Consider the following 56,994-nt stretch of genomic DNA (forward strand, 5'->3'; position numbering starts at 1 on the left):
GCAACCCGTCAGTCGCACCGACTTCCTCTGGCAGGGCCTGCGTTTACTGCAGGAGGTGCAGGACGGCAAATCGAGCCTGTACCTGTATACCGACCCTGGCAGCCACGAGCCGCTGGCGCGTATCGACGGCGCACCTGGCCAGGAAGTGGTGCAGTACTTCCACACCAACATTGCCGGGCTGCCCGAGCAACTGACCGACGCACAGGGCAATTCAGTCTGGTACAGCGACTACCTGTTGTGGGGCCGCAGCCGCGAAGAGTGGCACGCGCCTGACCAAAACCGCCAGCAGAACCTGCGTATGCAGGGGCAGTACCTTGACCGCGAGACTGGCCTGCACTACAACACGTTCCGCTATTACGACCCGGACATCGGCCGCTTCACCCAGCAGGACCCGTTGGGGCTGGAAGGCAGCATCAACCTGTATGCCTATGCTCCCAATCCACTGACCTGGATCGACCCGCTGGGCTTGTCGGAATGTTCGCTTCTCGACCGTATCATCCAAGACGCCAACAAGGTCGCTTCACCCGGTGGCGAAGTGACCGCGCGGCAGGCCCAGATCCTGCGCGGCAACCTGCCGGTGGTGCAGCGGCGCAACGCGGCGCAGAACCAGGCGATGCGCAAGGAGTTCGTGAAAACCGAGAAAGGCCTGATCAAACAGTGGGAAAAGAACACCAACCGGACCTGGCCAGACGGCGCCACGGCCCACCATGTGATTCCATTGGAAAGCGGTGGCGCCAACAAATGGTGGAACCTGATGCCGACCCACGGCACGCTGCCCAACCATTCGTTGCCCGGTATCCCCGGCCCGCATGCCGCCGGTGGTGTACTTCGCACCACCATCCAGCAAGGTCGCAAGGCATTGCCACCCAAGACCATCACCGATTTGAGGCTGTAACATGATCGACCTGGAACACACGCTCGAACAGATCGGGCAGACTCGATTCTTCGGCAATCTGGGCAAGCCTGACATCCAGGATCCGCAGGTGATTCTCATCGCCTCGGTCGAGGCGGTGTTCGTGACCCCCTCGGACCAGGCGTTCCAGGGCTTGTACGATGCCACTCAATGGCTCCCCACCTCGGCGGGCGAAGACGATCCGTACTACCCGCGGCAAGAGACGACCAAAGTGCTGAGCGAGCAGCGCATGGCGCTGAACAGGGCAGTGATGGCCGCCACCCGCACGCTCGACAAGGCGCCGTTCATCTGCCGCCCGCACGACTTCAGCGAGGCCGCTCGCGGCGGCGCGGCCTTCGCGTTCCGTCAGTACGCCACCGAGCAGTTCTTCGGTCTGGGCGATCACTGGCGTCGGGTGGTCGACCTGTACCTGGCCGGGCACTGGCCGGTTGGGCATGCTCCCGGCAAACTGATTGTCATCTGAGTCTTTGTCCCAGTTCGACCGTCATACCACGGATACGCACTGGCCACACCGGCAAGCGCTGTGTCGGATCTTCCAGGCAGTTGCCGTTTTGCAGGCAGAAATGTTGCTTGTACAGCGGCGCCGCTACCACAACGGTTGCGCCCAGGCTGCCCACCAACCCACGCCCGATGATGTTCGCGCCCGAGCGTGGGTCACGGTTGCCGACGGCGTACAGCTCCCGCCCTTGTCCCGGCAGGTAGAACAACGCCACCTGCTCACCCTCGTGCCACACCACCACCCCGGAGTCGGCGACCAGGTCGCTGGCCTGGCACACCCCCTGCCAGCGGATTTCTCTGGCTGAAACCGTGTTGGACAGGTTCATCACATTGCCTCCTCGTGGGTGGGAATCAGCTGAAGCGGCGCAGCCGGTCGGCGTTGGCCACGCTCGCGCACGAAATGCACATCCGGATCGGCGCGCTGGTCGTTGACGAAAGTGCGGAAGCGCTTGAGCTTTTCCGGATCGCCCAGGGCGTTGGCCCATTCGCACTCGTAGCGCTCGACCACCTGCTGCATCTGCGCTTCGAGTTCGGCTGCCAGGCCCAGGCTGTCGTCGATCACCACCTGCTTGAGGTAGTCGAGCCCGCCTTCGAGGCCCTCGCGCCACACCGAGGTGCGCTGCAGCTTGTCGGCGGTGCGGATGTAGAACATCAGCACGCGGTCGATCAGCCGTATCAGGGTCTCGTCGTCCAGGTCGGTGGCGAACAGCTCGGCGTGGCGCGGGCGCATGCCGCCGTTACCGCATACGTACAGGTTCCAGCCCTTGTCGGTGGCGATCACGCCGATGTCCTTGCTTTGCGCCTCGGCGCATTCGCGGGTGCAGCCGGATACCGCGAACTTGAGCTTGTGCGGCGCGCGCAGGCCCTTGTAGCGATCCTCCAGGCGCAGCGCCATGGCCACGCTGTCCTGCACGCCATAGCGGCACCAGGTGCTGCCCACGCAGGATTTCACCGTGCGCGTCGACTTGCCATAGGCGTGCCCGGTCTCGAAGCCGGCAGCGATCAACTCGCCCCAGATCAGCGGCAGTTCGTGCAGCTGGGCCCCGAACAGATCGATGCGCTGGCCGCCGGTGATCTTGGTGTAGAGGTCGTATTTCTGCGCCACCTGACCGATCACGATCAGCTTCTGCGGGGTGATTTCGCCGCCTGGAATGCGCGGCACCACGGAGTAGGTGCCGTTTTTCTGCATGTTGGCCATGAAGGTGTCGTTGGTGTCCTGCAAAGGTACCAGCGCCGGGTCCATGATCGGCTGGTTCCAGCATGAAGCGAGGATGTTGCCCACCGCCGGTTTGCAGATGTCGCAACCCACGTGACCTTTGCCGTGGCGTTCGAGCAGTTCGCCGAAGGTGCTGATACCCTCCACCCGCACCAGCCCGTAGAGCTCCTGGCGGGTGTAGGCGAAGTGCTCGCACAGGCTCTTGTCGAGCGTCACGCCACGGGCGGTCAGCTCATGCTCGAAGACCTGCTTGAGCAGGGCAGCGCAGCCACCGCAGCCGCTGGCGGCCTTGGTGCAGCCCTTGACGGCGGCAAGGTCGCCGCAACCACTGTCGATGGCGGCGCACACCGCGCCCTTGCTGACGTTGTGGCAGGAGCAGATGGTCGCGCTGTCGGGCAGCGCATCAGCGCCCAGGGTCGGCGCGCCACTTCCTTGCGGCAGGATCAGCGATGCCGGATCGGTCGGCAGGGCGATGCCGTTCTGGGCGTACTGCAGCAGGGTGTCGTAGTAGCTGTTGTCGCCCACCAGCACCGCGCCGAGCACGTGCTTGCCACTGGCATCCACCACCAGCCGGCGGTAGGCGCTGTTGGCCTCGTCGATGAAGCGGTAGCTGCGTGAACCGGGCGTGGCGCCGTGGGCATCGCCGATCGAGCCGACATCCACGCCCAGCAGCTTGAGCTTGGTCGACATGTCGGCGCCGGTGAAATCGTCCGCCGTCTCGCCCAGCAGCCGCGCGGCCAGGTTGCGTGCCATGGCGTAGCCGGGGGCGACCAGGCCGAACACGCTGCCGTTCCACGACGCGCACTCGCCGATGGCGAAGATCCGTGGATCGCTGGTCTTGCACTGGCTGTCGATCACCACGCCGCCGCGCGTGGCGATCTCCAGGCCACAGGCCCGGCCCAGGGCGTCCTGTGGGCGGATGCCGGCGGAAAAGACAATCAGATCGGTCTCCAGGTGTTCGCCACCGTCGAAGTTCATCCGGTAGCGGTACTGCTCGCCAGCGCTGATCGACTGGGTCGCGCGGGACAGGTGCACGCCCACGCCCAGGGCCTCGATCCGCGCCTTGAGCGCCGCGCCGCCTTCGCTGTCCAGCTGTACCGGCATCAGGCGTGGGGCGAACTCCACTACATGCGCCTCCAGGCCCAGGGACTTCAGGGCGTTGGCTGCCTCGAGGCCGAGCAGGCCGCCGCCCACCACCACGCCACGGCGGGCATCTGCGGCGGCGGCGCGGATCGCATCGAGGTCCTCGAGGGTGCGGTAAACCAGGCGGGCATTGCCGCTGGAACCTTCGATTGGCGGCACGAACGGATAGGAACCGGTGGCCAGGATCAACTGGTCATAGCCCAGGCGGCCCTCGGCGGTGACCAGCTCCCGGCGCTCGCGATCGATGTCCAGCACCGCCTCGCCCAGGTGCAGGTGCACGCCGTGGCGGCTGTAGTAGTCCGGGGCGCACAGGGCCAGGGTCTCGGCGCAGCTACCGGTAAAATACTCCGACAGGTGCACCCGGTCGTAGGCGCGCTGGCGCTCCTGGCCGAACACATGCAGCTCGAAGTGTGCCGTGGCGCCGCGTTCGATCAGCTGCTCGACGCAGTGATGGCCGACCATGCCATTGCCGACGATGACCAGTCGTGCTCGTTGTGCCCCGTTCGCTGTTGCCTGCATAGCCGATCCTCGATCACGGAAAACGAAAAAGGCGCCTGGAGCCGAAGCTCCAGGCGCCTTTGCCTGTACTCATCAGTGTGAGGCCCCTGTTGACCGCCGTTGGTCGTTGGGGCTGTTGTGCATTGCTTGAGGCAGGGAGCGTGCCAGGCTCCCTTTAATTGCGGGGCAAGCCCGCTTTCACAAGGGTTACAGCTTTGGGCATGTGCTGGCCAGGTGGTGCGGGCGCACAAGCTGGGTGCAGCCCTCACCACCGTGGTGCATCAATACACATCCCGCCGGTAGCGCTTGTCCCGTCCCAAACCTTCGACATAGGCCGCTGCCGCGGTCTCGTCCAGGCCGCTGTGCTGCGCCACCACCTGGCGCAAGGCCGCATCCACATCCCGGGCCATGCTCTGGGCATCGCCGCAGACATACACATGCGCGCCGTCCTGCAGCCAGCGCCACAGTTCGGCGCCCTGTTCCAGCAGGCGTTGCTGCACATAGATCTTCTCCGGCTGGTCGCGGGAGAACGCGGTGCTCAGACGTACATGGCCCTGCGCTTCCCAGGCCAGCAACTGCTCGCGATAGTAGAAGTCGTGTGCCTCGTGCTGCTCGCCAAAGAACAGCCAGTTGCGGCCACTTGCAGCGCGTGCCTGGCGCTCTTCGAGGAAAGCCCGGAAGGGCGCGATGCCGGTGCCGGGGCCGATCATGACGATGGGCGTGCCGTCGTCGTCGGGCAGGCGGAAGTGTTTGGATGGTTGGGCAAAGATGGCCACTTCGACGTCCGCCGCACGATCAGCGAGAAAGGCCGAGCAGACCCCCTTGCGTTCGCCGTAGCGCACCGTGGACACCGTCAGGTGCACCTGCCCCGGATGCGTCTTGGGGCTTGAGCTGATCGAGTACAGCCGTGGCTGAAGGGGCTTGAGCAGTTCCAGCCAGCGGGCCAGTGGCCATTGTCGGGGAAACTCGCGCAGCACATCGACCAGTTGCCGGCCCCACAGCCAGTCCTTGAGCGCGGCCTTGCATTCAGGCTGCAACAGCTGTTGCAGAACTGGCGTGTTTTCGCTGAACGCTTCGAGCTGTCGTGGCGTGACACGGGTAATGTCCAGCTGCCGCTCCAGCGCCAGGCTCAGGGGCATCGGTTTCTGGCCTTCAAGCTCGACCACGGCCTGGCCATCGAGCTGCATCAGGCCAAGCAGTTCCTCGACCAGCGCCGGGCAGTTGCGCGGCCACACGCCCAGCGCGTCGCCGGGGTGGTAGTCCAGGCCGCTACCCGCCAGGTCGAACACCAGTTGACGGGTCTCCTTGGTCGAACCTGGGCCATTGAGCAGGCGGTTCTCCACCAGGCGTGCAGGCCATGGCTGGTTTCTGCCGTGAGGCTCGGCAGTCGGTGGCGCCGGCGTAGCGACCGTGTTTGTGCCGAGGGCCAGCAGCAGGGCCTCGAGCCACGTACTGAATGCAGCCTCGAAGTCCGGCTCGCACTCGACCCGCTCCAGCAGGCGCTGGCCGCCCAGTTCCGCCAGGCGCTGGTCGAGCTTGCGGCCAAAGCCGCAGAACTGGTCGTAGCTGGAGTCGCCCAGGGCCAGCACCGCGTAGGGCAGATTGGCGCAATCGGTTTCGCCCGCACCCTGCAGGGCCTGCCAGAATGCGGCGCCACTGTCCGGAGCATCGCCGTCACCGAAGGTGCTGGCAATCAGCAGTACGCTGGCGCAGCCGTGCAATTGCGCCGGGCTGACGCTTTCCATGCTGCTGAGCGCCACCATCAGCCCCGCCTCGCGCAGGCGTTGGGCGCAGCGTTCGGCCAGTGCCTCGCCGTTGCCGGTCTGCGAGGCCCACAACACGCGATGGCAAGGTGCTGCCGCCTGTGCTTGGGGCTGGGCGACCAGCCCCGCCAGCAGGCCATCGACGAACAGGCGCCGGGCCGGCGCCAATGGTGCGGTGGCCGGGAGGCTTGGCACACCCTCGGCGCGTGTCTGTTGCAGGCCAAGCAGGAAACCTTGCAGGTAATGGCGCTCCTCTTCGGCAAGCACCGGAGCAGGTTGTGTCTCCAGGCCCAGCAGGCGGGCGAGGGTGGCGGTCGGCATGGGGACGGGCTCCGCAGGAATGGTGACGTCCAGGTCGAGGACCTCGATGCGTTCACCCGCGACCCGTTCGAGGGTCACGGCGCAGTACTTGAAGGCCGGTTGCAGCGAGGTGGGGTCGACGGCGTCGCAGGTCACCGCGTTGATCGCCAACTGCTCGCCGTACAGGTCATTCCAGTGGAATGGCGCGAAGCAGCCGCCGGGCAACACCCGGTCGCTGAGGCGGGCCGGCAGCAGCGCCTGGCCTCGACGTGAACGGATCGCCACCTGGTCCTTGTCGCCGATGCCCAGGCGCCGGGCATCGGCGGGGTGGATCTCGACGAAGGGGCCGGGGTCGAGGCGGTTCAGGCTTGGGACCTTGCCGGTCTTGGTCAAGGTGTGCCACTGATGTTGCACGCGGCCGGTGTTGAGGATGAAGGGGTAGGCATCGTCCGGCAACTCGGCCGGCGCCAGCCAGGGTCGGGCATGAAAACGCGCCTTGCCGCTGGTAGTCGGAAAGCTCAGCGCCGCTGGCTGGCCGTCTGCGTCGTTGCGATAGCGCAGCGGGCTGCGGTTATCCTCGCGCCCCGGCGCGCAGGGCCACTGCCGGGGGCTGGCGCGCAGCCCGGCATAGTCGATGCCGCGCAGGTCGTAGCCGGTGTCCGGGTTATGGAAGCGGCGGATCTCTTCGAACACCGCCTCGGCGTCCGGGTAGTCGAAGGCATGCGCGTAGCCCATGGCACAGGCGATGCGCGCGATCAGGCGCCAGTCCTCCAGGCTCTCGCCAGGCGGCTCGACGGCGCGTGGCATCAAGGTCAGGTTGCGCTCACTGTTGATCATCACCCCCTCGCCCTCGGCCCACAGCGCCGCGGGCAGGAGGATGTCGGCGTAGCGGTTGGTCTCGGTGTCGAGGAAGGCGTCCTGGCTGATCACCAGGTGCGCCTGGTTCAGGCCGTCGATCACCTGCTGGCGGTTGGCGACGCTGGCCACCGGGTTGCTGCAGATGATCCAGCAGGCCTTCACTTCGCCGTTCTTGAGCTGTTCGAACAGCGCCACCGTGCCTTCGCCGCCCTCGCTGCGCAATGTGCCGGGCGCCAGCTGCCACTGCCGCTCGACGAAGGCGCGGTCCGCCGCCACCTGCGCCGAACGCTGGCCCGGCAGGCCCGGTCCCATGTAGCCCATCTCGCGGCCGCCCATGGCGTTGGGCTGGCCGGTCAGCGAAAACGGCCCGCTGCCGGGGCGGCAGATGGCGCCGGTGGCCAGGTGCAGGTTGCACAGGGCATTTGTGTGCCAGGTGCCGTGGATGCTCTGGTTCAGGCCCATGGTCCAGCAGCTCATCCATTCGCCGGCCTCACCGATCAGGCGGGCGGCTTCGTGGAGGTCGGCCTCGTCCAACCCGGTGATGGCCGCGACCCGTTCCGGGGTGTAGTCCGCGAGAAACGCCGGCAGGTCCTCCCAGCCCTCGGTGTGGCGGGCGATGAAATCCGCGTCGGTGTGGCCGTTGACATGCAGCAGGTAAAGAAGGCCATTGAGCAGCGCGAGATCGGTGCCCGGGCGCAGTTGCAGGAACAGGTCGGCCTTGTCGGCGGTGGCACTGCGCCGGGGATCGACGACGATCAGCCTGGCCCCGGCCTTGAGCCGGTCGAGCAGGCGCAGGAACAGGATCGGGTGGCAGTCTGCCATGTTCGCGCCGATTACCAGGAACACCTCGGCGCGTTCGAAGTCCTGGTAGCTGCCCGTCGGTCCGTCGGCACCCAGTGACTGCTTGTAGCCGCTGCCGGCACTGGCCATGCACAGGCGCGAGTTGGATTCGATATGACGGGTGCGGATGAAGCCCTTGGCCAGCTTGTTGGCCAGGTACTGGGCTTCCAGTGACATCTGTCCGGACACGTACAAGGCCACGGCATCCGCGCCATGGGTGTCGATGATCGCGCGCAACCGCGCGGCGGCTTCGCTGATGGCCATGTCCAGGCTGCAACGCGCCGGCTGCTGGCTGCGCTGGTCGCGCACGAAGGCGTGGGTCATGCGCCCGGCCTGTAGCGGCACATGGGCGCTCAGGCCCTTGGTGCACAGGCGACCGAAGTTGCTCGGGTGCTGCTTGTCGCCACTGACCTTGACCACCTTGGCATCGCTCACGTGCATGACGATGCCGCAGCCGACCCCGCAATACGGGCAAACACTGCGCACTTGGCTGTCGCTCATCGGCAATCTCCTGCTGACGAAACGACAAAGGCGCCGGCTGCCCGGCCTGCAAGCGGCAAGCGGGGCAACACGGCGCCTTCGTCGTGATGAAAGGGACCATCGGCGTTGATGGTCGCGATGGCAACCAGGCAGCAAATCCCGGGCCATGTCATCGCGGGTCAAGCCCGCTCACAGGTTCGATGGTTAGCTTGGCAAAGGCATGCACCAATACGGGGAACCACGCACCAACGGATGGCGCGTGCATACGGGCGGATATATGATTCGCGTACGTTTCATATATGCGAGTAACTACACCATGGGTATCGTCAAGATCTGCGACGACCTCCACGAAGACCTGCGCGTGGCCAGCGCCGCGCTGTCGCGTTCGATCAACGCCCAGGCCGAGCACTGGATCCGCCTCGGCATGCTGGCCGAACTGCACCCGCAAGCCACCTATCAGGAACTGCTGCGCCAGTTGCTGCGCCAGGAGCAGGCCAACCTCAAGGCGCTTCTGCAATGAGCAAGGTCATCCTCAAGGACGCCGCCGAGCTCGAGCTGATGCGCCGCGCAGGCCAACTGCTGGCCCGGGTGTTTGCCGACCTCGACGGTTTCATCCGCCCCGGAGTGACCACCATGCAGATCAACGACCGCGCCGAGGCCTTCATCGTCGAAACCCTCAAGGCCCGACCGGCGAGCAAGGGCCAGTACGGTTTCCCCTATTCACTGAACACCTCGGTGGACCATGTGGTCTGCCATGGCATGCCCAAGGCCGACGAGGTGTTGAAGGAAGGCTCGATCGTCAATGTCGATATCACCCTGGAGCAGGGCGGCTACATTGCCGACTCGTCGAAGATGTACGGCATCGGTCAGATCGGCGACCAGGCCCGGCGCCTGGTCGATACCACCTATGCCGCATTATGGAAGGGCATCGAGCAGGTGCGCCCCGGCGCGACGCTCGGTGATATCGGTCATGCCATCCAGGTCCACGCCGAGGCCGCTGGCTACAGCGTGGTGCGCGAATACTGCGGGCATGGCATCGGCAGGCAGATGCACGAGGCACCGGAGGTGCTGCACTACGGCCAGCGCGGCATGGGCATGAAGCTGCAACCGGGGATGGTGTTCACCATCGAGCCGATGATCAACCAGGGTGGGCGTGGGACCCGTGGTCTGCGCGATGGCTGGACGGTGATCACTCGCGATCACACGCTGTCGGCGCAATGGGAGCACACGGTGGCCGTGACCGAGAGCGGATTCGAGGTGCTGACCTTGCGTGAGGAAGAGCGGCAGGCTGCAAAGGGTTCCTAAGCACGGATGCCTGGGTCATGGTGCAGCCCGTCATCGGAACTTGGCGCTCAGGCTCGCCTCCCATCTTCATGGTCTAGTCTGAAACTACCGGTACCGGCCCACGCTCGACTACAACCGCCGGCCCGGAAACCATTGGAGTCCCTGGGAGGTGCCCCATGAGCCTGCTGCTCGAGCCATACACCCTGCGTCAGCTGACCCTGCCCAACCGCATCGCCGTTTCCCCCATGTGCCAGTACTCCGCCGTCGACGGCCTGGCCAACGACTGGCACCTGGTCCACCTGGGCAGCCGCGCGGTGGGTGGCGCGGGTCTTGTGATCAGCGAGGCCGTCGCGGTCACCGCCGATGGGCGCATCACTGCCGAGGACCTCGGCTTGTGGACTGACGACCAGATCAAGCCCTTGCAACGCATCACCCGTTTCATCACCGCCCAGGGCGCCGTGCCCGGTATCCAGCTGGCCCATGCCGGGCGCAAGGCCAGCACCCACAGGCCGTGGCTCGGAAAGCAAGGCAGCGTCAAGATCGAGGAGGGCGGCTGGCAGCCGGTCGGGCCGTCGAAGATCGCCTTCGATCCGCAGCACACCGCACCACGTGAATTGACCAAGGACGAGATCCAGGACGTGGTCGCCGCGTTCGTCGCCGCGACCGAGCGGGCATTGCAGGCTGGCTTCAAGGTGGTCGAGATCCACGCCGCCCACGGTTACCTGCTGCACCAGTTCCTTTCGCCGTTGAGCAACCAGCGCCGCGATGAATACGGCAGCTGCTTCGAAAACCGCATTCGCCTGACCCTGCAGGTTGCCGAGGCGGTACGCAAGGCCTGGCCGCAGGAACTACCGCTGTTCGTGCGGGTGTCGGCCACCGATTGGGTCGAGGATGGCTGGAACCCGGACGAGACCGTCGAGCTGGCCCGTCGCCTGCGCGCCCTGGGCGTCGACCTGATTGATGTGTCGTCAGGCGGGACCTCGGTCAATGCCGAGATCCCCACCGGCCCCGGCTACCAGACCCGCTTTGCCGAACGGGTACGCAAGGAGTCGGAAATCGCCACCGGCACCGTCGGCATGATCACCGAACCGGCCCAGGCCGAGCATATCCTGCGCACCGGCCAGGCCGATGTGATCTTCCTCGCCCGCGAGCTGCTGCGCGACCCCTATTGGCCGTTGCATGCCGACGACGACCTGGGCGGCAACAAGGCGACCTGGCCAGCGCAGTATCAGCGGGCCACCAGCCGGGCCAACCCCATCCACGAGTCGGACCTGCGCGACTGATTCAGCGACAGGCCGCCTGGCTGAGAATGTCGCTGACCCACTGGTTGATGCTCTTCTGCGCCAGCTCGGCCTCGGCCGCCACGCTGGCGTGGAGGGTGGGCTCCAGGCGCAGGCTGAGTGTTCCGGAGTAGGTCTTCTGCGGTTCGCGGCCCAGGCGCTTGCAAGTTTCGAGGTAGTCATCGACGGCTTCCTCGAAAGCGATTGGTTGAACAAACAAACCAAGCTGGGCAACATCCGGATGCAAATGCGTTAAGCGTGGCTTCAGCTTGCCGGCCTACTCTGCAGTCCTACCTACTTTGGATGCTTGCGAGGTCTGCCAGATGAACACCCGTGGTCTGCTCGATCAGCTATTGAAAACCGGTCAATCCATGCTGCAGAACCAACAGGGCAAGGGCACCCGTCACAAGGGCTCCGGGAGCCTTGGCAGCCTGTTGTCCGGTGCCGGCGGCGGCGCATTGGCGGCTGGAGCGATGGGCCTGCTGCTGGGGAACAAGAAGGCGCGCAAGTACGGCGGCAAGGCACTCGCCTACGGCGGGCTGGCCGCACTTGGCGTGCTGGCCTACAAGGCCTATGGCAACTGGCAGGCGCGCCAGGGCGCGGGCAATCACGAGCCGCAAACCCTCGACCGTCTGCCGCCGGCCCAGGCCGAGCAGCATAGCCAAGCCGTGCTTCGGGCACTGGTGGCAGCGGCCAAGTCCGATGGCCATATCGATGAACGAGAGCGGGCATTGATCGAAGGCGAGTTCACCCGCCTGGACAGCGACCGTGAGTTGCAGCACTGGCTGCATGCCGAACTGAACAAGCCGCTGGACCCGGCCGAGGTGGCCCGCGCCGCGCAGACGCCGGAGATGGCCGCCGAAATGTTCCTGGCCAGTGTGATGATGGTCGATCAGGAGAACTTCATGGAGCGTGCCTATCTCGATGAACTGGCCCGCCAGCTGCGCCTCGACCCGAACCTGCGCCAGGAACTGGAGAATCAGGTCAGGCTTGCCGCAGGTCAGTGAACCGGCATTTGGCCGCCTGAACGGGCACGGACGCCTGAATACCGCTGCATTCAGCCGCAATTGAACGGGAAGCCTGGGCTATACTTCGGCGATTTTTCCCGCTCGTATCGAATTCCTGAGGGCTGAATGTGAAGAACTGGACCTTGCGCCAACGGATCCTGGCAAGTTTCGCCGTGATCATCGCCATCATGCTGCTGATGATTGTGGCCGCCTACTCGCGGCTGGTGGCGATCGAGTCCAGCGAGGAAGCCGTGGGGTCCGACAGCATCCCCGGCGTCTACTACAGCTCGATGATCCGCAGTGCGTGGGTCGACAGCTACGTCACCAGCCAGCAGTTGGTGGGGCTGTCGAACCACCGCGAGATCACCTCGGCCGACCTGGAGCTGTTCAAGGGCTTCAACGATCGCCTCAAGAAACACATGGCCAGCTACCAGGCGACCATCCGCGACGCCGCCGACCAGGCGGCGTTCGACGACTTCACCCGTCTGGAGGAGGAGTACGTCAAGCTCGTCGACCAGGTCCTGGAGACCTACCGCCAGAAGAACTACCCCGAAGCCCAGCGCTTGATCATGGATGTGCTTACGCCGGCCTGGAAAGAAGGGCGCCAGCACCTGAACGAAGTGATCGAGCGCAACCGCGAGTCCGCCGACAAGGCCACCAACGACATCGTCAGTGCGGTGAACACCGCCAAAGGCAGCATGGTCGTCTCGCTGCTGCTGGCCATTATCGCCGCCGGTGTTTGCGGACTGCTGCTCATGCGCCAGATCACCGCACCCATGCAACGCATCGTCCACGCTCTGGACGGTCTGCGCTCGGGTGATCTGAGCATGCGCCTGAACCTGGACCGCAAGGATGAGTTCGGCGCGATCGAGGGTGGTTTCAACGAGATGGCCGAGTCCCTGGCCAACCTGGTGGCCCAGGCCCAGCGCTCGTCGGTGCAAGTGACCACCTCAGTCACCGAGATCGCGGCCACCTCCAAGCAGCAACAGGCCACCGCCACCGAAACTGCCGCCACCACCACCGAGATCGGCGCCACGTCGCGGGAAATCGCCGCCACCTCGCGGGACCTGGTGCGTACCATGACCGAAGTCACCAGCGCCGCCGACCAGGCCTCGAGCCTTGCCGGCTCCGGCCAGCAGGGCCTGGCGCGCATGGAAGAAACCATGCACCAGGTGATGGGCGCCGCCGACCTGGTCAATGCCAAGCTGGCGATCCTCAACGAAAAGGCCAGCAACATCACCCAGATGGTGGTGACCATCGTCAAGGTCGCCGACCAGACCAACCTGCTGTCGCTCAACGCCGCCATCGAGGCCGAGAAGGCCGGCGAATACGGTCGTGGCTTCGCCGTGGTCGCCACCGAGGTGCGGCGCCTGGCCGACCAGACCGCCGTGGCCACCTACGACATCGAGCAGATGGTGCGCGAGATCCAGTCGGCGGTGTCGGCCGGGGTGATGGGCATGGACAAGTTCTCCGAGGAAGTGCGCCGCGGCATGTTCGAGGTGCAGCAGGTCGGCGAGCAACTGAGCCAGATCATTCACCAGGTGCAGGCGTTGGCGCCGCGGGTACTGATGGTCAACGAGGGCATGCAGGCCCAGGCCACCGGCGCCGAGCAGATCAACCAGGCGTTGGCCCAGCTAAGCGATGCCAGCACCCAGACCGTCGAGTCGCTGCGCCAGGCCAGTTTCGCCATCGACGAACTGAGCCAGGTGGCCGCCGGGCTGCGCGGTGGTGTGTCGCGGTTCAAAGTCTGACGACGATGAACGACATGTCCCCCCGCGAGGCGCGCGCCAGCACTGAAAAGGGCGTGCTGTACCTGCAGTTTCGCATCGCCGACCAGCGTTTCGCCCTGGACGTGCGCGAGGTGATCGAGGTCCTGCCGCAACGTGCGCTCAAGCCCATTGCCCAGGCTCCGGTCTGGGTGGCTGGCGTGCTCGCCCATCGCGGTGTGCTGGTGCCGGTGATCGACCTGTCGGCGCTCAGTTTCGGTTCCCCTGCCCAGTCGCGCAGCAGCACACGCCTGGTGCTGGTGCATTACCGCGCCGATCCACAGCGTCCGCAGTTGCAGCTGGGGCTGATCCTGGAGCAGGCCACCGACACCCTGCGCTGCGCGCCTGACGACTTCCAACCCTACGGGCTGGACAATGCCGAGGCGCGTTACCTCGGGCCTGTGCGCCAGGACGCCCGGGGTTTGTTGCAACGCATCGAGGTGGATGACCTGTTGTCGGATGCGGTGCGCGAGTTGCTCTATCCGCTGGAGCCAGGGCAGGTGCAGGCATGACTGAGCAGCGTTTCTTTCGTTTCCTGCAGGAGCGTATCGGCCTGGACGTCGAGTCGGTCGGCGCGGCGATGGTTGAGCGTGCCTTGCGCCAACGCTGCACCCTCGTGCAGGCGCAGAACCTGGACGACTACTGGGTGCGCCTGTTGCAGTCGACCGATGAACAGCAAGCCCTGATCGAGGCGGTCATCGTTCCGGAAACCTGGTTCTTCCGCTATCCCGAATCCTTCACCGCGCTGGCGGGCCTGGCCCACAAACGCGTAGCGGAGCTGGCCGGTGCCCGGCCGCTGCGGATCCTCAGCCTGCCTTGCTCCACCGGCGAGGAGCCGTACTCGATCGCCATGGCGTTGCTCGACGGCGGGCTGAGCCCTGGGGTATTTCGAATAGACGGCCTCGACATCAGCCCCAGTTCGGTGGCCAAGGGCGAGCTAGGGGTCTATGGCCGCAACTCGTTCCGCGGCAGCGAGCTGGCCTTTCGCGAGCGGCATTTCACCGCCGTCGGCGAGGCCCATCGCCTGGATGAGCGGGTGCGCCAGCAGGTCAGCCTGCAGGTGGGCAACGTGCTCGATCCGGCGCTGCGGGCGCGCCAAGGTCTCTATGATTTCGTGTTCTGCCGAAACCTGTTGATCTATTTCGATGTGCCGACCCAGCAGCGAGTGTTCGAGGTGCTCAAGCACATGACCCATGTCCAGGGCGTGCTGTTCATCGGGCCGGCCGAGGGCAGCCTGCTGGCGCGCCTGGGCATGCGGCCGTTGGGGATCGCCCAGTCGTTCGCCTACGTGCGTCAGGATGAAGCGCCGCCGGTCCCCATCGCCAAGCCGGCGTCCCGCCCCACAGTCGCGCCATCCGTGCCACCGCGTATCTTGACGCTGCCGCCGCGGGTTGGCAGACCGAACGCCGCGCCAGTCGCCAAGGTGATGCCAGCCGAAGGTGAGGCGCAACTGCTGGCCAGCATCGCCCAGCATGCCAATGCCGGCGACAGCGCCCAGGCCAGGGAAGGCTGCGAGCGCTATCTACGCAAGTTTGCGCCCAAGGCACAGGTCTACTACTGGCTGGGGTTGCTCAGCGATACCGAGGGCGATGCCGCGCAGGCCATTACCCATTACCGCAAGGCCCTCTACCTCGAGCCGCAGCACCCGGAGGCGCTGATGCACCTGGCCATGCTGCTGGCCGCGCAGGGCGACGAGGCGGGCGCGCGACGCCTGCAGGAGCGTGCCGCTCGGGCAGGCAGGGAGTCTGAACGATGAGCGGCGAATACCCTATGCAACTGATCGCCCACGATGACGAGCAGATCGATGACTGCTGGAATCGTATCGGGGTGCATGGCGACAAGCAGTGCCCCTTGCTGCCACGGCATGTGCACTGCCGCAATTGTGAGGTCTATGCCGAGGCGGCAATGCGCCTGCTCGACCGTTATGCGCTGATTCAGGATGAACCGCTCGAGGCGCCGCTCGTGCAGGAAGAAGCGGTCGGCCGCTCGATGCTGCTGTTCCGCCTGGGCGAGGAATGGTTGGCCCTGGCTACCGCCTGCCTGGCCGAGATCTCCCCGTTGCAGCCGGTGCACTCATTGCCTCACCAGCGTTCGCGGGTGCTGCAGGGAGTCGCCAATGTGCGCGGGTCGCTGGTGCCTTGCCTGTCGCTGGCCGACCTGCTGGGCGTATCGGTCGAGGCGGGCGGCGAGCGCGGTGGGCGGAGCATGCCGCGCATGCTGATCCTGGCGGCCGAAGGCGGGCCGGTGGTGGTACCGGTGGACGAGATAGACGGTATCCATCGCCTTGACCCGGCGACCCTGGACAACGGCCGCGATGCGGCGCACTTCACTGCGGCGGTGCTGCAGTGGCGTGGGCGCAGCGTGCGCGTGCTGGATGAACAACACCTGATGTCAGCCGTGAAGCGGAGCCTGTCATGACCCCGGAGCAAATGCGCGATGCGTCGCTGCTCGAGCTGTTCAGCCTGGAGGCCGAGGCCCAGACCCAGGTGCTCAGTGCGGGCTTGATGGCGCTGGAGCGCAACCCTGCGCAACCCGATCAGCTCGAGGCCTGCATGCGTGCGGCGCACTCGCTCAAGGGCGCGGCGCGGATCGTCGGCATCGACGCCGGGGTCAGTGTCGCCCATGTCATGGAAGATTGCCTGGTAGCAGCCCAGGAAGGCCGCCTGCTGCTGCGCCCCGAGCATATCGACGCACTGTTGCAGGGCACCGATCTGCTGATGCGCATCGCCACGCCGGGCGATCAGGACAGCGAAGCCGCCGTGGCGGTGTTTCTGGCGCAGATGGCGTCCTTGCTCGACCCCTCGGCGCCGTTGCTGGCCAACGCACAGCCGAGTGCACCGAGCCTGCCGCCTGTCGTCCAGCCCGCACTGCCGGAGCCCGAGCCCCTGCCGCCACCTGAGCCCGATGTCGAAGCGGAACCGATGCCTGCCCGCAAGGCTGGAAAACGCGGTGGCGAGGGCGGCGAGCGGGTGTTGCGGGTCACCGCCGACCGACTGAACAGCCTGCTGGACCTGTCGAGCAAGTCGCTGGTCGAGACCCAGCGCCTGAAACCCTACCTGGCCACTCTGCAGCGCCTGAAACGCATGCATGGCCAGGGCATGCGGGGGCTCGACGGGCTGAAGGCCCAGCTGGAGGAGAGCGGGCAGGGGCCAGAAGTGCTCGAAGCCCTGGCCCAGACCCAGCAGTTGCTGGCCGAAACCCAGCAAATCCTGTTGCAACAGGCGGCTGACCTGGACGAATTCGGCTGGCAGGCCAGCCAGCGCGCGCAGTTGCTCTACGACACGGCTTTGGCCTGTCGCATGCGTCCGTTCGCCGATGTGCTGACCGGGCAGAGCCGGATGGTCCGCGACCTTGGACGTTCGCTGGACAAGCCCGTGCGCCTGCTGGTCGAGGGCGAGAAGACCCAGGTCGATCGCGATGTGCTGGAAAAACTCGAGGCTCCGCTGACGCACCTGCTGCGCAATGCGGTCGATCATGGTATCGAGCTGCCCGAGCAGCGCCTGCTGGCCGGCAAGCCGAGCGAGGGCACGGTACGCCTGCGCGCCTCGCACCAGGCCGGGTTGCTGATCCTCGAACTGTCCGATGATGGTGCCGGTATCGATCTGCAGCGCCTGCGCCGCAGTATCGTCGAGCGAGCCCTGTCGCCGGCCGAGACCGTGGCGCAGATGAGCGAGGCCGAGCTGCTGACGTTCCTGTTCCTGCCGGGCTTCAGCCTGCGCGACACGGTCACCGAGGTGTCCGGGCGCGGTGTCGGGCTGGACGCAGTGCAGCACATGGTCCGCGAACTGCGCGGGTCCATCGAGTTGACCCAGGTGGCGGGGCAGGGCTGCTGCTTCCACCTGGAAGTGCCGTTGACCCTGTCGGTGGTGCGCAGCCTGGTGGTCGAGGTGGGCGGCGAGGCTTATGCCTTCCCCCTGGCGCATATCGAGCGCACCGTCGAAGTGCCGGCCGAGGCCATCGTGCAGATCGAAGGTCGTCAGCACTTCTGGCACGAAGGCCGGCATATCGGCCTGGTGGCCGCCAGCCAGTTGCTCAACCGGCCGGCGGCGCAGGGCGACGAGCAGAGCCTGCGGGTGGTGGTGATCCGCGAGCGCGAACAGCTCTATGGGGTGGCGGTCGAGCGCCTGATCGGCGAACGGGTGTTGGTAGTGATGCCGCTGGACCCGCGCCTGGGCAAGGTCCAGGACATTTCCGCGGGCGCCTTGCTCGATGATGGCTCGGTGGTGCTGATCGTCGATGTCGAGGACCTGTTGCGCTCGGTGGACAAGTTGCTCAGCACCGGCCGCCTGGAGCGTATCGAACGGGGCGGGCGGGGCGGCAAGGGTGTGGCGCGCAAGCGCATCCTGGTGGTCGACGACTCGCTCACCGTGCGCGAGCTGCAGCGCAAGCTGCTGGGCAACCGCGGCTATGACGTGGCAGTGGCCGTCGATGGCATGGACGGCTGGAACGCACTGCGCAGCGATGATTTTGACCTGCTGATCACCGACATCGACATGCCGCGCATGGATGGCATCGAGCTGGTCACTCTGGTAAGGCGCGACAGTCGCCTGCAATCGCTGCCGGTGATGGTGGTTTCCTACAAGGACCGCGAAGAAGACCGGCGTCGTGGACTGGATGCCGGCGCCGACTATTATTTGGCCAAGGCCAGCTTCCATGACGATGCGTTGCTGGAGGCGGTCGTGGAGCTGATCGGAGGTGCCCAGGGATGAGAATCGCCATCGTCAACGACATGCCCATGGCCGTGGAGGCCCTGCGCCGTGCGTTGGCCTTCGAACCCGCGCACCAGGTGATCTGGGTGGCGGGCAATGGCGCCGAGGCGGTGCGCCTGTGCGCCGAGCAGACCCCGGACCTGATCCTCATGGACCTGATCATGCCGGTGATGGATGGTGTCGAGGCCACCCGGCGGATCATGGCGCAGACGCCGTGCGCCATCGTCATCGTCACCGTGGACCGCAAGCAGAACGTGCATCGGGTGTTCGAGGCCATGGGCCATGGCGCTCTGGATGTGGTCGATACCCCGGCGCTGGGCGCGGGTGACGCCCGGGAAGCGGCCGCGCCGCTGTTACGCAAGATCCTGAATATTGGCTGGCTGATCGGCCAGCAGCGTCCCAGTGCCGCTCGTACGGTGGCCGCGCCGCTACGCGAGACCTCGCAGCGCCGTGCCTTGGTGGCCATCGGTTCGTCGGCCGGAGGGCCGGCGGCGTTGGAAGTGCTGCTCAAGGGCCTGCCGCGCAGTTTTCCGGCGGCCATCGTGCTGGTCCAGCATGTGGATCAGGTGTTCGCCGCCGGCATGGCCGAATGGCTCAGCACCGCGTCGGGTCTGCCGGTGCGCCTGGCCCGCGAGGGTGAGCCTCCGCAGCCGGGGCAGGTGCTGCTGGCCGGCACCAACCACCATATCCGCCTGCTGAGGAATGGCGAGCTGGCCTACACTGCCGAGCCTGTCAACGAAATCTACCGGCCCTCGATCGACGTGTTCTTCGAGAGCGTGGCGCGCTACTGGTCAGGCGACGCGGTGGGCGTGCTGCTTACCGGCATGGGGCGCGACGGTGCCCAGGGCCTGAAGCTGATGCGCCAGCAGGGCTTCCTGACCATCGCCCAGGACCAGCAAAGCTGCGCGGTGTACGGCATGCCCAAGGCCGCCGCGGCGATCGACGCGGCGGTGGAAATCCGCCCGCTGGAGCGAATTGCCGGGCGACTGGTGGAAATCTTTTCGAAATGAAGATATGTATTGAGGCGCGCCGCGTGGCCGGCGGTCAACGGGTGACTACGGATGAATGATCTACCGATCGAAGGTTTCACGACCATCAACGAAAGCGCGGCGATGGTCCTGCTGGTCGATGATCAGGCGATGATCGGCGAAGCGGTGCGCCGTGGTCTGGCCCATGAAGAGAACATTGACTTCCATTTCTGCGCCGACCCGCACCAGGCGGTGGCCCAGGCCATGCGCATCAAGCCCACGGTAATTCTCCAGGACCTGATCATGCCGGGCCTCGATGGCCTGACCCTGGTGCGCGAGTACCGCAACAACCCGGCCACCCAGGATATCCCGATCATCGTCCTGTCGACCAAGGAGGACCCGCTGGTCAAGAGCGCGGCCTTTGCTGCCGGGGCCAACGACTACCTGGTAAAGCTACCGGACACCATCGAGCTGGTGGCGCGTATCCGCTATCACTCGCGCTCGTACCTCACGCTGTTGCAGCGCGACGAGGCCTATCGCGCACTGCGGGTGAGCCAGCAGCAGTTGCTCGATACCAACCTGATGTTGCAGCGGTTGATGAACTCGGACGGTCTCACCGGGCTGTCCAACCGTCGTCATTTCGACGAGTACCTGGAATTGGAGTGGCGTCGGGCTATCCGTGAACAGCAGCAGTTGTCGCTGCTGATGGTCGACGTAGACTACTTCAAGGCGTTCAACGACAGCTTCGGTCACCTGGCCGGTGACGAGGCCCTGCGTCAGGTGGCCGAGGCCATTCGCGGCTGCTGCTCGCGGCCGACCGACCTGCCGGCGCGTTATGGCGGCGAGGAGTTCGCCCTGGTGCTGCCTAACACCTCCCCTGGTGGTGCGCGGCTGGTGGCGGAGAAGCTGCGCCAGACCATCATGGGCCTGAAGATCGCCCACACCGTGCCTGAGGCGGCCTCCCTGCTGACCGTGAGTATCGGTCTGGCGACCTTGACGCCGAGTGTCGGCAGTCATTGCCGTCAGCTGATCTCGGCGGCGGACAAGGGGCTGTACCTGGCCAAGAACAGCGGACGCAACCAGGTTGGCATTGCATGATCCGGTCTCCATCGGCTCGTTCCCTCCGCGCAAGAGCCGTCAATGCTGGCCATAGGCTGCAACTGCGACCATGAACAACCTTTCACCCAGGAACTTCCTGCGCGCAACCCGCTCTTATGCCGGTAGCCATTGGTCGCGGCCGCCTGCTAAGCTCGCGGCTTTACCCTGATTGCCCTCATGGCGCATGAACAAGGAAATTACATGAAACAGCATCGTTTGGCGGCCGCGGTTGCCCTGGTAGGCCTGGTCCTCGCGGGCTGCGACGCCCAGACCAGCAGCGTCGAGCTGAAGACTCCGGCACAGAAGGCCTCCTACGGTATCGGCCTGAACATGGGCAAGAGCCTGGCCCAGGAAGGCATGGACGACCTGGACTCGAAAGCCGTCGCCCAGGGCATCGAGGACGCGGTAGGCAAGAAAGAGCAGCGCATCAAGGACGAAGAGCTGGTCGAAGCCTTCACCGCCTTGCAGAAGCGCGCCGAAGAACGCCTGGCCAAGGCTAGCGAGGAAGCTGCCGCCGCCGGCAAGAAATTCCTCGAGGAAAACGGCAAGAAGCCTGGCGTGATCACCACCGCTTCGGGCCTGCAGTATGAAGTGGTCAAGAAGGCCGACGGCCCGCAACCCAAACCGACCGACGTGGTCACCGTCCACTACGAAGGCAAGCTGACCGACGGCAAGGTCTTCGACAGCTCCGTCGAGCGCGGCAGCCCGATCGACCTGCCGGTCAGCGGCGTGATCCCGGGCTGGGTCGAAGGTCTGCAACTGATGCACGTCGGCGAGAAGTACAAGCTGTACATCCCGGCCGAGCTGGCCTATGGCGCCCAGAGCCCGAGCCCGCTGATCCCGGCCAACTCGGTCCTGGTCTTCGACCTGGAACTGATTGCCATCAAGGATCCGGCCAAGGCCGACCAGGCACCGGCCAAGTAATACCCGGCCCGTTGCAAGAAGACGCCCCGTTTCGACGGGGCGTCGTCGTTTTCAGTCCGGCTTGACGCGAACCGTCGGCGTCATTCACTGTCGCAAGCAGTACCCACGCAGGCACGGAGGCCGGTGTCGCAAAACGTTTGCGCGATTGAAACGGTTGTGTAAAAAACGCCCGATTCGTACCAGGCCCTTGCCCGGCGGGCACCACGCGGCGCCAATGTCGCCCTGTTCACAAGGTTATCCACAATAAATGTGGATAACCCCTGGTCCTCTGGAGGTCCCATGAGCGCACCCTGGAATTTCGCCCGCTTCCTGCCCCTGGCCGAGCGCCTGCTCAGCCGCGGGCGGCTGCCGGCCCTGTTGTTCGCGGTGGCCCGCAAGGGGCCGAAGCTGGGCCAGTTGCGCGAGGATCTGCGCCTGATGCAGGCGCTGTGCCTGGCCTGGTGGCGTGGCGAGTACCGCGCCGTCAGCCCCAAGGCACTGGTGACCATCGTGGCCGGACTGCTGTACTTCGTAAGCCCCTTGGACGCCATTCCCGACTGGCTGCTGGGCGTCGGCCTGCTCGACGACATCGCCGTGCTGGGCTGGGTGCTCAAGACCGTCGCCGATGAGCTGGGTCGCTTCAAGGCCTGGCGCGACGCCCAGGCGCCGGAACGGCTGCGGGTGGTCGAGCGCCTTCCGGACACCCCGGAGGCGCTGCGTCTCGAGCGGCCCGGTAGCTGATTCGCACAGACCCCCGAGCTTGGTAATATAATTGGCATAAGGGTTATGCCTACGGATTACATGCCGTAATCCAACGTCAAGGGGGTTGTATGGGTATTCAGGTCATCAGCCGGGACGGTCAGCCCGAGTACGCAGTGGTTCCCTGGGAGCAATATCAGAAGTTGCTGGCGGCCGCAGGCCAGGCGCCGGCCGCGGCTCCCGACTCAGCCAGTTACAACGAGAGCACTCAACCAAGCGCCAGCTTGTCCTCCTTGGACCAGCTGGCGTCCTTGCGTCAGGCCAAGGGCCTGGCGCCGGAGCAACTGGCACGCAGCGTCGGCATCAGCCCGGCCTACCTGGCGATGATCGAGTCCGGGGAGCGCCGCCCGGACGCTGCGATCCTGCGCAGCCTGGCCTGGCACCTTGGCGTGGCCGGCTGGAGCGAGCCGTCATGAGCCAGGTCAGGATCAGCCGTCAGCAATGGCAGAGCCTGCTGACCGAGCTCGACCTGGCCCGCCGTCAACGCCACCTGCTCACGTACCGTGCGCTGCTTGAGCGCCTGCAATTGCCCAGTCCGGCGATGCAGACCCTGACCGCGGCGCTTGAATACCTGGCGGCGCTTGACGCCCGCGCCGAGCAGCCACTGCGCAGTTCGCTGGTGATCAGCCAGGGGGCCAGCCGCCTGCCGCGCACCGGCTTCTTCGAGTGCGTCGAGCGCCTGGGACGGTTTTCCGGACCGGTGGATGGCATGGAGGCGGCGTCCTGGCATGCCTCTGAAGTGGTGCGGGTGTTCGAGTATCGCTATCCGGAAGAGGCCTGAAATCGTGGCTGTAGGCTTGGTTGTGGAAGCGGATTTGCCGGCGAAAGGACCGCACAGCGGTCCCCAGGTTTAACTCAGCACGGTTGTATCGATCAGGCTCAGCCCTGAGCCACCGTCATCCTTGGCTTGACGCTTGGCCTGGGAGGCAAGCTCGGCCAATTGACCGGCATCCAGCCCGTCGCTGCTGCCGGGCTCCAGCCAGACCACGCCGATTGACAGCGACAGCAAGGCGAAGGTCTCCCGCTGCCCTTGGCGGTTATGAGCGATGAAGCAACCTGCCTCAAGGTGATCGCTGCGGTAGAAGCGTCGGCATTGCCGGCCAAAGGTCTCCAGCAGCAATTGCAGACGTTCGCGCCAGTCCGCCGAGCCCAGCACCAGCATGAAGTCGTCGCCGCCGATATGGCCGACGAAATCCCGGCTCGGGTCGACGCAGTCGTTCAGGCACTGGGCCAGGCACAACAGCACTTCATCGCCACGGGCATAGCCATAGATATCGTTGAAAGGCTTGAAGCTGTCGATGTCCACGTAGCACACGGCGGCCTCGCGTCGCTGCAGCAACAGGCGCGCCAGGCACTGCTGGATCGGCACGTTGCCCGGTAGCAACGTGAGCGGATTGGCGTGCCTTGCCTGCTGGATCTTCTGCTCGGTGATCAGCTTGAGCACGTCGATCACCCGACCAAGCCCCAGGTAACGCCCATTCTGGGTAATGATGAAGTCTTCCTCGATACGCTGGCGCGCACGGCTGGTAAGCAGGCGGCTTACCTGCTGCAGCGACTGGCCGCGCTCGACGGCGAGAAAGTCTTGGCTCATCAGTCGGCTGATCGGCTTGCGCGCGAACAGGTCGGTGCCGAAGGGTTGGAGCAGGGCATCGGCAAGCGAGTGGCGATGGACGATGCCGCAAGGGCTGCCTTGCTCGTCCAGCACGGCGAGGGAGTTGAGGTTGGCCTGACGGCGGAAGGCGTCTAGTACCTGTTGCGTGGCAGTATCGAGGGTGACCGAAGGCTGCTGGAGAAGCAGGGCGCTGAGGTCGCGGCTGTCCTCGCCCAGCGCTACAACCGAGTCTGGCGCCGGGGGTGGCAAGCCTAGGTAGTCTGCCACTGGAAACTCCTGGGGGCGGCCAAGCAGGTAGCCCTGGACCAGGAACACCCCCATCTCGCCCAGCACTGTCAGTTCCTCGGCCAGTTCGATGCCCTCGGCGATCACCTGAGCGCGGGAGGCCCGGGCGATCTGCAGGATAGAGCCGACGAACTCGCGCTTGAGCGGGTCCTGGTGGATGCCATCGATGAAATGACGGTCGATCTTCACATAGTCCGGGCGCAGCTCCGACCACAGGCGCAGGCTCGAGTAACCGGCGCCCAGATCGTCCAGGGCAATGGAGAAACCCATGTCGCGGTAGTGGTGCAGGGCGTTGTACAGCAGCTGGAAATCTTCGGTAGGCGTCTGCTCGGTCAGCTCGATGACTACCCGGCTCGGCGCCAGGCCGACCTGTTCGAGCATTTTCAGGGTGCGCCCGGACGGGTAGTCGGGCTCGACCAGGGATTCGGGGGAGACGTTGAGGAACAACTGGCCCGGCAGGTTCAGCTCGCTGAAACGGCGGCAGGCGGTTTCACTGCACAGCACCTCCAGTTCGGCGAGGCGACCGGCCTGGCGGGCGATGGCGAAGAGGTTCAGCGGCGAGTGCAGCGGGCTGTTGGACGGGCCGCGGCTCAGGGCCTCATAGCCGAGGATGCGCCTTTCAGACAGGCAGACGATGGGTTGGAACAGACAGTGGATACTGCGTTGAGCCAGGATGGCGCTCAAGGCGCTGAGCTGTTCGGTGACGGTCATGGACTGCTTCCTGAAGTGAAAAAGGCCGGACGCTTGCACGTCCGGCCCTTCCATTTCACGACAGTCCAATGACTGTTTGATGACAGGTCACATTATTTCGCCATCACTTCAGTGCTTGGCCACCGACGTGCTGAGGCTCAGGTAGTCGAGCAGGATACGACCGGTCTCGGACAGGTAGGCATCGTCCTCGGGCTTGGTGTCGTCCGGCTCGGCGGGCAGGGCGTCCTCGTCTTCCTTCTTCAACTCCTTCAGCGGTTCTTCGCCCTTGGCTTTGCGGCGGATGTTCTCCAGCGTCAGCTGCTTGGACTCGATCTCGTCGTGGCGGGCGCGACGCTGCTGCTCGTTGAGGCTGACGGTCTTCTCGTTCATCAGCTTCTGGGTCAGCGCCAGGCGGTCGCGGATGTAGACGAACTCGGCATCCTTGTCGCTGCGCGCGTCATGCTGCGCCTTGAGCTGGGCCAGGAACGGCTTGAACGGATCGGAGGCCGGCTTGACCACCGGGCGGATGGTGTCCCACGGCATGGCCTCGGGGAGCGCGCTTTCGCCGATTTCCTTGGTGTCGATGATCGACGGATAGGCGATGTCCGGCAGTACGCCCTGGTGCTGGGTGCTCTGCCCGGAAACCCGGTAGAACTTGGCCAGGGTCAGCTTGAGCTCGCCGTGGTTGAGCGGCTGGATGGTTTGCACGGTGCCCTTGCCGAAGGTCTGGCCGCCAATGATCAGCGCGCGGTGGTAGTCCTGCATGGCACCGGCAAAGATTTCCGACGCCGAGGCCGACAGGCGGTTGACCAGCAGCGCCAGCGGGCCTTTGTAGAAGGCGCCCGGATTCTCGTCCTCGAGCACGTCGACACGGCCGTCGGCGTTGCGCACCAGCACGGTCGGGCCTTTCTCGATGAACAGGCTGGTCAGCTCGGTGGCTTCCTGCAGCGAGCCGCCACCGTTGTTGCGCAGGTCGATGACCACGCCGTCGACCTTTTCCTTCTGCAGCTCGGTGAGCAGCTTCTTCACGTCGCGGGTTGTGCTCTTGTAGTCCGGATCGCCAGCGCGATAGGCCTTGAAGTCCAGGTAGAAGGCCGGGATCTCGATGATCCCCAGCTTGTAGTCACGCCCGTCCTGCTTGAGCTTGAGCACCGACTTTTTCGCCGCCTGCTCTTCGAGCTTGACCGCTTCGCGGGTGATCGAGACGATCTTGCTGGTCTGATCGTTCGGCGCGTTGCTGGCCGGAATGACCTCCAGGCGTACCACCGAGCCTTTCGGGCCGCGGATCAGCTTGACCACTTCATCCAGGCGCCAGCCGACCACGTCGACCATCTCCTTGTTGCCCTGGGCCACGCCGACGATCTTGTCGGCCGGGGCGACCTGCTTGGTCTTGGCGGCAGGGCCTGCCGGCACCAGGCGCACGATCTTGACTTGGTCGTTGTCGCTCTGCAGCACCGCGCCGATGCCTTCGAGCGACAGGCTCATGTTGATGTCGAAGTTTTCGGCGTTGTCCGGCGACAGGTAGTTGGTGTGTGGGTCGTAGGACTGGGCGAAGGTATTGATGTAAGCCTGGAAGATGTCTTCCGCGCGAGTCTGGTCCAGGCGCGCCAACTGGTTCTTGTAGCGCTTGATCAGGGTTTCCTGAACCTGTTTGAGCTCCTTGCCGGAGATCTTCTGGCGCAGCACCTCGTCTTTCACGCGCTTGCGCCACAGCTCGTCGAGCTCGGCCTGGTTCTTCATCCACGGCGCGTCCTTGCGGTCGACCAGCAGGTCTTCCTTGACGCTGAAGTCGATCTTGTCGACGCCTTTGTTCAACTCGCCCAAGGCATAGTCCAGACGCTGCTTCACGCGGTCCAGGTAGCGCTTGTAGATAGTGAAGCCAGGTTCGAGGTTGCCGCTCTTGAGGAAGTCGTCGAACTGGGTCTTCCATTTGTCGAATTCGGCGATGTCGGCTGCGGTGAAGTAGCTGCGCGACGGGTCGAGCAGCTTGATGTAGCTGTCGTAGATGATGACCGAACGGGCGTCGTCCAGCGGTGGCTTGCTGTAGTGGTGGCGCTTGAGCAGCTCGACGATGTTGAGACTGGCCACGACCTCGTCGCGGTCCGGCTGCAGGCTGTCCCACTTGTTGGCGGCGGCCGCATTGCCACCGAGCGTGAGGCTGCCCAGGCCGATCATGAGGGCGAGGGCGGTGCTGGGGAGGAAATGCTTCATGCTGATTCGACGTGGAGGCAATTGATCACGCATAGTAGGCCGTCTTTTCCGTTCGCCGGTTCCATCGGAGCCGGACGCATACTGCAAAAAGCCTGGGACTTGGCGTTCCCAGGCTCGGTCATATGATTCAACTATGGAGGCACTGTGAAGGCATTGCAAGGCGTTGACGGACATGTGGCGTGGGTTGAGGCCGAGCGCCCGGCCTGTGATGCCGGGCAGGTGCGTATTCGCGTAGCCGCCGCCGGGTTGAACCGCGCCGACCTGCTGCAGCGGGCCGGGCTGTACCCGCCGCCGCCCGAGGCCAGCCCTTATATGGGCCTGGAATGCTCAGGGATCGTCGAGCAGGTCGGGGCCGGCGCCGACTGGCGCGTGGGCGACCGGGTATGCGCGTTGCTGGCCGGTGGCGGCATGGCCGAGGAAGTCGTGGTCGACGCCCGGCACGTGCTGCCGGTGCCCGAAGGCCTGAGCCTGCACGAGGCGGCGGCTGTGCCCGAGGTGTACGCCACGGCTTGGCTGAACATCTTCCAGCTGGGTGCATTGAAAGCCGGTGAGAAAGTGCTGGTGCATGCCGGTGCCAGTGGCGTGGGTTCTGCAGCCATCCAGCTGTGCAAGGCGTTCGGCAACCCGGTGTGGGTCAGTGTCGGGTCGCCGCAGCGCCTGGCCTATTGTCAGTCCCTCGGCGCCGTGGGCGGCGTGGTACGCAATGGCAATCTCGATGATCTGGAACAGCTCGGGCCGTTCGATGTGATCCTCGACCCGGTGGGCGCCAGCTATGGCCCGCTCAACCTCAAGCTGCTGGCGCGTGACGGGCGCTGGGTGATCATCGGCCTGATGGGCGGGCGCAAGGTCGAGCTGGACCTGGCGCTGGTGCTGGGCAAGCGCCTGGAAATCACCGGTTCGACCTTGCGCAATCGCGATGACGCGTTCAAGGCGCAGTTGTTACAGGAGCTGCGTCAGCACGTGTGGCCGCTTTTCGCCGAGGGACGCCTGTCGCCACAGTTGGTCGACACCTACCCGGTAGCCTTCGCCGAGGCGGCTTATGCGGAGCTGGCGAGCAACCAGGTATCCGGCAAGCTGGTGCTGGTGATCGACCCGACGCTCGTGTGATCTGGCGCATGCCCCTGTAGGAGCGCGCAGACTGCAACCTCACTCGTGGTTCTGCGGCACCAGAATGGTGTCCCGGGCTTCGGGCAGCATCCCCGGATAGTCCAGGGTGTAGTGCAGGCCTCGGCTTTCCTTGCGTTGCATGGCCGAGCGGATCATCAGCTCGGCCACCTGCGCCAGGTTGCGCAGCTCGATCAGGTCGCGGCTGACCTTGTAGTTGCTGTAGAACTCGTCGATCTCGTCCAGCAGCATGCGCACCCGGTGTTCGGCGCGCTGAAGGCGCTTGCTGGTGCGCACGATGCCGACATAGTCCCACATGAACCGCCGCAGCTCGTCCCAGTTGTGCGCGATGATCACGTCCTCGTCCGAGTCGGTCACTTGGCTTGCGTCCCAGCAAGGCAGGGCGCGGGGCATGGCGACCTGGTCCAGGCGCGCCTCGATGTCGGCGGCGGCGGCGCGACCGTAGACAAAGCATTCGAGCAGCGAGTTGCTGGCCATGCGGTTGGCGCCGTGCAGGCCGGTGAAGCTGGTCTCGCCGATGGCATACAGGCCGGGCACGTCGGTGTGACCGTGCTCGTCGATCATTACCCCACCGCAGGTGTAGTGGGCTGCGGGCACCACCGGAATCGGCTGGCGGGTGATGTCGATGCCGAAGGTCAGGCAGCGCTCGTACACTGTCGGGAAGTGGCTGGTGATGAAGTCGGCCGGCTTGTGGCTGATGTCGAGGTAGACACAGTCCACCCCGAGGCGCTTCATCTCGTGGTCGATGGCGCGGGCGACGATGTCCCGTGGCGCCAGCTCTTCGCGTGGATCGAAGCGCGGCATGAAGCGCTCGCCATTGGGCAGGCGCAGCAGGGCACCCTCGCCGCGCAGTGCCTCGGTGATCAGGAAACTCTTGGCCTGCGGATGGTACAGGCAGGTCGGGTGGAACTGGTTGAACTCAAGGTTTGCCACCCGGCATCCGGCGCGCCAGGCCATGGCGATGCCGTCGCCGCAGGCGCCGTCTGGGTTGCTGGTATACAGGTAGACCTTGGCCGCGCCGCCGGTGGCCAGCACGGTGAAGCGCGCGCCGAAGGTGTCCACCTCCCCGGAGTTGCGATTAAGCACGTAGGCGCCTAGGCAGCGGTCGCCGTCCAGGCCCAGGCGGCGCTCGGTGATCAGGTCGACGGCCACGCGCTGTTCGAGCAGTTCGATGTTCGCGCGTTGCCTGGCCTGTTCCAGCAGGGTGGTAAAGATCGCCGCGCCCGTGGCGTCGGCGGCATGGATGATGCGCCGGTGGCTGTGACCGCCCTCACGGGTCAGGTGGAACTCGAAGCCGCCGTCGTCGACGCTGTAGTGCTCGTCGCGGGTGAATGGCACGCCTTGTTCGATCAGCCACTGGATGGCCTCGCGGCTGTGCTCGACGGTGAAGCGCACGGCATCTTCGTGGCACAGCCCGCCACCGGCGTTAAGGGTGTCCTCGACATGGGACTGTACGGTGTCGGTATCGTCAAGCACCGCGGCAACGCCGCCCTGGGCCCAGAAGGTCGAGCCGTTGGCCAGGTCGCCCTTGCTCAGTACGGCGATGCGCAGGTGGCGGGGAAGGTTCAGTGCCAGGCTGAGACCGGCGGCACCGCTGCCGATCACCAAGACATCATGTTGGAATTGTTGGCTCATGTCGGGACACTAGTAATCTTTGGAGGGGGCACGGCACAATAGTCGAGCGCAGATGGCACTGTGAAACTATCGTGAAACCTGGCCGGGATGCCTTTATAGCAGCCCCGGGCGCCTGATTTCCAATGGTGCATACGGGTGGCTGGCGATCTTTATGGGAACTTTCCGATACCCCTGGAAATCCTATAAAGGCTGCCCGTACGCCACAGATTGCCGCGGCGACGCAAGGCGGCAGCTCTATCTTGGGCTGACACCTGCGTAACGAAACCAGAATATCGACGCAGCCGGCCGTGACCGCGCTGCGTCTTTCGTGCGAGCCGACCAAGGGCCGCAGGAAACTTGCTTGGAGGGGAGAACTTTTGCGCAAAGCCCGAGTCTATGGTTGCAAGCCTGAACGATGGCTGATGCAGCGCTCCTTCGAGATCACTGAGGAGTGTTCATGCTAACCCAGGAAGAGGATCAGCAGCTTGTAGAGCGCGTGCAGCGTGGCGACAGGCGAGCTTTCGATCTGTTGGTGCTGAAGTATCAGCACAAGATTCTCGGGTTGATCGTGCGTTTCGTACACGACACCCATGAGGCGCAGGACGTGGCGCAGGAAGCCTTCATCAAGGCATACCGTGCGCTTGGGAATTTTCGCGGTGACAGTGCGTTCTATACGTGGCTTTACCGCATCGCCATCAACACGGCGAAGAACTACCTGGTGTCCCGCGGAAGGCGGCCACCAGACAGTGATGTGAGCTCCGAGGATGCGGAGTTCTATGACGGCGATCATGGTCTCAAGGATCTCGAGTCCCCAGAGCGCTCGTTGTTGCGGGATGAAATCGAAGGCACCGTCCATCGAACCATCCAGCAACTGCCGGAAGATTTGCGTACGGCGCTGACCCTGCGTGAGTTCGATGGATTGAGTTACGAGGACATTGCCAGCGTCATGCAATGTCCAGTGGGTACCGTGCGCTCTCGAATCTTCCGCGCTCGGGAGGCCATAGACAAAGCCCTGCAACCCTTGTTGCAGGAAACCTGAGACAGCGGCGACAGCCAAGAGAGGAACCGCCATGAGTCGTGAAGCTTTGCAGGAATCGCTGTCCGCGGTGATGGATAACGAAGCGGACGAACTGGAACTGCGTCGCGTGCTGAATGCCGTCGACGATGCCGAAACCCGTGCTACCTGGTCGCGTTACCAGATTGCTCGCGCAGCCATGCACAAAGAGCTGCTGCTGCCCAAGTTGGACATCGCCTCGGCGGTTTCCGCAGCGCTGGCCGATGAGGCCGTGCCGGCCAAGGTCAAGCAGGGCCCTTGGCGCAGCCTCGGTCGCCTGGCCGTGGCCGCATCGGTGACCGTTGCCGTGCTGGCCGGTGTGCGCTTCTACAACCAGGACGAGATCAGCGGTGCCGAACTGGCCGCCCAGCAGCCTGCCCAGCAGGGGCTGAGCATGCCGCAGGCGCAAGGTCCGGCCGTTTTGGCAGGCTATAGTGAAAGCAACGAGCAACCGACCGGGCCAATGGCCAACGGTGTGCTGCAGAACCAGGCCGGCTGGGATCAACGCTTGCCGGGCTACCTGCGCCAGCACGCCCAGGAGTCCGCGCTGAAGGGCAACGAGACCGCGCTGCCTTACGCCCGCGCTGCCAGCCTGGAAAACCGCTAAGTTAAGGAGGATCATGCGCGCGCTACCTCTCCTGTCGCTGCTGCTTGGCAGCAGCCTGACGGTGCAGGCCCTGGCCGCCAACTCCTCGCCCGAGGCGAGCGAGTGGTTGAACAAGCTGGCACGGGCCGAGCAGCAGCAGAGTTACCAGGGATCCTTCGTCTACGAACGCAACGGCAGCTTCTCATCCCATGACATCTGGCATCGCGTCCAGGACGGCAAGGTCAGCGAGCGGCTGTTGCAACTCGATGGCTCGGCCCAGGAAATCGTGCGGGTCGACGGCAAGGTGCAATGCGTCAGTGGCAACCTTGCCAGTAGCGTGGGCACACCACCGGACAGCGCCCTGCGGGTGCTCGACCCCCTGAAGCTGATGAGCTGGTACGACCTGAGCGTGTCAGGCAAGTCACGCGTCGCCGGGCGCGATGCGGTGATTGTCGCGCTCACACCGCGTGACCAGCATCGTTATGCTTTCGAATTGCATCTGGACCGCCGCACCGGCCTGCCCCTGCGCTCGTTGATGCTCAACGACAAGGGCCAGTTGCTCGAGCGCTTCCAGATGACCCGCCTTGACACTGATGCTGCGCCAACCGACGCCGAACTGGCCGCCAGCGCCAGTTGCAAGCCAGTTGAGCGCACGCAGTCCGGCACCGCCGAAACCGTCGTCGGGTGGCGTTCGGACTGGCTGCCGCCAGGGTTCGAGCTGGTCAACAGCTCGGTCCGCCGCGATTCGGAGCGCAAGAATACAGTCAGCAGTCTCATGTATGACGATGGCCTGGCCCGTTTTTCGGTGTTCCTCGAGCCGATCGGCAACGAGGCTGGTGTCGATACCCGTGCCCAGCTCGGTCCCACCGTCGCGGTGTCGCGGCGCCTTACAACGCCCAAGGGCAAGGTGATGGTCACTGTGGTCGGCGAGATCCCGCTGGGTACCGCCGAGCGTGTCGCCCTGTCGATGCGGGCCCAGGATGCCCAGGCGCGCCAATGACGGCGCGCCCTCTGACAGTTCTTGTTACACAGAGCTGACATGAAATTAAGGCATTGTCATTTGCAATCCTGCCGCAAATTTTCTATAGGTCAGGCTTCTCGGAGTCTGGCCTTTCCTGCGTCTGCGGGAACCTTACTGCTAACTACGCTCGTTGTGACGGGAGCCGTATGTCAATACCACGCTTGAAAACCTACCTATCGATGTTCGCCGCCGTGCTCATGCTTGGCCAGGTGCTCAGCGCCCAGGCCGAAGAGTCCCTGCCGGACTTCACCACCTTGGTCGAGCAGGCCTCGCCGGCGGTGGTCAACATCAGCACCAAGCAGAAACTGCCGGACCGTCGCGTCGCCGCCGGGCAGATGCCGGACCTCGAAGGCCTGCCGCCGATGTTCCGCGAGTTCTTCGAGCGCAACATGCCGCAGCAGCCGCGTTCGCCTCGTGGCGATCGCCAGCGCGAGGCGCAGTCGCTGGGTTCGGGCTTCATCATCTCCAGTGACGGTTATGTGCTGACCAACAATCATGTGGTCGCAGACGCTGACGAGATCATCGTCCGCCTGTCCGACCGCAGTGAATTGCAGGCTAAGCTGGTGGGCACCGACCCACGTACTGACGTGGCCCTGCTCAAGGTCGAGGGCAAGAACCTGCCGACCGTCAAGCTGGGTGACTCGGAGAAACTCAAGGTCGGTGAGTGGGTGCTGGCCATCGGCTCGCCGTTCGGCTTCGACCATTCGGTGACCAAAGGGATCGTCAGCGCCAAGGGCCGTACGCTGCCCAACGACACCTATGTGCCGTTCATCCAGACCGACGTGGCGATCAACCCGGGTAACTCTGGTGGTCCGCTGTTCAACATGAAGGGCGAGGTGGTGGGTATCAACTCGCAGATCTTCACCCGTTCCGGTGGCTTCATGGGCCTGTCGTTCGCCATCCCGATCGACGTCGCCATCGATGTGTCGAACCAGTTGAAAAAAGACGGCAAGGTCAGCCGTGGCTGGCTGGGCGTGGTGATCCAGGAGGTCAACAAGGACCTCGCTGAATCCTTCGGCCTGGACAAGCCGGCCGGCGCCCTGGTCGCCCAGGTCCTGGAAAACGGCCCGGCAGCCAAGGGCGGCCTGCAGGTGGGCGACGTGATCCTGAGCATGAACGGCCAGCCGATCGTCATGTCCGCCGACCTGCCGCACCTGGTCGGCAGCCTCAAGGACGGCGAGAAGGCCAAGCTGGAGATCATCCGCAATGGCAAGCGCCAGAACCTGGACGTCACCATTGGCGCATTGCCCGAGGATGACGCCGACATCGGCCTGGGCGCGGGTGCCGATGGCAGCGCAGAGCGCAGCAGCAACCGCCTGGGTGTGTCCGTGTCCGACCTGACCGCCGAGCAGAAGAAGTCGCTGGAGCTCAAGGGCGGCGTGGTCATCAAGGAAGTCCAGGATGGTCCGGCGGCCATGATCGGCCTGCGTCCGGGCGATGTCATCAGCCACCTGAACAACCAGGCCATCGCCTCGGCCAAGCAGTTCACCGAGATCGCCAAGGAACTGCCGAAGAACCGTTCGGTGTCCATGCGCGTGCTGCGACAGGGGCGTGCCAGCTTCATCACCTTCAAACTGGCTGAATAAGCGGGTGGTGCGGTAGGTAAAGGGCAGCTTCGGCTGCCCTTTTTCATGAGCAGCAGGCTTGATGGTCCTGCGTGGGAGCGGGCTTGCCCCGCGATGAGGCTCGATCAGGCAACATTTTCAGCTGATCGGACGCCATCGCGGGGCAAGCCCGCTCCCACGCTAAACCGATAGGCAGGTGACAAGGGTTCTCCCATATCCCTCCGGCTTGAGGTACAATTCCCGGCTATTTTTCGGCGGGCGTCCGGCTCGCAGCCTTTTCGAGTGTTGACCCGTGAGTGATTTGAGTCATATCCGCAATTTCTCCATCATCGCCCACATCGACCATGGCAAGTCGACGCTGGCCGACCGTTTCATCCAGATGTGCGGTGGCCTGTCGGCGCGCGAAATGGAAGCCCAGGTCCTGGACTCCATGGACCTCGAGCGCGAGCGCGGGATCACCATCAAGGCCCACAGCGTCACGCTCAACTACAAGGCGCAGGACGGCAAGGTCTACCAGCTGAACTTCATCGACACCCCCGGCCACGTCGACTTCACCTATGAAGTCTCGCGCTCGCTGGCCGCCTGCGAGGGTGCGCTGCTGGTGGTGGACGCCGGTCAAGGCGTCGAGGCCCAATCGGTGGCCAACTGCTATACCGCCATCGAGCAGGGCCTGGAGGTGATGCCGGTCCTGAACAAGATGGACCTTCCCCAGGCCGATCCGGACCGCGTCAAGGACGAGATCGAGAAGATCATCGGTATCGACGCCACCGACGCCGTGGCCTGCAGCGCCAAGAGCGGCATGGGCGTCGACGAGGTGCTCGAGCGCCTCGTGCAGACCATCCCCGCGCCGGAAGGCGATATCGACGCGCCGTTGCAGGCGCTGATCATCGACTCCTGGTTCGACAACTACCTGGGCGTGGTCTCGTTGGTGCGCGTGCGCCACGGCCGCGTCAAGAAGGGCGACAAGATCCTGGTCAAGTCCACCGGCAAGGTGCACCTGGTCGACAGCGTCGGCGTGTTCACGCCCAAGCACACCCAGACCGCTGATCTGAAAGCCGGTGAAGTGGGCTTCATCATCGCCAGTATCAAGGACATTCATGGCGCCCCGGTGGGTGACACCCTGACCCTGTCCAACACCCCTGAAGTCGAAGTGCTGCCAGGCTTCAAGAAGATTCAGCCGCAGGTCTACGCTGGCCTGTTCCCGGTCAGTTCCGACGACTTCGAGGACTTCCGCGACGCCCTGCAGAAGCTGACCTTGAACGATTCGTCGCTGCAGTACATGCCGGAAAGCTCCGACGCCCTGGGCTTCGGCTTCCGTTGCGGCTTCCTCGGCATGCTGCACATGGAGATCATCCAGGAGCGCCTGGAGCGCGAGTACGACCTGGACCTGATCACCACGGCGCCCAGCGTGATCTACGAGCTCGAACTCAAGACCGGCGAAACCATCACTGTCGACAACCCGTCGAAGCTGCCGGACGTCTCGGCGGTCAACGACTTCCGTGAGCCGATCGTCACCGCGACCATCCTGGTGCCGCAGGAGCACCTGGGCAACGTCATCACCTTGTGTATCGAGAAGCGTGGCGTGCAGCGCGACATGCAGTTCCTCGGCAGCCAGGTCCAGGTGCGCTACGACCTGCCGATGAACGAAGTGGTGCTGGACTTCTTCGACCGCCTGAAGTCGACCAGCCGCGGCTATGCGTCGCTGGACTACCATTTCGACCGCTACCAGTCGGCCAACCTGGTCAAGCTGGACGTACTGATCAACGGCGACAAGGTCGATGCCCTGGCCCTGATCGTGCACCGCGACAACGCCGCCTACAAAGGCCGCGCGTTGACCGAAAAGATGAAGGAACTGATCCCTCGGCAGATGTTCGATGTGGCGATCCAGGCAGCTATCGGCGGCCAGATCATCGCGCGGACAACCGTCAAGGCGCTCAGAAAGAACGTACTGGCCAAGTGCTACGGTGGCGATGTCAGCCGTAAGAAGAAGCTGCTGGAGAAGCAGAAGGCCGGTAAGAAACGCATGAAGCAGGTGGGTAACGTGGAGATTCCACAGGAAGCCTTCCTTGCCGTGCTCAGGTTGGATAGCTAGGTCCTATGTCGCTAAATTTCCCGCTGTTGCTCGTCATCGCCGTCGCCGTCTGCGGTCTGTTGGGTCTGATCGACCTGCTGTTCCTGGCCCCGCGCCGGCGGGCGGCGATCGCCAACTACCAGGGCAGCGTCAGCCAGCCCGAAATGGCCGTGGTCGAACGCCTGAACAAGGAGCCCTTGCTCGTCGAATACGGCAAGTCGTTCTTCCCGGTGCTGTTCATCGTGCTGGTGCTGCGTTCGTTCCTGGTCGAGCCGTTCCAGATCCCGTCGGGGTCGATGAAGCCGACGCTGGAAGTGGGCGACTTCATCCTGGTGAACAAGTTCTCCTACGGTATTCGGCTGCCAGTGATCGACAAGAAGGTCATCGAGGTGGGCGATCCGCAACGCGGGGATGTGATGGTGTTCCGCTACCCGAGCGACCCCAATGTCAACTACATCAAGCGTGTGGTCGGCCTGCCGGGTGACGTGGTGCGCTACACCAGCGACAAGCGACTGTTCGTCAACGGCCAGTCGATCGCCGAGCAACTGGTCGGCAGCGAGCCGGGCACCCTGGGCAGCGCCGAGCTGTACAAGGAGAAGCTCGGTGAAGCCGAGCACCTGATCCGCAAGGAAATGACCCGCTACCGCATGCCGCCGGACCAGCAATGGACCGTGCCGGCCGGTCATTACTTCATGATGGGCGACAACCGCGACAACTCCAACGACAGCCGCTTCTGGGATGATCCGAACATTCCCAAGGAGCTGCACGGCATGGTTCCGGACCACAATATCGTCGGCAAGGCGTTCGCGGTCTGGATGAGCTGGCCCGAGCCAAAGCTCAGCCACTTCCCGAATCTGTCGCGGGTCGGGCTGATCCATTGAGTAACGACGGCGCTGTCCACGGACAGCGCCGATTGCATTTCTGACATAGGCTGTGTTCTCAAGGAGCGAGAGCTTTCGTCGGTTCCGGCGACAGACCGCAGTCAAACCGTCTTTCAGGATGTTGATTTGAACAACGCGTTGAACATTGCACGGGTGGCCCCATGAGCGCTTCCCTGGCCCGCCTGGAGCGCAAGCTCGGCTACACCTTCAAGAACCAGGACCAGATGCTGCTGGCCCTGACCCATCGCAGCTACGCCGGGCGCAATAACGAGCGCCTGGAGTTCCTTGGCGATGCCATCCTCAACTTCGTGGTCGGCGAGGCGCTGTTCGAGCGCTTCCCGCAGGCCCGTGAAGGCCAGTTGTCGCGCCTGCGCGCACGCCTGGTCAAGGGCGAGACCCTGGCGCGGCTGGCCCGCGGCTTCGACCTGGGCGAGTACCTGCGCCTGGGCTCGGGTGAGCTGAAAAGCGGAGGTTTCCGTCGCGAGTCAATTCTTGCCGACGCCCTCGAGGCCCTGATCGGGGCGATCTACCAGGACGCCGACATGCAGACCGCCCGCGAGCGGATCCTCGCCTGGCTGACCGACGAGTTCGATGGGCTGACCCTGGTCGACACCAACAAGGACCCCAAGACCCGCCTGCAGGAGTTCCTGCAGTCGCGTGCCTGCGAGTTGCCACGTTACGAAGTGGTGGATATCCAGGGCGAACCGCACTGCCGGACCTTCTTCGTCGAATGCGAAGTGGTCCTGCTGAACAAGAAAAGCCGTGGCCAGGGCGTGAGCCGGCGTATCGCCGAGCAGGTCGCCGCCGCCGCCGCATTGATCGCCCTGGGCGTGGAGAATGGCAATGACTGAGAATACTTCGACCCGCTGCGGCTATGTCGCCATCGTCGGTCGCCCCAACGTGGGCAAGTCCACGCTGCTCAACCACATCCTCGGCCAGAAGCTGGCGATCACCTCGCGCAAGCCGCAGACCACCCGCCACAACATGCTCGGCATCAAGACCGAGGGTGACGTGCAGGCGATCTACGTCGACACCCCCGGCATGCACAAGGCCAACGACAAGGCGCTGAACCGCTACATGAACCGCAACGCCTCGGCGGCCCTCAAGGATGTCGACGTGGTGATCTTCGTGGTCGACCGTACCAAGTGGACCGACGAGGACCAACTTGTGCTGGAGAGGGTGCAGTACGTGACCGGCCCGTTGATCATCGCGGTCAACAAGACCGACCGCATGGAAGAGAAGGCCGAGCTGATCCCGCATCTGCAATGGCTGCAGGAACAACTGCCGAACGCCGAAGTGATGCCGATTTCCGCGCAGCAAGGGCACAACCTCGAAGCGCTGGAAGCCCAGATCGCCAAGCACCTGCCGGAAAACGAGCACTTCTTCCCGGAAGACCAGATCACTGACCGCAGCAGCCGCTTCCTCGCCGCCGAACTGGTGCGCGAGAAGATCATGCGCCAGCTCGGTGCGGAGCTGCCGTACCAGATCACCGTGGAAATCGAGGAGTTCAAGCAGCAGGGCCACGTGCTGCACATCCATGCGCTGATCCTGGTCGAGCGTGACGGGCAGAAGAAGATCATCATTGGCGACAAGGGCGAGCGTATCAAACGCATCGGGTCCGAGGCGCGCAAGGACATGGAAGTGCTGTTCGACTCCAAGGTCATGCTCAACCTGTGGGTGAAGGTCAAGGGTGGCTGGTCCGACGACGAGCGCGCCTTGCGTTCTCTGGGTTACGGCGACCTGTAAGCCCCAATCCCTGCTTTTGCTCCTGTGGGAGCGGGCTTGCCCCGCGAAGGCGATCGCGGGGCAAGCCCGCTCCCACAGGCATTTCTGGCATCGAGAGATCCGAATGGACCAACCCACCCCCCAACCCGCCTACGTGCTGCACAGCCGCGCCTACAAGGAAACCAGCGCGCTGGTGGACTTCCTCACCCCCCTGGGGCGGGTGCGGGCGGTGCTGCGCCGGGCGCGGGGCAAGGGTGGCAGCCTGGTGCGGCCGTTCGTGCCGCTGGAAGTCGAACTGCGCGGGCGCGGCGAACTGAAGAACGTCGGTCGCATGGACAGCATTGGCATCGCAGCCTGGCTGCACGGCGATGCGCTGTTCAGCGGGCTCTACCTCAACGAGCTGTTGATGCGCCTGCTGCCCGCCGAGGCGCCGCATCCGGCGTTGTTCGAGCACTACACCCTGACCTTGCAGGCCCTGGCCGCCGGGCGGCCGCTGGAGCCGTTGCTGCGCTCCTTCGAATGGCGCCTGCTGGACGAGCTGGGCTATGCCTTCGCCCTGGATCATGACGTCAACGACACTGCCGTCGTCGCCGAAGGGCTCTATCGCCTGCAGGTTGACGCCGGCCTGGAGCGCGTCGAGCTGTTCCAGCCCGGGCTGTTCAAGGGCAGCGAACTGCTGGCCCTGGCCCAGGCCGACTGGGAAGCGCCTGGTGCGTTGCTCGCCGCCAAGCGCCTGATGCGCCAGGCCCTGGCGGTTCACCTGGGGCCCAAGCCGCTGGTCAGCCGGGAACTGTTTCGCAAGCGCTGAGCACGACGTATGCTGTGGGGCTCAATCTTCAGGAGAGCCCTTTCGTGACTCACAGCAACCGCATGCTTCTCGGCGTCAACATCGACCACGTGGCGACCCTGCGCCAGGCCCGGGGCACCCGCTATCCGGACCCGGTCAAGGCCGCCCTGGACGCCGAGGAAGCGGGTGCCGATGGCATCACCGTGCACCTGCGCGAAGACCGCCGGCATATTCAGGAGCGCGATGTGCTGCTGCTCAAGGACGTGCTGCAGACCCGCATGAACTTCGAGATGGGCGTCACCGAGGAGATGATGGCCTTCGCCGAGAAGATCCGCCCGGCGCATATCTGCCTGGTGCCGGAAACCCGCCAGGAGCTGACCACCGAAGGCGGCCTCGATGTGGCCGGCCAGGAGGCGCGGATCAAGGCGGCGGTCGAGCGTCTGTCGCGCACCGGCGCCGAAGTGTCGCTGTTCATCGATGCCGACGAGCGGCAGATCGAAGCTTCGCGCCGGGTCGGTGCGCCGGCTATCGAGCTGCACACCGGCCGCTATGCCGATGCCGAGACGCCGACCGAGGTCGCCGAGGAGCTCAAGCGCATCGTCGATGGCGTGGCGTTTGGTGTTGGCCAGGGCCTGATCGTCAATGCCGGTCATGGCCTGCACTACCACAACGTCGAGGCGGTGGCGGCAATCAAGGGCATCAACGAGCTGAACATCGGCCATGCGCTGGTGGCCCATGCACTGTTTGTCGGCTTCAAGGCGGCGGTGGCGGAGATGAAGGCGCTGATCGTCGCCGCTTCGCGCTGATTCAGCCCCTGGGGCTGCAAGGCAGCCCCAGCGTCATTCGGCTTTGAAGAGGAGGGTAAAGCGAGTTGGCCCTTCGACCTGGCTGCTCACCTCGACCCGTCCCCCATGCAGCTGCATGATCGACTTGACGATCGCCAGCCCCAACCCCGTCCCGCCTTCCAATCGTGAACGCCCGGCCCCGGCCCTGTAGAACCGTTCGAACAGGTGCGGCAAGTATGCCTCGCCAATCCCGGGCCCGCGATTTTCCACCCACACGCCGATCTGGTCGCCGATTCGCTCGATGCCCACGGCCACTGGCTGGCCTTCAGGGCCATGGCGAATCGCATTGCTGAGCAGGTTCGACAGCGCCCGCTGGAACATCAGCTTGTCCGCCATCGCGGTACCCCAGCCTTGCAGGTGCAGGGATATACCCCTGAGCTCGGCGCTGAAGGCGAACAGCTCGCTCACCCGCGCCACTTCGTCCGCCAGCGCCACGGGAACCAGGGCCACCTGGGTCTGCGGCTGGCTGACCTGGGCCAGGAACAGCATGTCGTTGATGATGCGGTTGAGCCGAGTCAGCTCCTCGACGCTGTCTTCCAGCGCCTCGCGGTACTTGTCGCCATCACGCTCGCGGGCCAGGGTCACCTGGGCCTTGCCCATCAAGTTGCCGATGGGCGTGCGCAGTTCGTGGGCCAGGTCGTCGGAGAACTGCGACAGCTGACGCACGCCCTGGTCGAGCCGGTCGAGCATCACGTTGATGGCGCGGGCCAGGTCGGCCAGTTCGACGGGCAGGCCCTCGTCCGGCAGGCGATGCTCCAGGTCCTGGGCCGAGACTTGCCCGGCGATCCGGCGAAAGTGCCGCAGCGGGCGCAGGCCTCGCTGCACCAGCTTCCACGCGGCGATGCCGATCAGCACCAGCAGCAGCGGCAGGGCCAGCAGGGTGGAGTGCAGGTAGGCCTGCAACAGGCTGTTGTCGTCGCTGCGGTTGAGCGACATCAGCACCTTGACCGGGGTGTCGTCGCGCAGGCGCATCAGGCGGCTGGCAGTGAGGATCTGGTTGCCATCGTCGTCGCGCCAGGTGTGGAAGGTCAGCCGGTTGTCGGCCTCCAGGTCCAGCAGGTGCTGCGACTGCAGCGCCGGCCCCAGGCTGAGCAGGGCCGGGTGGCGGCCGTTGATGGCCATCACGCTGAGGCTGAGGTTGTCATGGCCCATGACCAGGTCGAGCAGCGGGTGGGCGCGGGCGCCAAGGTCATCGCTGCGCAGATCGACGCGCAGGTTGTGCTCGACTTGCAGCATCTTGCGCGCCAGGTCCTTGCGCGCCCGGCTGTCCAGCTCGTGGTCGAGGGCGAACACCGCCAGGCACGCCAGCAGCAAGACCAGTGCCGCGCCGAGCAGGGTGACGGTCAGGCCCAGGCGCAGCGACAGGCTCGGGCGGCGCTTCACGCCCGGGCCTCGAGCACGTAGCCGACGCCGCGCAGGGTGTGGATCAGCTTGTCCTCGAACGGGTCGTCGATCTTCGCTCGCAAGCGGCGGATCGAGACCTCAACCACGTTGGTGTCGCAGTCGAAGTTCATGTCCCACACCAGCGAGATGATCTGTGTGCGTGACAGCACTTCGCCGCTCTGGCGCATCAGCAGGTGCAGCAGGGCGAACTCCTTGGCGGTCAGGTCGATGCGCTGGCCGCCGCGCCAGGCGCGGTGGCGGCCGGGGTCGAGTTCGAGGTCGGCGACCTTCAGCGTGCTCGGCTGCAGGTGCTGGTCGTTGCGCCGCAGCAGGCTGCGGATGCGCGCCAGCAGTTCGGGAAACTCGAAGGGCTTGAGCAGGTAGTCGTCGGCGCCCAGGTCCAGCCCCTTGACCCGGTCGGCCAGGCGGCCATGGGCGGTGAGCATCATGATCCGCGTCGAAGACTCGGCGCGCAGGCGCTGCAGCACGCCCCAGCCGTCGAGCCCGGGCAGGTTGACGTCGAGGATCACCAGGTCGTACGCCTGCTGGCGGGCCAGGTGCAGGCCGTCGGTGCCGGTATGGGCGCAGTCGACCACGTAGCCGTTCTCGCGCAGGCCCTGTTGCAGGTAGTCGGCGGTGCGGGGTTCGTCCTCGATGATCAGTAGGCGCATGGTCGGGCTCTGTGTGGAAAGGGGGCGATTCTCGACCCTGTAGTGACATCAGGGTCAAGCGGCGAGGATGTTACTGGATGCGAATAGGCAAGCGGCGGGAATAACGGATTTGTAATGCGCGGGTCATGTGCCTGACAGGGTGATCCTGTGGGAGCGGGCTTGTCCCGCGATACGGCTCTCTTGCAAGACTGTAATGTCCGCCTCACCTTGGTGTTAGCTCCCGCTTGCGATGATGGCCCTGTCGAAACGGTTATCACGAGGCAAGCACGATGAACCTGACCAAGTACCTGCTGCTGGCGATTCTCGCCCTGGGCAGCACCAGCGCTTTCGCCGAGGGAGGCGCGGAGCGTTCGAAGCAATTCTGGCAAGCGTTCCACGACGACCAGGCGCGCCTGTACGGGGACAAGCAGCAGGCGCTGGCTGAGCGCGAGCGCAAGGCCGAGGAAAAGGCCCGGGAACTGGCCAAGGACTGAGTACCACACACTTGCGCCGCGACAGCTCCTCGGCGCAGGTGAACCTGGGCGCCCGAACGGGCGCCCTTTTTTTTATTTGCGTGCCAGCAGCGTGGCGCGGCGCGGGGCTGGCAGGCCTTCGATGGTCTTGTCGTGGTCGTTCGGGTCGAGGAAGTCGCCCAGCGACTGGTAGCGCATCCACTCGGTGCTGCGCTGCTCCTCGACGCTGGTGACGCTGACATCGACGCAGCGCACATCGCTGAAGCCGGCGCGGCGCAACCAGCGCTCCAGGGCCGGCACCGACGGCAGGAACCAGACGTTGCGCATCTGCGCGTAGCGATCCTCGGGTACCAGCACCTGGTTTTCGTCACCCTCGATCACCAGGGTTTCCAGCACCAGTTCGCCGCCCTTGACCAGACAGTCCTTGAGCGCCAGCAGGTGCTCGATGGGCGAGCGGCGGTGATAGAACACGCCCATGGAAAATACGGTATCAAAGCCTTCGAGGTTGGCCGGCAGCTCCTCGAGGGCGAACGGCAGGTGCCAGGCCGGCAGTTCAGGCAGGTACTGCTGCACGGCCTGGAACTGGCAGAAGAACAGCCAGTTGGGGTCCACGCCGATGACCATGTCGGCGCCGGCGCCGAGCATGCGCCACTGGTAGTAGCCGTTGCCGCAGCCTACATCGAGCACGCGCTTGCCCTTGAGGTCCAGGTGTGGGCCGACCCGTGACCATTTCCAGTCAGAGCGCCACTCGGTGTCGACATGCACGCCAAACAGGTCGAACGGGCCCTTGCGCCAGGGCGACAGGCCCATCAGTGCCTGCCGCATCTGCGCCCGGGTGGCGTCGTCGCAGGCGCAGTCCAGACGCAGGCCGTCGACCAGGTCGATTTCGCTGGGGGTCAGCCGCGGCAGTGCCTCGAGGGCGCCGCGCCAGCGGTCGAGGTCGCCGTGGCCCTTTTCCAGCTTGGCTTCGAGTTGCGCCTGCAGGCCCTGGGACCAGGTGGCAAGGGGCGTGCCCGCCAGGCGGCGGACGAGGGGGGACAGATCGATCATGGCAGGGCTATCAGCGAGGCGAAGTTGAGGCATTGGAACCAGGGCACGACCTTGGAGAAGCCGGCGGCGCGCAGGCGCTGCTCATGGGTTTCCAGGGTGTCGGGCTTCATCACGTTCTCGATGGCGCTGCGTTTCTGGGCGATTTCCAGTTCGCTGTAGCCATTGGCACGTTTGAAGTCCAGGTGCAGTTCGTTGAGCAGGTCCTGCTCCTGCGCGTCGGTGAAGCGCAGTTTTTCCGAGAGAATCAGCGCACCGCCCGGCAACAGGGCCTGATGGATGCGGCTGAGCAGCTCCAGGCGTTGCTCTGGGGCGACGAACTGCAGGGTGAAGTTCATCGCCACCACCGAGGCCGGTTCGAAGGGCAGGGTGAGGATGTCCGCCTCCAGCACCTGTACCGGCAGCAGCTCCTGGAACATCGAGTCCTGGGCGGTGAGGTACTGGCGGCAGCGCTCGACCATGGCCGCGGAGTTGTCCACCGCGATGACCCGGCAGCCGTCCGTGCGCACATGGCGGCGCAGCGCCTGGGTCACCGCGCCCAGCGAGGCGCCGAGGTCGTACAGCACGGAGTTCGGCTGGGCGAAGCGCGCGGCCAGCACGCCGAGGTTCTCGACGATGGTCGGGTAACCGGGCACCGAGCGCTTGATCATGTCCGGGAACACCTGCACCACGTCTTCGTTGAAGACGAAGTCGGGCACCTGCTCCAGGGGCTGGGCGAAAAGGCGGTCGGGTTGTTTGCTCACGGGCGGGTCCAGGCGGCTGGCAATCTACAGGGGCGGCATTCTAGCCAAACCACGGCAAGCTTGCATGACTCGCTGACCGGCGCCGTGCGCTCACTTCACCCGGATGGCGCAATCGAAGGTCTGCACCGGTCGCACTTCAGGGGCCCAGGGCTGCTGGTAGACCAGGATCAGGTGGCCTTCGCCGGCGGCCTTGGCCTGGAAGCGCCAGGTGGAAAGCCCGCCGCTGCCGACGATGCCGGCTTGTTCCGGGGAGCTGTATACCTCGGGACCGAGGCTGCGCAGGATCTCCGAAGCCGGGTTCTGCAGCAGCCAGCGGTAGCCGGTGGTGGGGTTGCTGGGCAGGGTGAGGGTCATGGTCTGGCCGACGACCAGGCGCTTGGGGCACTCGCTTTCTCCGTCCAGTTCGACGGTGCGTTGCGGTTGCTGGGCGCAGGCGGTGAGCAGGGCCAGGGCGGCGGGAACAAGCAGGCGAGGGAGAGACATGTTGGCTCCTGAAGCTGGAATGGCCTGAGGATAACCGAAGCTGTCGCAGTTTTGTGGGGTGGTGGGGGGGCCATCGCGGGGCCAGCCAGCTCCCACAGCGTATGCGTGGGAGCTGGCTGGCCCCGCGAAGACGGGCTGTCAGAACAACACTTTCGCCACGTCGGTAAAGCGCTTGGCGAAGTGCACGCTCAACCCTTCCTTCAGGTAGTCAGGCAGCTCTTCGAAATCGCCACGATTGGCCTCCGGTAGGATCAGTTCGAAGATTTTCTGCCGTCGCGCGGCGATCACTTTCTCGCGCACCCCGCCGATCGGCAGCACCTGGCCGGTCAGGGTCAGCTCGCCGGTCATGGCCACGCCTTTCTTCGGCGCCTGGTCGCGGGCCAGCGAGAGCAAGGCACTGGCCATGGTCACGCCGGCGCTGGGGCCATCCTTGGGCGTGGCGCCCTCGGGCACGTGCAAGTGGATGAACGCCTCGTTGAAGTAGCCGGGCGTGCCACCGAACTGCTTGAGGTTCGAGCTGATGTAGCTGTAGGCGATCTCTGCCGATTCCTTCATCACGTCACCCAGCTGCCCGGTGAGCTTGAGGCCGCGGTTGAGGCTGTGGATATGCGTGGCCTCGATCGGCAGGGTGGCACCGCCCATGCTGGTCCAGGCGAGACCTGTGATCACGCCCTTGCCGGCCAGTACCTGCTCGCTGCGAAACACCGGCATGCCCAGGGCGGGCTCGAGGTCCTTGGCGGCGATCTTGAGTTTGGCCTGCGGATCTTCCAGCAGCTTGACCACCGACTTGCGCACCAGCTTGCCCAGCTGTTTCTCCAACTGACGCACACCGGCTTCGCGGGCATAGCCCTCGATCACCGCACGCAGGGCGGCGTCGTTGATGCTCAGGCTGGTCTTGGCCACGCCGGCCTTGTCCAGCTGCTTGGGCCACAGGTGGCGCTTGGCAATGGCCAGCTTTTCCTCGGTGATGTAGCCGGACAGGCGGATCACTTCCATACGGTCGAGCAACGGGCCGGGGATCGAGTCGAGGGTGTTGGCGGTGCAGACGAACAGCACCTTGGACAGGTCCAGGCGCAGATCGAGGTAATGGTCGAGGAAGTCGACGTTCTGTTCCGGGTCGAGGGTTTCCAGCAGCGCCGAGGCCGGGTCGCCCTGGTAGCTCTGGCCCATCTTGTCGATCTCGTCGAGCATGATCACCGGGTTCATCACCTCGACTTCCTTCAGCGCCTGCACCAGCTTGCCTGGCTGGGCGCCGATGTAGGTGCGGCGGTGGCCCTTGATCTCGGCCTCGTCGCGCATGCCGCCGACACTGAAGCGGTAGAACGGTCGGCCCAGGGACTCGGCGATGGACTTGCCGATGCTGGTCTTGCCGACGCCCGGCGGACCCACCAGCAGCACGATGGAGCCGCTTATCTCACCTTTCCAGGCGCCCACGGCGAGGAACTCGAGGATGCGCTCCTTGATGTCGTCCAGGCCCGCGTGGTGGCGGTCGAGGACCTTGCGCGCGTGCTTGAGGTCGAGCTTGTCCTTGCCGTACACGCCCCAGGGCAGAGCCGTGGCCCATTCCAGGTAGTTGCGGGTGACGGCGTACTCCGGCGAGCCGGTCTCGAGGATGGCTAGCTTGCCCATCTCCTCGTCGATGCGCTTTTTCGCCTGGTCAGGCAGGGTCTTGCCCTCCAGGCGCTGCTGGAACTGCTCCAGGTCGGCGCTGCGGTCGTCCTTGGTCAGGCCCAGCTCCTGCTGGATGACCTTGAGCTGCTCCTTGAGGAAGAACTCGCGCTGGTGCTCGCCGATCTGCCGGTTCACCTCGGCGGAGATCTCGTTCTGCAGCCGGGCCACCTCGACTTCCTTGCGCAGCATCGGCAGGACCTTTTCCATGCGTTTGAGCATGGGTACGCAGTCGAGCACTTCCTGCAGCTGGTTGCCGGTGGCCGAGGTGAGGGCGGCGGCGAAGTCGGTGAGTGGCGAGGGGTCATTGGGGCTGAAGCGGTTGAGGTAGTTCTTCAGCTCTTCGCTGTACAGCGGGTTGAGTGGCAGCAGTTCCTTGATCGCGTTGATCAGGGCCATGCCGTAGGCCTTCACTTCGTCGGTGGGCTCCGCCGGCTGGCGTGGGTAGTCGACCTCCACCAGGTAGGGTGGGCGGTGGTGCTTGAGCCAGGTGCGGATACGCACGCGGGTCAGGCCCTGGGCGACGAACTGCAGCTTGCCGCCTTCGCGGCTGGCGTGGTGGACCTTCACCAGGGTGCCGTACTCGGGCAGGGCCTTGGTGTCGAAGTGGCGGTGGTCTTCCGGCGGGGTGTCCATGAAGAACAGCGCCAGGGCGTGGTGCGGGGTCTTGGCGACCAGGTCGAGGGTTTCGGCCCAGGGTTCTTCGTTGACGATCACCGGCAGCACTTGCGCGGGGAAGAATGGGCGGTTGTGGATCGGGATCACATAGACCTTGTCCGGCAGCTGCTGGCCGGGCAGGGCGAGGTGGTGGCCGGGGGCGGCCTGGGGATCGAGGTGTTCGACTTCGCTGTGTTCGTCGGGATGTTCTGGGAAATCCTGCTGGTCGCTCATGGGGCACCTGCGTGAATGGCTATGGTGCTTAGATGGGGCGGTGGTGGGCAGGTTTCAATGGTAGACGAAGGGGGGGAGAACCGCGGGGGGAACAATAGCGGGTAAGCCCGCTCCCTGGTTGGGAGCGGGCCTGCCCTGCGACAGGCGTGACGCTTACTCAGCCAATTTGTAAGCGATGATGTAGTCGCCCATTTTAGTGCCCAGCGAGCCATGGCCGCCCGCGGTGACCAGCACGTACTGCTTGCCGTCCTTGCCGGTGTAGCTCATCGGCGTGGCCTGGCCGCCGGCCGGCAGACGAGCCTTCCACAACTCCTGGCCGTTCTTCACGTCGTAGGCGCGCAGGTACTGGTCCAGGGTACCGCTGAGGAAGCCCACGCCGCCGGCGGTGACGATCGAGCCACCCATGCTTGGCACGCCCACCGGCATGCCGATCGGCACCGGGGTGCTGTCGCGGGTGGTGCCGTTCTTGTGCTTCCACACCACCTTGTTGGTGAACAGGTCGATGGCCGCCACATAGCCCCAGGCCGGTGCCTGGCACGGGATGCCCAGCGGCGACATGAACGGGTGCATGGTCACCGCGTACGGCGCGCCGGCGTTCGGCTGCACGCCGCTGGTCTCGCTTTCGCGTTTGCTGCCTTCTGCTACCTGCTCGCGCGGGATCATTTTCGACACGAAGGCCATGTAGTTCGGCGAGGTGAAGAGGATCTGGCGCACCGGATCGACCGACACGCTGCCCCAGTTGAACACGCCGACGTTGCCTGGGTAGACCAGGCTGCCCTGCTCGGAAGGCGGCGTGTACTGGCCTTCGTAACGCAGGCTGCGGAACTGGATGCGGCAGAGCATCTGGTCGAACGGCGTGGCGCCCCACATGGCCTGTTCGGTCAGATCGGGGCCGAGCAGGTTGAGGTCGGAGCGGGCCTGGGTCGGCGCGGTGTGGTCGCCTTTCACGGCGCCCTGCGGTACCGGGATCTCGCGGATCGGCACGATCGGCGTGCCGTCGCGGCGGTCGAGCACGTACAGGCTGCCTTGCTTGGTCGGCACGATGACCGCCGGCTTGACGCCGTCGTCGGTCTTCAGGTGAACCAGGGTCGGCTGGCTGCCGACGTCCATGTCCCACAGGTCGTGGTGGGTGAACTGGTAGTTCCAGCGCGCCTTGCCGGTGGCCAGGTCCAGGGCGACGATGCCGGCGCTGTACTTCTCGGCACCCGGAGTGCGGTCGGCACCCCACTGGTCGGGGGTCTGGTTGCCCAGCGGCAGGTAGATCATGCCCAGGTCTTCGTCGACGCTGGCGATCGACCACATGTTGGCCGAGTTGCGGCTGTACATTTTCCCGTCGGCCAGGGGCTTGGTGTCGTCCGGGTTGTTGCTGTCCCAGTTCCACACCAGGTGGCCGTCGTGCACGTCGTAGGCGCGGATTACGCCGGACGGCTCGTTGGTCGATTCGTTGTCGGTGACATGGCCACCGATGATCACCAGGCTGCGGGTGATCGCCGCGGGCGAGGTGGAGTAGTAGCCACCGGCGGTGAACGGGCCGATGCCGCGGGTCAGGTCGATCACGCCCTGGTTGGCGAAGCCTTCGCAAACCTTGCCGGTGTCGGCGTTGATGGCGATCAGGCGGGCGTCGGCGGTGGGCAGGTACAGGCGGCGCGGGCATGCCTGGGCCACGGCCTGGCCGGCGTCAGTAATCTTCGGCGCGGGGCTGCCGTCACGGCTGACGTAGTTGTTCTCGTCATAGTACGAGACGCCGCGGCAGGTCATGTGGGCGAAGCCCTTGAAGGTGCCGGTAGGGCTCTTGACCTGGGGGTCGTAGCGCCAGATTTCGGCGCCGGTATCCGGGTCCAGGGCCAGCAGGCGGCTGTGGGCGGTGCAGGCATAGAGCATGCCGTTGACCTTCAGCGGGGTGTTCTGGTTGGTCAGCTCCACCGGGTCGTTTTCGCTTGGCAGATCGCCGGTGCGGATGCGCCAGGCCTCTTCCAGGCGGTAGGCGTTCTGCGGGGTGATCTGGCGCAGCGGCGAGTAGCGGTCGCCGTGTTCGGTGCGGCCGTAGGCCTGCCATTCACCCTCCGGCATGGCCGGAGCGGCGCTGCCCATCTCGCTGTTGTCGCGGGTGAACTCGCCACGGATCTCGCCCGGGTGGGTGAACTGGCTGGCCACGGCGGTGGCGCCGGAGGCGACCACGGCGACGCTGAGCAGGGCGGTGTTGACTTTCGACGCGGGGCCGACCAGCGGGCGGCGTGCCCACGGCAGCAGCAGGACCACGCCGATGGCGAACCAGATGGCCAGGCGCGGCACCAGCTGCCACCAGTCCAGGCCGACTTCCAGCAGCGCCCAGGCGGTGCTGCCCAGCAGCATCAGGCCATACAGGCCCAGGGCGATGCGACGCTTGGCCAGCAGCAGGATGCCGGACAAGGCGAAGCCGATACCGGCAATCAGGTAGTAAAGCGAGCCACCCAGCTGGCTCAGCTTGATGCCGCCGGCCAGCAGGGCCAGCCCCATCAGCAGCAGCAATACGCCCATCAGGCGCGGTAGCCAGCGGGTTCCATTCTTGGCACCGTCAGTGCTCATCGTCTGTTCTCCGTAGTGTGAAAGGGTCGGGTTAGAAACTGCTCTGGATCTTCAGGCCGCCGATCAGGGCGTCGTCGACCCGCGACACCCCGCCCGGATGGCGGATGTACTGCAGGTTCGGGCGCACGGTGAGCCAGTCGGCCAGGTGGATGCCGTAATAGAGTTCGGCGCTGTATTCGGTGTCCTGCACGGGCAGGAAACCGGGGTTGTCGTAGTCGTCCAGGCCGTTGGCCTGGTTGATGAGGCGGGCGTTCTTGCGGTAGCCGGGATTGACGTGCACGCGGGCCAGGGCGAAACCGATGTCGTCCTTGGCGCGGGCATCGAAGGGCCCTTTGTAAACCACACCTGCCTGCACATAGTTGTCGATGGCATTGGTCTTCTTGTCGTGCACCGTGGCATTGGCGAACAGGCTCAGGCCGCGCGACTGGTCGGAGGCCAGCGCGGTTACCTGCTGCTGGGCGCCGAGCCACAGGCCATGCTTGCTCGAGCTGCTGCGGTAGGCGGCGCCGCTGATGGCGGCAGGCGCGCCGGTGCTGTCCTTGAGTACATCCTGTGCCTTGGCATTACTGTAGTAGTAGCCGGCGCGATATTCCCCTTTCAGGCCATTGACCCGCGGGCTCCAGACCAGTTCGATCGGCATCACCGCGCCCTGGGTGCCGCTGCCGCTGAGCTTGAAGCCGTTGCCGCTCTCGAGGTTGGAGGGGTTCTGCTCGAAAACGCCGACCTGGGCGTAGAGTGCGTCGTTCAGGTTGTAGCGCACGCGCAGGGCCCACTGGCTGACCGGCCAGTTGTACCAGATGCCGCCGACCCAGTTGCCCACCTGCGAGCCGCAGAACGCCAGGTTCTGGAAGTCGCAGGGGAAGCTGTTGAAGTCCTCGCCTTCGCCAAAGCGGCCGAATTTCACGTCCAGCGTGCCATCGAAGTATTTCTGCTTGATCCACATCTGCGTCAGCCGCCAGGTCTCGCCACGGCCCCAGACTTCCTGGGCCGAGGTGAAACCGCCGACGCGCGGGTCGTTGATGCGGTCGTTGCTGATGTTGTCGCCATGGCGTTCGGTGACGGTCAGCTGGAACTCGGTGTCTTGCCAGCCGAGGATCTTTTGCAGGTCCATGTTCACGCCGAAGGTGAACTGGTCGCTGTAGCGCGCCGCGCGGTCATGGCTGTAGCCGCCGTGCAGGTTGCTGCCCATCTCGCCGGTGTAGCCGAGGGTGAAGTCATAGCCTTCCTCCAGCAGCTCGCTGCGGGTTCCGCCCCAGTCTCCGAGCATCCACGGCGAGTCCTTGGCGAACATTTCGCTGGCGCTGGTGGTGGGGGACAGGGCGCCGAGCAGGGTGGCGAGGGCGAGGCCGGAGTAGCGGGTATTGGGCAGCTGGAGCATGAGATAGCGCTATCTTTTGATTGTTGAAGAAACGGCAAGCGCAACGAAGTGCGAGATCTTCGAAGGGAAATGACTGCGTTGGGTATCGAATGAAGCGATTCAGCTTGCGGCGGGGAGGATATAGGGGAAGTTGTAAGAAAAAAAGACAAAATGTCGCAGGGGATTGTTGCTGACGGGGTAACAGTAAGTGCGCAGGAGGCTGCTTCGTAGCCTATTCGCCGGCAAGTCGGCTCCCACCGGTACAGCGCAGTCCTGTGGGAGCCGGCTTGCCGGCGAAAGGGGCGCATAGCGCCCCTGGCAATCAGAAGCTGGTACGCAGCCCCACTTGCACACTACGCCCCGGCGCCGGCGCGATATCACGCAGGATCGAGCTGGCATAGCGCACGGTCTGGTCGGTGAGGTTCTCGCCGCGCATGAAGGCCAGCCATTCACTCTGGCCGATGTCGAAGCGATACCCCAGGCTGGCGCCGAGGGTGGTGTAGCCATCGGTGCTGGTCTCGTTGGCCGGTTTGCGATGCTGTGACGCCGCGTGCTGCACATCGACACGCGCCTGCCAGCGGTCCAGCTCCCAGACCAGGCCGCTGTTCAGGCGCAGCGGGGCGATGCGCGGCAGCGGCTCGCCGCTGTCGAGGTTCTTGGCCCGGGTGTAGTCGCCGGACAGTTCCAGGGCGAAGCTGCCGTAGCGGTTTTTCAGCAGTTGCCAGCGGTCTTGGGCCTCGATGCCGTAGAAACGTGCCCGCACGCCCTGATAGGCATACTCGGGGATATCGCCGTGGTCATGATCATGGTCGTGATCGTGGTCATGATCGTCGTGGTCGTGATGATGGCCTTCACGCAGGTTGCCGGTGCCAATCAGGCCGATGTAGTTGCGAAAATGGCTGTAGAACACGCCGACGCTGCCCTTGTGGGTGCCGTTGTCGAAGCGCAGGGCCAGGTCGGTGGAGATGGCCTTCTCCTTGTTCAGGTTCGGATCGCCGATCTCGTAGGCGCCGGTGGCCACGTGGGCACCGTTGGCGTACAGCTCGTAGAAAGTCGGCGCGCGCTCGGTGTAGCCAAGGTTGGCGGCCAGCGACCAGATCGGGTCGAGCTGGTACACCGCGCCCGAGGACAGGCTCAAGGCGTTGAAGCTGCTGGCGCTGTCGGCCCCGGCGAAGTTCTCGTTGCCCTTGGCATCCGGATCGACCCGGGTGTGTTCCAGGCGCGCGCCCAGGCTCAGGTTCAGGCGTTCGCTGGCCTGCCATTGCTCAAGCAGGAACAGCGCCAGGCTGTCGGTATCGGTGTGCGGGACAAAGGCTTCCTCGCCCAGCGCGGAGAATTCGTTGCGGCTGACCTGGGCGCCGACCACGCCCTCGACCGGGCCCAGCGGCTGGTGACGGGCCTCGATGCGCGCTTCGTAGCCTTTGTTCTTGAAGGTGGTGTGCACCTCGCCGCTTTCGATTTCGCGGTGCTGGTAGTCGGTGTAGCCGGCATCGACCTTGACCGAGCTGAACGGCCCGTCGAGGTCGCGCAGTTCCGAGGCGAAGCCGTAGTGGTCCTGCTGCATGTCCAGGCGCACGCCGGGCTCGGCCACCGAGCCGTAGTTGCTGTCGTAGCGGCTGTAGGACAGGCCGGTGTAGCCGTGATCCCAATGGTACGAACCGCCGATCGCACCGCCGTCCTGGCGACCGTCGCTGTTCTCCAGGCGGTGCTTGCCGCCGGGCTCGTCGGCATCGCGGACCTTCGAACTGCGGGCGTAGCCGGGGATGCGCAGGTCGTTGAACTGGCGGCTGTTGGCGTCCAGGTGCAGGGCGAAGGCGCCGTTGCCGGCCTCCAGCTTGCCAGCGCTGCTGCGGGTGGTGTCGGCGCCGCCGTAGCGCAGCTCGCCCGCGCCATGGATGCCGTCGATGGGCGAGTCGGGGATGCGGTTGTCGAAGGTGTTGACCACGCCGCCGATGGCGTTGCCGCCATATAGCAGGGCGGCCGGGCCGCGGACGATCTCGACCCGCTCGACGGTGACCGGGTCCAGTGGCACGGCGTGGTCGTAGGACAGCGACGAGGCGTCCAAGGCGCCGACGCCGTTGCGCAGGATACGAATACGGTCGCCGTCCAGGCCGCGGATTACCGGGCGGCTGGCACCGGGGCCGAACCAGGTGGAGGCGACGCCGGGCTGTTTGTTGAGGGTTTCACCGAGGCTGGCGTGTTGCTGTTGCAGCAGGTCGTCGCCTTCGAGGACGGTGCTGGGCGCGGCCAGTTGGGCGTTGCCCAGCGGGTTGGCAGTGATCACCTGGGGTTGCAGTTCCAAGGCCTGGCTGGAGGTGGAGGCCAGCCAGAGCGCGACGGCAAGGGGAGAGAGGTGCAGCGGCATGTGACGCATGGGGATGTGGCGTTCCTTGGCAGAATTGTTAATAGTTACTTTATAACATTTCATCACAAGCTGTTTGCCACGGGCCAGTACTTTGTGAAGTAACGTGTTTACCCTGTAGGCGATCGTCCAGCCCTGTGGGAGCGGCCTTGCGTCGCGAAAGGGCTGCGCAGCAGCCCCGGCAATTTTTGATGGTGGTTCAGAACCTGGGGCCGCTGCGCGCCCCTTTCGCGACGCAAGGCCGCTCCCACAGAGGACAGTTTCCAGCGCGACAGCGTGGCCCGAAGGGCTGGGCAGTCTCCTACAGGGCTCAGCGGTAGAGGCTGTAGATGCCACTACACTCGTGTAAGGTGCGCACCTTCCCGAACCTGGAGCACTGGCATGAGCACGGCCAATCACAACGCGCTGCACGGCAAGACCCTCGAGCAGATCCTTACCGAACTGGTGGCGCACTACCAATGGCAGGGCCTGGCCGAGCGCGTCGACATCCGCTGCTTCAAAAGCGACCCGAGCATCAAGTCGAGCCTGACCTTCCTGCGCAAGACCCCGTGGGCACGGGAAAAGGTCGAGCAGCTGTACGTGAAGCTGCAGCGCAAAGGCTGATGCCGCCCCGCCCCTGGCTGACCCTGGCGGCCGTCCTCGGCTGGACGGGTCTGGCGATCCAGTTGTACCTGGTGCTGCTGGCGCGCTGGCAGGAGCAGGCCAGCCTGATCGGCGGGCTGGTCAACCTATTCTGTTTTTTCACGGTGTTGAGCAATACGCTGGTGGCCACCGTGCTCAGCCAGGCCGCGTTCGGCCGCGAGTCGGCGGCCAGGCGCTGGTTCTTGTCACCCGCTGTGAGCTCATGCATCGCCGCGAGCATTCTGCTTGTGGCACTGGCCTACAGCCTGTTGCTGCGCCACCTTTGGCAGCCCCAGGGCTGGCAGTGGCTGGCGGACGAACTGCTGCACGATGTGATGCCGCTGGTGTTCGTCCTGTACTGGTGGCTGGAGGTGCCCAAGGGGCAATTGCGGCTCTGGCACCTGGCGGCCTGGGCGCTGTACCCGGTGTTGTATTTTGCCTTCGTGCTGCTACGCGGGCATGAGATTGGGGTCTATCCCTATCCGTTCATCGACGTGGCACGGTTGGGATATGGGCAGGTGCTGGGCAATGCCCTGATGGTGCTGGCGGGATTCTGGGGGATCGGGTTGGTATTGCTGGGGTTGGATCGCTGGCGCAGGCATTCATGAGATTGGCCATATGCAATCCCTGTAGTAGCGGCCTTGTGTCGCGAACGGGCCGCACAGCGGCCTCGGCAATTTCTGCCTTGGCGCTGAGATCCCGGGGCTGCTTTGCAGCCCTTTCCGACCGGGCCGACACCTCGGCAAGGCCGCTCCTACACGGGGTGTGCAGATTCTGATCATTCGTCGTCGGCAGTGCCGTCAGCTCGCCAGTAAGCCGCAGCCTTGAGGGCATCCTCGGGAACGCCTTTCTCCAGCAGCAGCGCCTTGGCCTGGCGGGTCAGAGCCTTCTCCAGCGCCACCCAGCCATACAACCGGCCCTGGGGCAACGCCAGGTGCTTCACCCGCTCCAGCACATCCTCCTGGTGCCGGCGCACCCAGATCACCTCGACCTGGGCCTTGCTCGTCAGCACCTGGCGCTCCTGCTCGTCCTCGATCTGGATCACCGCCAGTACCTGGCGGCCCGCCGGCAGTTCTTCCAGGCGACGGGCAATGGCCGGGATCGCCGTCTCGTCGCCGATCAGCAAGTAGCTGTCGAAGATATCCGGCACCACCATCGAGGCCCGCGGGCCGGCGATGTCCAGGGTCTGGCCGGGCGCGGCCTGGGCCGCCCAGGTGGAGGCGGGGCCATCGCCATGCAGGACGAAATCGATATCCAGCTGGTTGTTCACCAGGTCGATGCGCCGTGGCGTGTACTCGCGCATGGTCGGCCGGGCGCCGCCATCACGGCCCAGGTTGCGCGCGTCGATGGCCTGCTGCTCTTCGGGCGTGCAGGCGAACAGCAGCTTGATGTGGTCGTCCGTGCCGACACTGGTGAAACCGGTTAGCTCCGCGCCACCGAGGGTAATGCGGCGCATGCGCGGGGTGAGGTCGGTGACCCGCAGCACTTCGAGGCGGCGCTGGCGAATCTCATGGTTGACGCGATGAATGGTGTCGCTCATGGGGTGTTCTCCGTAACAAGGTTGGCCGGCCCGGAGGCGATGGCCTTGGCGGTGTCGTTGAGCAGGTTGCGCACCCGCTCGATCTCTTCGCTGGTCCAGCGGCCGCTGTGCATGTGCAGGGCGTGGCGCAGGTTGCCGACCGCTTCATGGATTTCCGGCGGCCGGTCGTGGCCGCGCAGGGCGCGCTTGCTAACCTCGATGCGCATGCGCACGCCGTCGAGGGCGACGGCCTGTTCCTGCAAGGCACTGCGGCCGGCATCGGTGATGGCGTAGAGGCGCTTGCTGCCCTGGATGGCGCCGGTGACCAGCTCGGCTTCCTCGAGATAGCTAAGTGTGGGGTAGATCACCCCGGGGCTGGGGCTGTAGCTGCCGTCGAAGAGGGTCTCGATCTGGCGGATCAGGTCGTAGCCATGGCCGGGTTGCTCGGCCAGCATCGAAAGCATCAGCAACTTCAGGTCGCCCGGGGCGAATACCCGCGGGCCACGTTCGCCGCGGCCGGGACGGCGTTCGAAGGGGTCGTGGTCGCGCATAGGGAAGGGCTCCGTCTGTTTAGATATATCGCAAGATATTACTCAAGATATATCTAAAGACAAGCCCTCAAATGCAGATGATTATCATCTGTTTTTTTGATGGTTCAGGACTGGCCTGCCACTTGTGGTGCCTTGCAGGCGGTGGGATTGCCCGGCTCCAGATACGGCATGAGAATCGGTGCCATGCCCTTGAGCACCTGCACCGGCAACGCCGAGGTGAACGTGAACGCTTCTGCCGAGCGCCCCGGGACGAACGCGGTAAGGGTGCCGAAGTGGTTGTCGCCGAGGAAGAACACGAAGGTCGCGGTGCGGTTCAGCGAACGCGA

General features: G+C 65.0%; 49 protein-coding genes and 1 pseudogene (2 of these 50 running past the window's edge). 31 read left to right on the forward strand and 19 right to left on the reverse strand.

What is annotated here, in order from left to right; genetic code table 11:
* Both AC25MA_RS13525 and AC25MA_RS13530 read left to right on the forward strand, forming a co-directional pair.
* Positions 1-895 carry the end of an RHS repeat-associated core domain-containing protein gene (locus AC25MA_RS13525; protein ID WP_486972100.1) on the forward strand. 3,719 nt of this gene lie to the left of the window's left edge, so only the last 895 of its 4,614 coding nucleotides appear in the window; the start codon falls outside the window, past its left edge; the stop codon is at positions 893-895.
* 1 nt (position 896) lies between these two features.
* The gene (locus AC25MA_RS13530) at positions 897-1,376 is read left to right on the forward strand and encodes a hypothetical protein (RefSeq protein ID WP_062364169.1); all 480 of its coding nucleotides are present in this window, start codon (positions 897-899) and stop codon (positions 1,374-1,376) included.
* Here the strand turns inward: AC25MA_RS13530 and nirD are convergent.
* The 3 genes from nirD to AC25MA_RS13545 all read right to left on the reverse strand — a co-directional run bounded on the left by nirD (position 1,369) and on the right by AC25MA_RS13545 (position 8,530).
* Entirely contained in the window at positions 1,369-1,737 is a 369-nt protein-coding gene (nirD, locus tag AC25MA_RS13535) for a nitrite reductase small subunit NirD (RefSeq protein ID WP_280093116.1), read from the reverse strand. The genes AC25MA_RS13530 and nirD overlap by 8 nt on opposite strands.
* The gene (gene nirB / locus AC25MA_RS13540) at positions 1,737-4,289 is read right to left on the reverse strand and encodes a nitrite reductase large subunit NirB (protein WP_486972101.1); all 2,553 of its coding nucleotides are present in this window, start codon (positions 4,287-4,289) and stop codon (positions 1,737-1,739) included. The genes nirD and nirB overlap by 1 nt, the downstream gene beginning before the upstream one ends.
* A gap of 260 nt (positions 4,290-4,549) precedes the next feature.
* Positions 4,550-8,530: a bifunctional nitrate reductase/sulfite reductase flavoprotein subunit alpha gene (locus AC25MA_RS13545; protein ID WP_486972102.1), complete on the reverse strand. Its 3,981-nt coding sequence runs from the start codon at positions 8,528-8,530 to the stop codon at positions 4,550-4,552.
* Positions 8,531-8,825: 295 nt separating this feature from the next.
* Here AC25MA_RS13545 and AC25MA_RS13550 point away from each other — a divergent pair, with 295 nt between their 5' ends.
* The 3 genes from AC25MA_RS13550 to AC25MA_RS13560 all read left to right on the forward strand — a co-directional run bounded on the left by AC25MA_RS13550 (position 8,826) and on the right by AC25MA_RS13560 (position 11,076).
* The gene (locus AC25MA_RS13550) at positions 8,826-9,029 is read left to right on the forward strand and encodes a ParD-like family protein (protein ID WP_028690147.1); all 204 of its coding nucleotides are present in this window, start codon (positions 8,826-8,828) and stop codon (positions 9,027-9,029) included.
* On the forward strand, positions 9,026-9,814 hold the full coding sequence (gene map, locus AC25MA_RS13555) for a type I methionyl aminopeptidase (protein WP_028690146.1): 789 nt from the start codon (positions 9,026-9,028) through the stop codon (positions 9,812-9,814). The genes AC25MA_RS13550 and map overlap by 4 nt, the downstream gene beginning before the upstream one ends.
* Positions 9,815-9,969: 155 nt before the next feature.
* Entirely contained in the window at positions 9,970-11,076 is a 1,107-nt protein-coding gene (locus tag AC25MA_RS13560) for an NADH:flavin oxidoreductase/NADH oxidase (protein WP_028690145.1), read from the forward strand.
* 1 nt (position 11,077) lies between these two features.
* Here the strand turns inward: AC25MA_RS13560 and AC25MA_RS13565 are convergent.
* Positions 11,078-11,275: pseudogene (locus tag AC25MA_RS13565) on the reverse strand (type II toxin-antitoxin system HicB family antitoxin); the annotation flags it as partial.
* 121 nt (positions 11,276-11,396) lie between these two features.
* Between AC25MA_RS13565 and AC25MA_RS13570 the strand changes: the two are divergent.
* The 12 genes from AC25MA_RS13570 to AC25MA_RS13625 all read left to right on the forward strand — a co-directional run bounded on the left by AC25MA_RS13570 (position 11,397) and on the right by AC25MA_RS13625 (position 23,064).
* Complete coding sequence (locus AC25MA_RS13570) at positions 11,397-12,080, forward strand: tellurite resistance TerB family protein (RefSeq protein ID WP_028690144.1); 684 nt, start codon at positions 11,397-11,399, stop codon at positions 12,078-12,080.
* 128 nt (positions 12,081-12,208) lie between these two features.
* A complete protein-coding gene (locus AC25MA_RS13575; RefSeq protein ID WP_028690143.1) occupies positions 12,209-13,831 on the forward strand; it encodes a methyl-accepting chemotaxis protein in 1,623 nt (540 codons plus the stop codon).
* A gap of 5 nt (positions 13,832-13,836) precedes the next feature.
* Positions 13,837-14,358 carry a chemotaxis protein CheW gene (locus AC25MA_RS13580; protein ID WP_069016068.1) on the forward strand — a complete coding sequence of 174 codons (522 nt, stop codon included), beginning with the start codon at positions 13,837-13,839 and terminating at the stop codon, positions 14,356-14,358.
* Entirely contained in the window at positions 14,355-15,602 is a 1,248-nt protein-coding gene (locus tag AC25MA_RS13585) for a CheR family methyltransferase (protein WP_069016067.1), read from the forward strand. The genes AC25MA_RS13580 and AC25MA_RS13585 overlap by 4 nt, the downstream gene beginning before the upstream one ends.
* Positions 15,599-16,264, forward strand: coding sequence for a chemotaxis protein CheW (locus AC25MA_RS13590; RefSeq protein WP_028690140.1), 666 nt, complete (start codon positions 15,599-15,601; stop codon positions 16,262-16,264). Before AC25MA_RS13585 ends, AC25MA_RS13590 begins: the two co-directional genes overlap by 4 nt.
* Entirely contained in the window at positions 16,261-18,555 is a 2,295-nt protein-coding gene (locus AC25MA_RS13595) for a hybrid sensor histidine kinase/response regulator (RefSeq protein WP_028690139.1), read from the forward strand. Before AC25MA_RS13590 ends, AC25MA_RS13595 begins: the two co-directional genes overlap by 4 nt.
* The gene (gene cheB, locus AC25MA_RS13600; RefSeq protein ID WP_069016065.1) at positions 18,552-19,565 is read left to right on the forward strand and encodes a chemotaxis response regulator protein-glutamate methylesterase; all 1,014 of its coding nucleotides are present in this window, start codon (positions 18,552-18,554) and stop codon (positions 19,563-19,565) included. Before AC25MA_RS13595 ends, cheB begins: the two co-directional genes overlap by 4 nt.
* 51 nt (positions 19,566-19,616) lie before the next feature.
* Positions 19,617-20,621, forward strand: a complete 1,005-nt coding sequence (locus AC25MA_RS13605; RefSeq protein WP_028690137.1) for a response regulator — start codon at positions 19,617-19,619, stop codon at positions 20,619-20,621.
* 201 nt (positions 20,622-20,822) lie between these two features.
* On the forward strand, positions 20,823-21,545 hold the full coding sequence (gene bamJ / locus AC25MA_RS13610; RefSeq protein ID WP_028690136.1) for a BamJ family beta-barrel-assembly machinery protein: 723 nt from the start codon (positions 20,823-20,825) through the stop codon (positions 21,543-21,545).
* A 279-nt stretch (positions 21,546-21,824) separates the two neighbouring features.
* Positions 21,825-22,265, forward strand: a complete 441-nt coding sequence (locus AC25MA_RS13615) for a YkvA family protein (protein WP_028690135.1) — start codon at positions 21,825-21,827, stop codon at positions 22,263-22,265.
* Between the two features lie 89 nt (positions 22,266-22,354).
* On the forward strand, positions 22,355-22,699 hold the full coding sequence (locus tag AC25MA_RS13620) for a helix-turn-helix domain-containing protein (protein ID WP_088852664.1): 345 nt from the start codon (positions 22,355-22,357) through the stop codon (positions 22,697-22,699).
* A complete protein-coding gene (locus AC25MA_RS13625) occupies positions 22,696-23,064 on the forward strand; it encodes a hypothetical protein (RefSeq protein WP_028690133.1) in 369 nt (122 codons plus the stop codon). Before AC25MA_RS13620 ends, AC25MA_RS13625 begins: the two co-directional genes overlap by 4 nt.
* A gap of 69 nt (positions 23,065-23,133) precedes the next feature.
* Here AC25MA_RS13625 and AC25MA_RS13630 read toward each other — a convergent pair whose 3' ends face one another.
* Entirely contained in the window at positions 23,134-24,891 is a 1,758-nt protein-coding gene (locus tag AC25MA_RS13630; RefSeq protein ID WP_486972103.1) for a bifunctional diguanylate cyclase/phosphodiesterase, read from the reverse strand.
* Positions 24,892-24,999: 108 nt separating this feature from the next.
* The gene (locus AC25MA_RS13635) at positions 25,000-27,081 is read right to left on the reverse strand and encodes a carboxy terminal-processing peptidase (protein ID WP_247284117.1); all 2,082 of its coding nucleotides are present in this window, start codon (positions 27,079-27,081) and stop codon (positions 25,000-25,002) included.
* A 144-nt stretch (positions 27,082-27,225) separates the two neighbouring features.
* On the opposite strand from AC25MA_RS13635, the gene AC25MA_RS13640 reads away from it, so the two are divergent.
* The gene (locus AC25MA_RS13640) at positions 27,226-28,188 is read left to right on the forward strand and encodes an NAD(P)H-quinone oxidoreductase (protein WP_247284118.1); all 963 of its coding nucleotides are present in this window, start codon (positions 27,226-27,228) and stop codon (positions 28,186-28,188) included.
* A gap of 39 nt (positions 28,189-28,227) precedes the next feature.
* Here AC25MA_RS13640 and nadB read toward each other — a convergent pair whose 3' ends face one another.
* Positions 28,228-29,841: an L-aspartate oxidase gene (gene nadB, locus AC25MA_RS13645; RefSeq protein ID WP_028690129.1), complete on the reverse strand. Its 1,614-nt coding sequence runs from the start codon at positions 29,839-29,841 to the stop codon at positions 28,228-28,230.
* A 436-nt stretch (positions 29,842-30,277) separates the two neighbouring features.
* Here nadB and rpoE point away from each other — a divergent pair, with 436 nt between their 5' ends.
* The 10 genes from rpoE to pdxJ all read left to right on the forward strand — a co-directional run bounded on the left by rpoE (position 30,278) and on the right by pdxJ (position 40,316).
* On the forward strand, positions 30,278-30,859 hold the full coding sequence (rpoE, locus tag AC25MA_RS13650; RefSeq protein WP_003252049.1) for an RNA polymerase sigma factor RpoE/AlgU: 582 nt from the start codon (positions 30,278-30,280) through the stop codon (positions 30,857-30,859).
* 31 nt (positions 30,860-30,890) lie between these two features.
* Entirely contained in the window at positions 30,891-31,481 is a 591-nt protein-coding gene (locus AC25MA_RS13655; protein WP_028690128.1) for a sigma-E factor negative regulatory protein, read from the forward strand.
* Between the two features lie 13 nt (positions 31,482-31,494).
* Complete coding sequence (locus AC25MA_RS13660) at positions 31,495-32,460, forward strand: MucB/RseB C-terminal domain-containing protein (protein WP_486972104.1); 966 nt, start codon at positions 31,495-31,497, stop codon at positions 32,458-32,460.
* A gap of 200 nt (positions 32,461-32,660) precedes the next feature.
* A complete protein-coding gene (locus AC25MA_RS13665; protein ID WP_371263124.1) occupies positions 32,661-34,067 on the forward strand; it encodes a DegQ family serine endoprotease in 1,407 nt (468 codons plus the stop codon).
* Between the two features lie 271 nt (positions 34,068-34,338).
* Positions 34,339-36,138 (forward strand): translation elongation factor 4, encoded by a 1,800-nt coding sequence (gene lepA, locus AC25MA_RS13670; protein ID WP_028690125.1) that lies wholly within the window; start codon positions 34,339-34,341, stop codon positions 36,136-36,138.
* 5 nt (positions 36,139-36,143) lie between these two features.
* Positions 36,144-36,998: a signal peptidase I gene (lepB, locus tag AC25MA_RS13675; protein WP_028690124.1), complete on the forward strand. Its 855-nt coding sequence runs from the start codon at positions 36,144-36,146 to the stop codon at positions 36,996-36,998.
* Positions 36,999-37,159: 161 nt separating this feature from the next.
* Positions 37,160-37,849, forward strand: a complete 690-nt coding sequence (gene rnc, locus AC25MA_RS13680) for a ribonuclease III (protein ID WP_028690123.1) — start codon at positions 37,160-37,162, stop codon at positions 37,847-37,849.
* Positions 37,842-38,744, forward strand: coding sequence for a GTPase Era (era, locus tag AC25MA_RS13685; protein WP_028690122.1), 903 nt, complete (start codon positions 37,842-37,844; stop codon positions 38,742-38,744). The genes rnc and era overlap by 8 nt, the downstream gene beginning before the upstream one ends.
* Positions 38,745-38,847: 103 nt before the next feature.
* Positions 38,848-39,531, forward strand: a complete 684-nt coding sequence (gene recO / locus AC25MA_RS13690) for a DNA repair protein RecO (RefSeq protein WP_062364196.1) — start codon at positions 38,848-38,850, stop codon at positions 39,529-39,531.
* A 62-nt stretch (positions 39,532-39,593) separates the two neighbouring features.
* Entirely contained in the window at positions 39,594-40,316 is a 723-nt protein-coding gene (pdxJ, locus tag AC25MA_RS13695) for a pyridoxine 5'-phosphate synthase (RefSeq protein ID WP_189656959.1), read from the forward strand.
* A gap of 33 nt (positions 40,317-40,349) precedes the next feature.
* On the opposite strand, the gene AC25MA_RS13700 is transcribed toward pdxJ, so the two are convergent.
* Together AC25MA_RS13700 and AC25MA_RS13705 are read right to left on the reverse strand one after the other, a co-directional pair.
* Positions 40,350-41,738, reverse strand: a complete 1,389-nt coding sequence (locus tag AC25MA_RS13700) for a heavy metal sensor histidine kinase (RefSeq protein WP_486972105.1) — start codon at positions 41,736-41,738, stop codon at positions 40,350-40,352.
* Positions 41,735-42,409, reverse strand: a complete 675-nt coding sequence (locus AC25MA_RS13705) for a heavy metal response regulator transcription factor (RefSeq protein WP_062364201.1) — start codon at positions 42,407-42,409, stop codon at positions 41,735-41,737. Before AC25MA_RS13705 ends, AC25MA_RS13700 begins: the two co-directional genes overlap by 4 nt.
* Before the next feature lie 269 nt (positions 42,410-42,678).
* Here AC25MA_RS13705 and AC25MA_RS13710 point away from each other — a divergent pair, with 269 nt between their 5' ends.
* Entirely contained in the window at positions 42,679-42,882 is a 204-nt protein-coding gene (locus tag AC25MA_RS13710) for a hypothetical protein (protein ID WP_486972106.1), read from the forward strand.
* Positions 42,883-42,954: 72 nt separating this feature from the next.
* On the opposite strand, the gene cmoB is transcribed toward AC25MA_RS13710, so the two are convergent.
* From cmoB to AC25MA_RS13745, 7 genes are all read right to left on the reverse strand, one after another.
* The gene (gene cmoB, locus AC25MA_RS13715) at positions 42,955-43,911 is read right to left on the reverse strand and encodes a tRNA 5-methoxyuridine(34)/uridine 5-oxyacetic acid(34) synthase CmoB (protein ID WP_062364210.1); all 957 of its coding nucleotides are present in this window, start codon (positions 43,909-43,911) and stop codon (positions 42,955-42,957) included.
* Positions 43,908-44,651 carry a carboxy-S-adenosyl-L-methionine synthase CmoA gene (gene cmoA, locus AC25MA_RS13720; RefSeq protein WP_247284123.1) on the reverse strand — a complete coding sequence of 248 codons (744 nt, stop codon included), beginning with the start codon at positions 44,649-44,651 and terminating at the stop codon, positions 43,908-43,910. Before cmoA ends, cmoB begins: the two co-directional genes overlap by 4 nt.
* 90 nt (positions 44,652-44,741) lie before the next feature.
* Positions 44,742-45,134 (reverse strand): protease inhibitor I42 family protein, encoded by a 393-nt coding sequence (locus AC25MA_RS13725; RefSeq protein WP_028690114.1) that lies wholly within the window; start codon positions 45,132-45,134, stop codon positions 44,742-44,744.
* 138 nt (positions 45,135-45,272) lie between these two features.
* The gene (lon, locus tag AC25MA_RS13730) at positions 45,273-47,693 is read right to left on the reverse strand and encodes an endopeptidase La (RefSeq protein WP_062363506.1); all 2,421 of its coding nucleotides are present in this window, start codon (positions 47,691-47,693) and stop codon (positions 45,273-45,275) included.
* Positions 47,694-47,846: 153 nt separating this feature from the next.
* Positions 47,847-50,258: a glucose/quinate/shikimate family membrane-bound PQQ-dependent dehydrogenase gene (locus tag AC25MA_RS13735; protein ID WP_028690112.1), complete on the reverse strand. Its 2,412-nt coding sequence runs from the start codon at positions 50,256-50,258 to the stop codon at positions 47,847-47,849.
* Between the two features lie 31 nt (positions 50,259-50,289).
* The gene (locus AC25MA_RS13740) at positions 50,290-51,636 is read right to left on the reverse strand and encodes a carbohydrate porin (protein WP_062363509.1); all 1,347 of its coding nucleotides are present in this window, start codon (positions 51,634-51,636) and stop codon (positions 50,290-50,292) included.
* A gap of 301 nt (positions 51,637-51,937) precedes the next feature.
* Entirely contained in the window at positions 51,938-53,989 is a 2,052-nt protein-coding gene (locus AC25MA_RS13745; protein ID WP_486972107.1) for a TonB-dependent receptor, read from the reverse strand.
* 369 nt (positions 53,990-54,358) lie between these two features.
* On the opposite strand from AC25MA_RS13745, the gene AC25MA_RS13750 reads away from it, so the two are divergent.
* Both AC25MA_RS13750 and AC25MA_RS13755 read left to right on the forward strand, forming a co-directional pair.
* Positions 54,359-54,580, forward strand: a complete 222-nt coding sequence (locus tag AC25MA_RS13750; RefSeq protein WP_028690109.1) for a VF530 family protein — start codon at positions 54,359-54,361, stop codon at positions 54,578-54,580.
* The gene (locus tag AC25MA_RS13755) at positions 54,580-55,206 is read left to right on the forward strand and encodes a Pr6Pr family membrane protein (protein ID WP_028690108.1); all 627 of its coding nucleotides are present in this window, start codon (positions 54,580-54,582) and stop codon (positions 55,204-55,206) included. The genes AC25MA_RS13750 and AC25MA_RS13755 overlap by 1 nt, the downstream gene beginning before the upstream one ends.
* Before the next feature lie 170 nt (positions 55,207-55,376).
* On the opposite strand, the gene AC25MA_RS13760 is transcribed toward AC25MA_RS13755, so the two are convergent.
* From AC25MA_RS13760 to AC25MA_RS13770, 3 genes are all read right to left on the reverse strand, one after another.
* Positions 55,377-56,138: a siderophore-interacting protein gene (locus tag AC25MA_RS13760; protein ID WP_028690107.1), complete on the reverse strand. Its 762-nt coding sequence runs from the start codon at positions 56,136-56,138 to the stop codon at positions 55,377-55,379.
* Complete coding sequence (locus AC25MA_RS13765; protein WP_028690106.1) at positions 56,135-56,668, reverse strand: PadR family transcriptional regulator; 534 nt, start codon at positions 56,666-56,668, stop codon at positions 56,135-56,137. Before AC25MA_RS13765 ends, AC25MA_RS13760 begins: the two co-directional genes overlap by 4 nt.
* A gap of 104 nt (positions 56,669-56,772) precedes the next feature.
* Positions 56,773-56,994: the 3' end of a transglycosylase domain-containing protein gene (locus AC25MA_RS13770; protein WP_028690105.1), read on the reverse strand. The gene runs 2,898 nt beyond the window's last position; 222 of the gene's 3,120 nt are visible here — the last part of the coding sequence; the start codon falls outside the window, past its right edge; the stop codon is at positions 56,773-56,775.

Source organism: Pseudomonas sp. P65(2024), assembly GCF_057480955.1.

Bases quoted from the DNA above. Each gene is read 5' to 3' on its own strand.
- AC25MA_RS13530 (WP_062364169.1), top strand. From the start codon at position 897: ATGATCGACCTGGAACACACGCTCGAACAGATCGGGCAGACTCGATTC.
- nirD (WP_280093116.1), bottom strand. From the start codon at position 1,737: ATGAACCTGTCCAACACGGTTTCAGCCAGAGAAATCCGCTGGCAGGGG.
- nirB (WP_486972101.1), bottom strand. From the start codon at position 4,289: ATGCAGGCAACAGCGAACGGGGCACAACGAGCACGACTGGTCATCGTC.
- AC25MA_RS13545 (WP_486972102.1), bottom strand. From the start codon at position 8,530: ATGAGCGACAGCCAAGTGCGCAGTGTTTGCCCGTATTGCGGGGTCGGC.
- AC25MA_RS13550 (WP_028690147.1), top strand. From the start codon at position 8,826: ATGGGTATCGTCAAGATCTGCGACGACCTCCACGAAGACCTGCGCGTG.
- map (WP_028690146.1), top strand. From the start codon at position 9,026: ATGAGCAAGGTCATCCTCAAGGACGCCGCCGAGCTCGAGCTGATGCGC.
- AC25MA_RS13560 (WP_028690145.1), top strand. From the start codon at position 9,970: ATGAGCCTGCTGCTCGAGCCATACACCCTGCGTCAGCTGACCCTGCCC.
- AC25MA_RS13570 (WP_028690144.1), top strand. From the start codon at position 11,397: ATGAACACCCGTGGTCTGCTCGATCAGCTATTGAAAACCGGTCAATCC.
- AC25MA_RS13580 (WP_069016068.1), top strand. From the start codon at position 13,837: ATGAACGACATGTCCCCCCGCGAGGCGCGCGCCAGCACTGAAAAGGGC.
- AC25MA_RS13585 (WP_069016067.1), top strand. From the start codon at position 14,355: ATGACTGAGCAGCGTTTCTTTCGTTTCCTGCAGGAGCGTATCGGCCTG.
- AC25MA_RS13590 (WP_028690140.1), top strand. From the start codon at position 15,599: ATGAGCGGCGAATACCCTATGCAACTGATCGCCCACGATGACGAGCAG.
- AC25MA_RS13595 (WP_028690139.1), top strand. From the start codon at position 16,261: ATGACCCCGGAGCAAATGCGCGATGCGTCGCTGCTCGAGCTGTTCAGC.
- cheB (WP_069016065.1), top strand. From the start codon at position 18,552: ATGAGAATCGCCATCGTCAACGACATGCCCATGGCCGTGGAGGCCCTG.
- AC25MA_RS13605 (WP_028690137.1), top strand. From the start codon at position 19,617: ATGAATGATCTACCGATCGAAGGTTTCACGACCATCAACGAAAGCGCG.
- bamJ (WP_028690136.1), top strand. From the start codon at position 20,823: ATGAAACAGCATCGTTTGGCGGCCGCGGTTGCCCTGGTAGGCCTGGTC.
- AC25MA_RS13615 (WP_028690135.1), top strand. From the start codon at position 21,825: ATGAGCGCACCCTGGAATTTCGCCCGCTTCCTGCCCCTGGCCGAGCGC.
- AC25MA_RS13620 (WP_088852664.1), top strand. From the start codon at position 22,355: ATGGGTATTCAGGTCATCAGCCGGGACGGTCAGCCCGAGTACGCAGTG.
- AC25MA_RS13625 (WP_028690133.1), top strand. From the start codon at position 22,696: ATGAGCCAGGTCAGGATCAGCCGTCAGCAATGGCAGAGCCTGCTGACC.
- AC25MA_RS13630 (WP_486972103.1), bottom strand. From the start codon at position 24,891: ATGACCGTCACCGAACAGCTCAGCGCCTTGAGCGCCATCCTGGCTCAA.
- AC25MA_RS13635 (WP_247284117.1), bottom strand. From the start codon at position 27,081: ATGAAGCATTTCCTCCCCAGCACCGCCCTCGCCCTCATGATCGGCCTG.
- nadB (WP_028690129.1), bottom strand. From the start codon at position 29,841: ATGAGCCAACAATTCCAACATGATGTCTTGGTGATCGGCAGCGGTGCC.
- rpoE (WP_003252049.1), top strand. From the start codon at position 30,278: ATGCTAACCCAGGAAGAGGATCAGCAGCTTGTAGAGCGCGTGCAGCGT.
- AC25MA_RS13655 (WP_028690128.1), top strand. From the start codon at position 30,891: ATGAGTCGTGAAGCTTTGCAGGAATCGCTGTCCGCGGTGATGGATAAC.
- AC25MA_RS13660 (WP_486972104.1), top strand. From the start codon at position 31,495: ATGCGCGCGCTACCTCTCCTGTCGCTGCTGCTTGGCAGCAGCCTGACG.
- AC25MA_RS13665 (WP_371263124.1), top strand. From the start codon at position 32,661: ATGTTCGCCGCCGTGCTCATGCTTGGCCAGGTGCTCAGCGCCCAGGCC.
- lepB (WP_028690124.1), top strand. From the start codon at position 36,144: ATGTCGCTAAATTTCCCGCTGTTGCTCGTCATCGCCGTCGCCGTCTGC.
- rnc (WP_028690123.1), top strand. From the start codon at position 37,160: ATGAGCGCTTCCCTGGCCCGCCTGGAGCGCAAGCTCGGCTACACCTTC.
- era (WP_028690122.1), top strand. From the start codon at position 37,842: ATGACTGAGAATACTTCGACCCGCTGCGGCTATGTCGCCATCGTCGGT.
- recO (WP_062364196.1), top strand. From the start codon at position 38,848: ATGGACCAACCCACCCCCCAACCCGCCTACGTGCTGCACAGCCGCGCC.
- pdxJ (WP_189656959.1), top strand. From the start codon at position 39,594: ATGCTTCTCGGCGTCAACATCGACCACGTGGCGACCCTGCGCCAGGCC.
- AC25MA_RS13705 (WP_062364201.1), bottom strand. From the start codon at position 42,409: ATGCGCCTACTGATCATCGAGGACGAACCCCGCACCGCCGACTACCTG.
- AC25MA_RS13710 (WP_486972106.1), top strand. From the start codon at position 42,679: ATGAACCTGACCAAGTACCTGCTGCTGGCGATTCTCGCCCTGGGCAGC.
- cmoB (WP_062364210.1), bottom strand. From the start codon at position 43,911: ATGATCGATCTGTCCCCCCTCGTCCGCCGCCTGGCGGGCACGCCCCTT.
- AC25MA_RS13725 (WP_028690114.1), bottom strand. From the start codon at position 45,134: ATGTCTCTCCCTCGCCTGCTTGTTCCCGCCGCCCTGGCCCTGCTCACC.
- lon (WP_062363506.1), bottom strand. From the start codon at position 47,693: ATGAGCGACCAGCAGGATTTCCCAGAACATCCCGACGAACACAGCGAA.
- AC25MA_RS13735 (WP_028690112.1), bottom strand. From the start codon at position 50,258: ATGAGCACTGACGGTGCCAAGAATGGAACCCGCTGGCTACCGCGCCTG.
- AC25MA_RS13740 (WP_062363509.1), bottom strand. From the start codon at position 51,636: ATGCTCCAGCTGCCCAATACCCGCTACTCCGGCCTCGCCCTCGCCACC.
- AC25MA_RS13745 (WP_486972107.1), bottom strand. From the start codon at position 53,989: ATGCGTCACATGCCGCTGCACCTCTCTCCCCTTGCCGTCGCGCTCTGG.
- AC25MA_RS13750 (WP_028690109.1), top strand. From the start codon at position 54,359: ATGAGCACGGCCAATCACAACGCGCTGCACGGCAAGACCCTCGAGCAG.
- AC25MA_RS13755 (WP_028690108.1), top strand. From the start codon at position 54,580: ATGCCGCCCCGCCCCTGGCTGACCCTGGCGGCCGTCCTCGGCTGGACG.
- AC25MA_RS13760 (WP_028690107.1), bottom strand. From the start codon at position 56,138: ATGAGCGACACCATTCATCGCGTCAACCATGAGATTCGCCAGCGCCGC.
- AC25MA_RS13765 (WP_028690106.1), bottom strand. From the start codon at position 56,668: ATGCGCGACCACGACCCCTTCGAACGCCGTCCCGGCCGCGGCGAACGT.